Genomic DNA, 57671 nt, shown 5'->3' with positions numbered 1-57671 from the left:
TGTTGATGTTGATTTGCCCGGTCGCCGTGCTGCCGTCGATATCGGTGGCGACGACGTCGAAGTTCTCGTAGAGGCTGTTGGCGCCGTTGGCATTGGGGTGGTCGCTGTCGTAATTCAGGGTGTAGCTGTAGCTCACCACGCCTGTGGCCGGGTCGTAACCGGTGATGGTGAAGGTGGCACCCGTCCAGGTAGTGGCCGATAGCGGGAAACCTGCCGCCACTCCACCGCTGACCACCGCGACGCCGCTCACGGTCAGGGATTGCAGGCCATCCGGTGCGTTGACGGTGAAGGTGCCGCTCTGGGTCAGGGCCTGGGTATCAGGGTCGGTGCCGTAGCTGAGGTTTTTTTCGTAGACAGTGAGTTCGCCACCTTCGACGTTCAGGCCGCCAATCGTGACCGGGTCATCGTTGTTATGGATGTTCAGCACAAGCTTGGCAGTGCTGGTGTCGCCGTCGGCATCGGTCAGGGTGTAGGTGAAGGTTTCGGTCCCGCTGCCACCGGCGTGCAAGGCTTTGAAGTCGGCGTCGCTGGTATTGAGGGTGTAGGTGTAGGTGCCGTTGGCGTTGAGCACCAGGGTGCCGTATTGACCATTGAACGTGCCGCCAACCACTGGCCCGCTCTCGGGTCCGGCAGGAATGCGGTCAGCGCCTTGAACGTCGTTGGGCAGCACACTACCGGCCAGGGTCACCAGGGTTTCCGACGCGTTGTCGGCATTGTTGTCATCGACCGCCTTGGGCACATCGTCGGTGATGTTGACGTCCAGGGAACCGGTGGTGGTATCGCCATTGCTGTCGCCGGCCACCACGGTGAAGTGTTCGCTGAGGGTGTTGGTGCCGTTACCGGCCGGATGGGTTTCATTGTCGTTGAGGGTGTAGCTGTAACTCACAACCCCCGTGGCCGGGTTGTAGCCGGTGACGGTCAGGGTGTTGCCCAACGGGGTGGTGATCGATTGCGGCAAGCCTGCGGCAACGCCACCGCTGATCACGTTGAGCCCGCCGATGCTCAGGCTGGTCAACCCGTCAGGCGCAGACACGCTGAACGTGCCGGACTTGGTCAGTGCACCAGGATTGGGGGCCGAACCATCGGCCAGATTGGCCTCATTGAGGGTCAGTTCGCCCCCTGCCACCGACAGGCCGGTGAGGGTCACCGGATTGTTCGGAACATCTGGAACAACGGGTGTGACGGGAACCACCGGTGTTACAGGAAGAACGCCTGTCCCGCCTGAGCCACCGGATCCACCAGCACCAGCACCAGCGCCGACGTCGCCGTTATCTCCGTTGTCCGGATCTCCCTCCCGCCGTGCCAGGGGAAACTCGGGAATACCGTTGAAGCCCGCAGTAGGAAAACCAATCGTCGGATCGACCCGCCCGCCCACCTCTTCAAGCATGACGAACGAGTGGCCGCCGCCCAGTGCACCGGGTGCGCCGGTCGAACCCGGTCCGGCCGCCGTGGCTTCAGCCGTCTGGGTCGGGTCGTCGCCAGCGGCGATCGCTTTTTGCAGGCGCTCGACATCGCTCAATTGCGCGTGGGTCGGCGTCACCGGTTCAGGGGTCTTTACAGGGGACGGCTGATTGGCGAGGAGCTGAGGCGTCATCTCCATACTGCTGCCACGCCCAAGTGTCAGTTCCTGGCCATTGTGCAGATGAACCGCCACCGCGCCTTCGGCCCCGGTGACCAGTTGATCGCCGGCGAACAACCGGTCCCCTTCGATCAGCGCGCGTCGGGTGCCATCGCTCGCCTGCGCGAACACCTGACCAATGACCTTACTGACAGTACCGATGAGCGTAGCCATGTGCACTTCCTCCGCTGCCAACCACTGTCGGCATCCTGTTTTTGCGAAGAACGTGCTCCTGGCTACAACGGGTTGCCTGGCGAAATCACCTGCGGGCGCGGTTACGTCGAGTAAGCCGCTGCCCTGGCGCCGTTCTCGCCAAGCGTGCCGCTCGCGGGCGATGTGTCTGCTGCGGGATAAAAACCCTCTGCAATCAATGGCATCGGGACCCACTTGCACAACACGTCGCCTTTTGAGCGATGCGTAACAGTTTTGATTCACTAAGGTGACAAAAAACCGTCACCGAAAAACCGTCCGCTCCCCTCCCCTCCAGCACTTCCCCGCCCTTTATCGATTGTTGGTCTGGAACTTTCCTCAAGCCCCGATGAGCGCCCTAACGCTCGTAAATCAAGGGCTTTCGCAGTGAACAATGTGCTGGATTTTTCGGAGCGCATAAGTTTTTTTTGGCATAAGCCTTATGAGAAATTCTTCTATGGTTTTCCCAAAAATGTTCTTAGCTCTGTTGTTACAAGCATGAAACGGTTTTCACTATAAATGTCGTCAAATATTTGGCGACTAATAAGCATCATTAGGAATCAGGGAGAGGCACCCATGCGCGTATTAACCCCCCTCTGCAGCGCAATTCTGCTGGCCATGGCCTGCGCTTCTCAAGCTCAGGCCATGTCATTGACGGAGGCGATCCAGAGCACCATCGCGACCCACCCGGAGCTGGCCTCGCGCGTAGACAGCCGCCTTTCGGCCGATGAACAAGTGAAAGTCGCCAAGGGAGGATTTTATCCATCGGTTGATCTGAATGCCGCGTACGGGCGCGGGTACAGCGATAACACCAGCACCCGGGCACTCGGTAATCACCACACCGAAATCCTGACCTACACCCAATCGGAATTGCGTCTGCGGCAGATGCTCTTCGATGGCTTCAATACCGCCAACGAAGTCCAGCGCACCAAAGGCGTGGTCAATTCCCGGGCCTATTACGCTCAGGGCACCGCTCAGGATCTGGCCCTGCGTACCATCGAGGTCTACCTCGAAGTGCTCAAGCGCCGTGAACTGGTGACCTTGGCCAAGAACAATCTGCAAGCTCACATGCGAGTCAACGATCAGATCGGCCTGCGCACCGAGCGGGGTATCGGCAGCACCGCCGACTCCGACCAGTCCGTCGCTCGCCGGGCACTGGCACAAAACAACCTCGATACCGCTGAAGTCGATCTGGCGGATGCCGAATCGAACTTCTACGCCGTCGTCGGGCGCCTGCCCGATGAACTCGAAACCCCGCCCTCGACCCGCGGCGAACTGCCCGCCACCTTGCAGGAAGCCCAGCAAAGCATGGTGGAAAACAACCCGTACCTGAAATCCGCCCAGGCCGATGTGCAGTCAGCCGAGAGCCAGTACGAAGTCGCCAAGTCGCCGTTCTACCCTCGGTTCGACGCCGAAGCCGCCGTGGGTGCCAACAACAACGTGCAGGGCGATGAAGGCCATGACAACGAATGGCGAGTCGGCATCGTGATGAACTACAACCTGTTCCGCGGTGGCAGCGACAAGGCTCGCCTGGCTTCCGATGCACACCAGATCAACCAGGCGATGGACATCCGCAACAATGCCCTGCGCCAACTCAACGAGAACATTCACCTGGCCTGGAACGCCATGGTCAACGCCAAGAAACAAACCCCGACTGCCCGCGAATACGCCGATACCAGCCAACGCGTGCGCGTGGCGTATCAGGACCAGTTCGGCCTCGGCCAACGCACCCTGCTCGACCTGCTGGACAGTGAAAACGAGCTCTACAACGCCAACCGCCGCTATACCGAAGTGCGCTACACCGAGGAGTTCTCGATGTACCGCGTGCTGGCGAACATGGGTCAGTTGCTGAGCAAACAACGGGTGGTATTGCCCGCCGATGCGATCGCCTCCACGGAAGTAAAAAACGAAGCCCGTCTGCCTGAACTGAAGTAGGCCTATGGAGAGATCAATGTGACCAGCATGGAACCCGGCAACATTGGTGTCGATCCGCGCCTGAGCTTCGATGACCCGCTTCTGGATGGTCTGTTGATCCTCTGCAAACTCCACGGCGCGACAGTCAGTCGCGCCAGCCTGAGTGCCGGGCTGCCTCTGCACAAACAACGCTTGAGCCTGGACCTGCTGCCTCGCGCAGCGGCCCGGGCCGGCTTGCAGGCGCGATTGCTGCGCCGTGAACTGGCGGACATTAGCGCCCTCAACCTGCCGATAATGCTGATCCTCAACAACGGCCGAACGGCCATTCTGCGACGCTTCGGCGATGACGGGCAGTTGTTGATTTTGCCGAGCGAAGCCGATGGCGGTGAACAATGGGTCAGCAGGGATGAACTGGCCGAGAATTACAGCGGCCAGGCCTTGTTCGCCCGGCCACGGCATGAACTCGAAGACTTGCGCTCACCGCTGGTGCCGCGGGTTGAGGCGTGGTTTCGCGACACTTTGAAGCTGTCGAAGTGGCTGTACAGCGACGCGATTCTGGCGAGTTTCCTGATCAACCTGCTGGGGCTGATGGTGCCGCTGTTCGTGATGCAGACCTACGACCGGGTGGTGCCGAACCAGGCCACGTCGACGTTGTGGGTGCTGTCGATCGGCTTGCTGATCGGCACCGGTTTCGAACTGGTATTGCGGGTGGTGCGCGCGCACCTGCTGGACACCGCCGGGAAGAAAACCGACGTGATCCTTTCCGCCACATTGTTCGAACGCATCACCGGCATGGCGATGAAAGCCCGGCCGGCGACCATTGGTGGTTTCGCCCAAAGCATTCATGACTTCCAGGGTCTGCGGGAATTCCTCACCGCCGTGACCCTCACCAGCCTGATCGACCTGCCCTTTGCCGTGCTGATGCTGGTGGTGATCGGCCTGCTCGGTGGCTGGCTGGTGGTGATTCCGTTACTGGCGTTTCCGCTCACGATCATCTTCGCGATGGTGATCCAGGTCCGCCTGCGCGACACCGTTCAGAAAAGCCTGGCCCTGGGCGCCGAACGCCAGGCGCTGCTGATCGAAACCCTCGGCGGCCTGGAAACCCTCAAGGCCTGCAGTGCCGAAAGCGAACGCCAGCACAAATGGGAAAGCACCCACGGCGCCCTCACCCGCCTCGACAGCCATGCGCGCAACCTCTCGGCGCTGGCCACCAACGGCACGCTGTTCATCCAGCAATTCTGCGGCATGGCGACCATCGTCGCCGGGGTCTACAGCATCATCGCCGGCAACCTCAGCGTCGGCGCGCTGGTCGCGACGTACATGCTCGGCAGTCGGGTGCTCGCGCCGCTGGGGCAGATTGCCGGGTTGATCACGCGCTATCAGCAAGCGCAACTGACCATGAAAAGCACCGATGCGCTGATGTCCTTGCCCCAGGAGCGCGACGCCAGGCAACGGCCGCTGGAACGCACGCAACTGCAAGGCGCGATAGACGTCAGCAATGTGACGTTCCACTACAACGGCCAGAACGCGCCGGCCCTGGCCAACATCAGCTTCAGCGTGAAACCCGGTGAGCGGATCGGCATCATCGGCCGCAGCGGCTCGGGCAAAAGTACCTTGGCGCGGCTGGTGATGGGGTTCTACGCCCCCGAAGAAGGCCAACTGCTGCTCGATGGCCTGGACCTGCGGCAACTGGATGTCGCCGACCTGCGCCAGCAAATCGGTTACGTCGCCCATGACCTGCCACTGTTGGCCGGCAGCCTGCGCGACAACCTGACCCTCGGCGCACGCTACATCAGCGATGCACGGATGCTCGAAGTCGCCGAACTGACCGGGGTCACCGAGCTGGCCCGTCAGCATCCGCAAGGTTTCGACCGGCCAGTGGGTGAACGCGGACAACTGCTGTCCGGCGGGCAACGCCAGGCAGTGTTGCTGGCCCGCGCCTTGTTGCTGGATCCGCCGATCATGTTGCTCGACGAACCCACCAGCGCCATGGACAACAGCAGCGAAGACGTTCTGCGGCAAAAACTCCACCGCTGGGTCCAGGGCAAGACCCTGCTGCTGGTGACCCACCGCACCTCGATGCTCAGCCTGGTGGATCGGCTGGTGGTACTGGACAACGGGCGGATCGTCGCCGACGGCCCGAAAGAAGTGGTCATCGATGCACTGCGCAAGGGCCGTGTCGGCTCTGCGACGGTTTAGGAGCTGGCCATGGCGCGTTCATCGTCCGACACCTCGTCCAATTCGAAACCGCGCGGCTACTTCGGCAGTTTCAGCAAAAGCGCCGAAAGCGAATTCATGCCGGAAACCGCGGGCGCCTCATTGCAGGATTCACCACGCTGGTCGCGGATCACCGTGTGGCTGGCCGCTGCGCTGATTATCACGGCGGTGGTCTGGGCCAGGTTCGCGGTGCTGCAGGAAGTGACCATGGGCGAAGGCAAGGCGATTCCGTCGAGCAAGGTTCAAGTGATCCAGAACCTGGAGGGCGGCATCGTCACTGAAATCTTCGTTCGTGAAGGGCAAATGGTGAACAAGGGCGACACCCTGCTGCGCCTCGATGACACTCGATTCCTGTCGAACAAGGGCGAAAGCGAGGCCGACCGTTATGCGCTGACCGCTCAAGTCGAAAGGCTGTCGGCCGAAGCGGAAGGCCGGCCGTTCAAGCTGTCCCCCGAAGTGATCGCCAAGGCACCGCAAGTGGCCGAGGACGAACGCTCGCTGTACGAACAACGGCAACGTCGACTGGCCAGCGAACAGCGCACCCTGAGTGAGCAACTTCGGCAAAAAGCCCAGGAACTTGCCGAGTTCCGCTCGAAACAGGGCCAATACAGTTCAAGCCTGGCGCTATTGCAGCAAGAAATGAACATGTCCGCGCCGCTGGTGGGCAGCGGGGCGGTTTCGCCGGTGGAAATCCTGCGACTCAAACGCAGCGCGGTGGAGATTCGCGGTTCATTGAACGCCACGACCCTGGCGATTCCCCGCGCTGAATCGGCGATCAATGAGATCAAAAGCAAGATTGACGAGTCCGAACAATCCTTCCGCTCCGACGCGGCGAAAGAACTGAATGAAAAGCGCACCGACCTGTCGAAAATCACCGCATCGAGCATTGCTATCGACGACCGCGTGACCCGCACCACGGTGGTGTCGCCGGTGCACGGGATTATCAAAGTACTGAAGGTCAACACCATCGGCGGCGTGGTCCAGCCGGGCAGCGACATGGTGGAAATCGTGCCCATTGAAGACAACTTGCTGATCGAAGCCAAGGTCCGGCCGCAGGACGTGGCGTTTCTGCACCCGGGCCAAAAAGCCATGGTCAAGTTCAGTGCTTATGACTACACGATTTATGGAGGATTGACCGCGAAACTGGAGTTGATTGGCGCGGACACGATTACCGATGACAAGGGCAACAGCTTCTACCTGATTCAGGTGAGGACGGATAAGAATCACTTGGGCGGGGATGTGAAACCGTTGCTGATCATTCCCGGGATGGTGGCGACGGTGGACATCATCACCGGGGAGAAAAGCGTGCTGGATTACTTGCTCAAACCAGTGCTTAAAGCCCGGACCGAGGCAATGCGCGAACGGTAGTCTCTGGCCGGGATTTTCTGTGATTGTTCTACCGCTATCGCGAGCAAGCTCGCTCCCAAAGTGGATCGCATTTTTTCTGGAAGAACTCGGTCAACTGTGGGAGTGAGCCTGCTCGCGATGAGGCCCTCAATCACAACGACTCTTTCGGCCCATGATTGCGTCGAAAGGTCTCCTCCCCCATCGCTGCGATCTGCCCCTCGATCAACGCATCGAACGGTTTTAACAACGGTTCAAAAGAAGTCGGTGCTTCAAGGGTCTGCAACGCCTGAACAATCGCCTCCACCGTCGACAACGCCCCCGGTCCCGGTGCCTTGCGCAATCGATATCTCGACGCCGCGCCCTGCGCCAACGTCACCCTCGGCAGCGCCGCCAGCAGCGGATTGAGGTGCAGCATCTTGCGCGCCTTGCGCCAGGTGCCGTCGGGGACGACCAGTAATAACGGCTGATCATTTGCCGTGTAAGCCTGCAACGGCTGCGCATCATCGGCAGGAAACAGCAGCCGCGCCTGATAACCCGGTTGATTCAACAGCGCCGGCAAATCCTCGAACACCTCGCCCACGATCAACTCGGCATTCTTCAACCCCAATGCCGCCAATCGCGCCGTGTTCAGCGCATGATTCACTTCGCTCGGGTGCTGCAACAACAGCACTCGGGTGCGGCTGTCGAGGCTCGGAATCAGTGGGCACAAACAGTGAGTGTGCGGACGCAGGCAGCGCGGACATTGGATTCTGGACATTATTCTCAAGCCTGATTCAGTTGTGCTTTGAGCAAATCGCGAAAGGTCTGGATCAACGGCTCGCGGCTGCGGCCACGACGCACGATCATCGAGAACGGCGCCTGATAGCCGAAGGTCGCCGGCAACAGCACCCGTAAATCACCCTTGTCCGCCCAAGCCTGCGCGTAGTGCTCCGGCAAGTAACCGATGTAGGCACCCGACAGCACCAGGATCAGCTGCGCCTCCATGCTTTCCACCGTCGCCGCGCTGTGCTTGAAGCCGTGACGTGCCAGTTCTGCCTGGCTCCAGTAGCCGCGGCCAACCATGCGTTGCTGCGTAATGACTTGCTCGGGGATGCGCCGTTCGGTGAACAGCGGATGACGGCTGCTGCAATACAACCAGTGATGTTCGCGGTAGAGCGGCATGTAGACCAGACCGCTCATGCGCGTGGAGAACGCGCCGATGGCCAGGTCGAGGCGGTTGTCCTGCACGCCGAGTTGCAGTTCGTAAGGGCTCATGACCGACAAATGCAAATGCACGGCCGGGTGTTCCTGGCTGTAGGCGCCGATGGCTTCGGCGAAGGGCAAGGCCTTGTCGCTGACGGTGGAGTCGATGACGCCGAGGTTCAAGGTGCCGCGCAGTTCGCCCTTGAGGGCGGCGGCGTATTGCTCGAAGCCTTCGAGTTCGCCGAGCAGGCGCAGGGTCTCCTGGTGGAACAGTTCACCTTTGCTGGTCAGGCTGAAACCACCGCGGCCGCGATGACAGAGCACCAGGCCGAGGGCAGCTTCGAGCTGGCTCATGTAAGTGCTGATGGCCGAGGTCGAAAGGTTGAGTTCTTGCTGGGCGTTGGCAAACCCCTGATGGCGAACCACGCTGACGAAGATGCGCAACAGTTTCAGGTCGGGTAATGCGTTGGCCATGGGGGCACTCCAGCAAAAACACGGTCAACATTGAACCCCGTAGCAGCTGACGAGCACCGCGAGGCTGCGTTCGGCGACGAAGTCGTCGTGAATTCGAGCGATGCGGTATTTCTGGAAAACCTCGCGCTCAGGTTTTACGACGGCTTCGCAGCCGAACGCAGCCTCGCGGTGCTCGTCAGCTGCTACATGGGCACTGCGAGTCTATCGCCGCCGCGGCCATTAGTTTAGAAAAATCTGAACTAAGTATTTGCCCGTAGCGATTCTTCCCGGCCACTACATTTCGCAGAATCGCCCCACAGCGGTGCCTGCGTCTCCCCGACCAGTGCAACCGACATAAATAAAACAACGACGATGAGGCCTTACCCGTGGACAAGATTCTTCACCAACCACTGGGCGGCAATGAAATGCCGCGCTTCGGCGGCATCGCCACCATGATGCGACTCCCCCATGTGCCAACCGCTGCCGGTCTGGATGCTGCCTTCGTTGGCGTCCCGCTGGACATCGGCACTTCCCTGCGCCCAGGCACCCGTTTCGGGCCTCGCGAAATCCGCGCCGAATCGGTGATGATTCGCCCGTACAACATGGCCACCGGCGCTGCACCGTTCGACTCGCTGTCGGTTGCCGACATCGGTGACGTAGCGATCAACACGTTCAACCTGCTGGACGCGGTACGGATCATCGAAGAGTCCTACCACAAAATTCTCGAACACAATGTGATCCCCCTGACCCTCGGCGGCGACCACACCATCACCCTGCCCATCCTGCGTGCGATCCATAAGAAGCACGGCAAGGTCGGCCTGGTGCACATCGACGCTCACGCGGATGTGAACGATCACATGTTCGGCGAGAAAATCGCCCATGGCACCACCTTCCGTCGCGCTGTCGAAGAAGGCCTTCTGGATCCGGACCGCGTGGTGCAGATTGGCTTGCGCGCTCAGGGTTACACCGCTGATGACTTCAACTGGAGCCGCAACCAGGGCTTCCGTGTGGTTCAGGCCGAAGAGTGCTGGCACAAATCCCTGGCCCCGCTGATGGCCGAAGTTCGCGAGAAAGTCGGCGGCGGTCCGGTGTACCTGAGTTTCGACATCGATGGCATCGATCCCGCCTGGGCGCCAGGTACCGGCACCCCGGAAATCGGTGGTCTGACGACCATTCAGGCAATTGAAATCGTTCGCGGCTGCCAAGGCCTCGACCTGGTCGGCTGCGATCTGGTAGAAGTCTCGCCCGCTTACGACACCACCGGCAACACCTCGCTGCTGGCCGCCAACCTGCTGTACGAAATGCTCTGCGTACTGCCTGGCGTAGTCCACCGCTGAGGATTGGTCGTGAACGAACGTGATCAGGTTCTTCAGGCCGCTGCCAATCTGGTAGCCGCCTTTGCCCGTAACGATCGCGAAGCTTACTTCGGCGCCTTCAGCACCGACGCCAGCTTCGTGTTCTACACCCTCGAGCAGCCCCTGCTGTCGCGCGACGCCTATCAGGCGTTGTGGGACACCTGGCGCTCGGAGGATGGCTTCGAAGTGCTTTCGTGTACTTCAAGCAACGCCTTCATCAGCCTGCAGGGTGACGTGGCGATTTTCATCCATGACGTGGCCACCGAGCTGCGCATGCAAGGGGAGCAACACTTCAGCCAGGAGCGCGAGACCATTGTGTTTCGCCGACAACAACAAGGCCTATGGCTGGCCTGCCACGAACATTTGTCCGCGATGCCGGAAGGGCTGCCACCCCCTTAGCCAAACAGGTGACGCTCACACACGATGAGCGCGCCTTTATGATCGGAGCTGATCATGAATAACAACAACAAAGACCAAAGCCTTACGCAAATCGAAACCCACGGGGTCGAACAGATCCCGGACAGTGAGCGCACCGCAGGCCCGACGGATTTGTTCCGGATGATCTTCGGTGGTTCCAACACCTTTGCCACCGCCGTGCTCGGCAGTTTCCCGGTCCTGTTCGGCCTGTCTTTCCAGGCGGGCGTCTGGGCGATTGTGCTGGGCGTGTTGCTGGGTTCGCTGATCCTCGCGCCAATGGGCCTGTTCGGCCCGATCAATGGCACCAACAATGCCGTGTCTTCCGGTGCACACTTCGGCGTGCACGGGCGGATCATCGGTTCGTTTCTGTCGTTGTTGACCGCCATCGCCTTCTTCTCGCTCTCGGTGTGGAGTTCGGGCGACGCGTTGATCGGTGGCGCCAAACGCTTGATCGGCCTGCCGGAAACCGACCTGACCCTGGGCCTGGCCTACGGTCTGTTCGCAATCCTGGTGCTGACCGTGTGCATCTACGGTTTCCGCTTCCTGCTGTGGGTCAACAAGATCGCCGTGTGGAGCGCCAGCCTGTTGTTTCTGCTGGGCATCTTCGCCTTCGCCGGGCCGTTCGATGTGAATTACGCCGGCTCCGTCAGCATGGGCCAACCGGGTTTCTGGGCCGCCTTCATCGGCGCGGCGCTGGTGGCGATGAGCAACCCGATTTCCTTCGGTGCGTTCCTCGGTGACTGGTCGCGCTACATCCCGCGTGACACCTCCAAGCGCCGGATCATGGCTGCCGTGGTGATCTCGCAGATCGCCACCTTCATCCCGTTCCTGTTCGGCCTAGCCACCGCCACCATCGTAGCGATCAAGGCGCCGGACTACATCGCCGCCAACAACTACGTCGGCGGCCTGCTGGCGGTTTCACCGAGCTGGTTCTTCCTGCCGGTGTGCCTGATCGCGGTGATCGGCGGCATGTCCACCGGCACCACCTCGCTCTATGGCACCGGGCTAGACATGTCCAGCGTCTTCCCTCGTGTGCTGTCACGAGTCAAGGCCACGCTGCTGATCGGTGTGATGTCGATTGCCTTCATCTTCATCGGACGCTTTGCGGCGAACCTGGTGCAGAGCGTGTCGACCTTCGCCGTGCTGATCATCACCTGCACCACCCCGTGGATGGTGATCATGATCATCGGTCTGCTGGTGCGTCGCGGCTTCTACTGCCCGGATGACCTGCAAGTGTTCACCCGCGGCGAGAAAGGTGGTCGCTACTGGTTCACCCACGGCTGGAACTGGCGTGGGCTGGGTGCCTGGATCCCGAGTGCTGCGGTGGGCTTGTGCTTTGTCAACTTGCCTGGGCAGTTCGTGGGTCCGCTCGGTGAACTGGCCGGCGGCATCGACATCAGCCTGCCGGTCACCCTTGGCCTGGCATCGCTGGTGTACCTGACGCTGCTGAGCCTGTTCCCGGAATCGGCCGCGGTGTTTGGCCCAAACGATCCACGCAGCAAGGGTGCAAGCACCATGGCAAAACCTGAACTACGTCAGCCCGCCTGACACCGCCCCCCTGTGGGAGCGAGACCGGCTTGCCGGCGATGACTGCGGCACATCCGACATTGATGTGACTGATAAATCGCTATCGCGAGCAGGCTCGCTCCCACAGGGGCCGGTCCACAGAACCATCTTTGTTTCACCATAAAAAAGACAATCGGAGACACGCCATCATGGCTTTGGATTTATTCGTCGTACTCATCTACGCCGCCGCGATGCTGATACTCGGCTACTACGGCATGCGCAAGGCCAAGACCCACGAAGACTATTTGGTCGCCGGTCGCAACCTCGGCCCTGGTCTCTACATGGGCACCATGGCCGCGACCGTTCTGGGCGGTGCATCCACCGTCGGCACCGTGCGTCTGGGCTACGTTCATGGCATCTCCGGTTTCTGGCTGTGCGCCGCACTGGGTTGCGGGATCGTCGCGCTGAACCTGTTCCTCGCCAAACCGCTGCTGAAACTGAAGGTTTTCACCGTCACCCAGGTGCTGGAAAAGCGTTACAACCCGATGGCTCGTACCGCGAGCGCAACCATCATGCTGGCCTATGCGCTGATGATCGGTGTGACCTCGATCCTGGCGATCGGCACCGTGCTGCAAGTGCTTTTCGGTCTGCCATTCTGGCTCTCGGTGCTGCTCGGCGGCGGTGTGGTGGTGATTTACTCGACCATCGGTGGCATGTGGTCCCTGACCCTGACCGACATCGTCCAGTTCGGGATCCAGACCGTGGGTCTGATGTTCCTGTTGCTGCCGATCTGCCTGTACCGTGTCGGTGGCTGGGATCAACTGGTTGCCCAATTGCCGGCCGCCAGCTTCAACTTCACCAGCATCGGCTGGGACACCATCATCACGTACTTCCTGATCTACTTCTTCGGCATCCTGATCGGTCAAGACATCTGGCAACGGGTGTTCACCGCACGAAGCGAAAAAGTCGCCAGGTACGCCGGTACATCGGCCGGTATTTACTGCATTGTCTATGGCCTGGTGTGTGCGCTGATCGGCATGGCTGCTCATGTGCTCATTCCGGATCTGGACAACGTCAACAATGCCTTTGCCGCCATCGTTAAAGTGTCCTTGCCGGATGGCATCCGGGGGCTGGTCATCGCTGCGGCACTGGCGGCCATGATGTCCACCGCCAGCGCCGGCCTGCTCGCCGCATCCACGACCCTGACCGAAGATCTGCTGCCGAAACTGCGCGGCGGCAAACAATCGAACGTAAGCGTCAATCGCCTGTTTACCCTGCTGACCGGCATCGCCGTATTGGGTATCGCTCTGGTGGTCAATGATGTGATCAGCGCGCTGACCCTGGCCTACAACCTGTTGGTGGGCGGCATGCTGATCCCGTTGATGGGTGCCATTTACTGGAAACGCGCCACGACGGCCGGTGCGATCACCAGCATGGCGCTGGGCTTCGCCACCGCGCTGGTGTTCATGTTCAAGGACGGTATGGACGCTAACACCCCGATCTACTACAGCCTCGGCGTAGGCCTGGTGAGTTTCGTGGTGGTCAGCTTGCTGTCCCGTCGTCCGGCAGGGGTGGCCAGCGCCGCCTAAGCTTTCCATAACGACTTGATGCTTTCTTCGACGGGTGTGGCGTCGGTTGCCACACCCGTTTTTTTCGTCTGGAGAAAACCTTTGATGAAGATTGTTTCTCGCGATCAGTGGTTTGAGGTGAAACAGCTCAGTGACGACATTCGATTGATTCACGAGCCTTACATCCGCCCCTTCTATCGCTGCAACCTCTGGCACATTCAGGGCCGCGACAAGGACCTGCTGCTCGACAGCGGCTCCGGGCTGGTCAGCCTGCGCGAGCAACTGCCATGGATCACCGAACGGCCGCTGGTCGCCGTGGCCAGTCATTGCCATTTCGACCACATCGCCGGGCATCACGAATTCCCCGAACGACTGGTGCATCCGGCTGAAGCGCAGATCCTCGCGTCACCGAACGGTGAAAACACCTTGAGCGCGGCGTTTGTCGGCGATGAAATGTTCGAGGCGCACCCGGATTGCCCGTTGTGCTACGCCGAGTATCGGGTCAAAGCTGCACCGGCCACCGGTTTGATCGAAGAAGGTGACGTGCTGGATCTGGGCAACCGCGTGTTGCAAGTGCTGCACACACCAGGGCATTCACCGGGTGGGATCAGCCTTTACGAAGCGGCGACCGAGACCCTGTTCAGCGGCGACATCATCTACGACGGGCCGCTGATCGAAGACGCCTACCATTCCAACCTCGACGACTACGCCCGCAGCCTGCGGCGTTTGCGCGAGTTGCCGATCCGCACGGTGCATGGCGGGCACTTCGGAAGCTTTTCCGGGGAGCATTTGCGCACGATGATTGACGAATGGCAGCGCTTGCACGCCTGATGCGGGGTGTCTAATAGTCGCCAGTTGCTAATCAGTATTAACCAGTGGACACGCCGTCCTGTGGCGAGGGGATTTATCCCCGTCCGGCTGAGAAGCAGTCGCAAATCGACTGACGCGGGAAACCAGACTCAACCCGGTTGAATGGTCTGGGGGCTGCTTCGCAGCCCGACGGGGATAAATCCCCTCGCCACAACCAGGCCGACAGTTACCGGCGGCGCTGCTGGCGTCGGCGTTGTTCGTCGTCGGTGCGAATAGGCACAGGTTGCAGAGGTGGTTCGATCAAACCGAGTGCAACACCCAGGTCGTGCAGCCAGTTTTGGATTTTCTCTTTCATGGTGCCCCCTTCAGGGTAGTGCCGAGTAGCCAAAAATTCTGTAGCCACTTCGCACTGATAATAGTCCGAAGTCCTACGCAATGCTCGCCCAAAGTCGCAATGATCTGTTACTGAATTGATCAAAATACCTGACCGATAGTTCAAGCCATCTCCCGAGCCTGACTCGGCGCCGACGGATAGACCAATTGTTGCTGTTCAAGCCAGGCATTCAAGTTCGCCCCCACCATGCCTTTGCGCCACATCAGCCACGTGGTGGCACTGGCAAATGGCTCGACCAACGGATGCACCGCCACGCTTTCGCGGCCCGGCAGGCTGGCGAGCATCGACTCCGACATCAGCGCCACGCCTGAGCCTGCGATCACGCAGGCAAGCATCCCCGGATAGGACTCGATTTCCATCGCCCGGCCCATGGCCGCGTGGTAATGGGAGAACCAGGCTTCCAGGCGCATGCGGTAGGAACATCCCTGCCGAAAAGTGAACACTGACCGCCCTTCCACATCCAGCGCGCTGAGGATCGGTGGGTGATCGGCCTCGCTGATCAGCACCAGCCGTTCGTCGCACAACGGCACGCCGTCGAGCCCGGCCAGTTCCAGCGGACCGTCCACCAGCGCCGCATCGAGACGCCCGGTGAGCAAACCTTCAAGCAATTCACCGCTTGGCCCGGACTGCACTTGCAGGTTCACCGCCGGGTAAGTGCGGTGATAGCGCGCCAACAACCCCGGCAGATGAATCGCCGCGGTGCTGTACATGGTGCCGAGCACGAAGTCTCCGGCCGGTTGCCCGCCCTGCACCGCCGCCTGAGCTTCGTCGCGCAGATTGAACAGCTTGGCGGTGTAGTCCAACAGGACTTTTCCCGCAGGAGACAACTGCAAACGCTGACGTTCACGCACGAACAGTTCTACGCCGAGTTGTTCTTCGAGCTGTTTAAGCCGGGTCGACAGATTTGATGGCACCCGGTGCAGGCGTTCGGCAGCGCGGGTGATGGAACCTTCCTCCGCTACTGCCTGGAAAATCCGCAATTGGCTGAATTCCAAACCTTTCTCCAAATCAGAACAAGTTACTCACTATTATTCATTTTAAAAGAAAGTCAATCAGTCCTAGCCTGACGGTCATTAATCCTCAGCTGGAATTCAGACCATGCCTCCTCTGATTCGCTTACTCGCCAGTTTCATCGCCCTGATGATGGCCATGGGCATCGGGCGTTTCGCCCTCACGCCGCAGCTGCCGCACCTGCTCAGCGAAGGTCAGATCGACCTGACCGCCGCCGGTCTGATTGCTGCGGCCAACTACCTCGGCTATTTCGTCGGTGCAGTAGATGCGATGATCTCTCGCCGTCCCGAGCAAGTACGTCGACGGTTGCTGGGCGGTTTATGGCTCTGTGTATTGCTGACGTTGGCTTCGTTCTGGGCCAACGGCTTTTGGTCCCATCTGGCGCTGCGGTTTGGTACCGGTGTGGCCAGTGCCTGGGTGCTGGTGATGATCACTGCGTTGAGCCAGCCACTGGCCGCGGCGGCCGGACGCCCACGGCTTGGCGCCCTGGTATTTGCCGGACCGGGTTTGGGGATTTTTCTGACGGGTTTGCTGGCCTTGGCATCGAACCTCCTGGGGCAGACGTCTGCAGCCTTGTGGCTGGTATATGCCGGCGTCGGGCTGGCAATGCTGCTGGGGATTCTGCCGTTCCTGCCGCAACCGGCCACGACAGTGGTCACCGCCCCCAGCGTCGCCGGCTCGGGCAATCATGGCATCGGCCGTTTAGGTGTCGTCTATGGGCTGTACGGTTTGGGCTACATCATTCCGGCCACTTTCCTCTCGCAAATGGCCAACGCGCAGTTCCATGGCCAATGGCTGGCCGATTTGTTCTGGCCTTGCTTTGGTCTTGCTTCGGCCATCGGGGTGGTGCTGGTAAGTCTGCGTCGACAACGCCCACATGGCACTCGTTATTGGCTGATGGCGACATTGTGGCTGCAAGCCGCCGGGGTCTTCGCCTGTTTGTTGGGCAGCGGCCCAGGCCTGGCGTTGGGCGTGATCCTTTGCGGCACGCCGTTCCTGGCCTGCATGCAGCTGGTGATGCAACGCTCCCGGGAACTGGCGCCCCACGCCACCCAGCGCAATGCCGGGCTGCTGACGGCGTGCTTTGCCGTGGGCCAGCTCGCCGGACCGTTGCTGGCCGCATTGAGCAGCCACTTCAGCGGTGGACTGCAGCCCGCGCTGGTGTTCGCCGGTAGCGGATTGATTGTCGCTGGCGGTCTGTTACTGCGCCCGGTCAGCTCTGCCCAAGGGCTTTGCGCAAGCGACGGCGCACCCACTGCTCAGCACTGACAAAAGTGATGCCCAATAACACCAGCACCGCGCCGACAACAAAGTTGATGCTCAGCTCTTCGCCCAGCAACACCACACCGAACGTGACGCCGAACAGCGGCGTCATGAACGAAAACACCGCCAGATTCGCCGCCAGATAACGGCGCAACAACCAGAACCAGGTCAGGTAACTGAAGAACGACACCACCAATCCCTGGAACAACACACTGGCCACCGCCACGGTGGTCAGGCTGACGTGAGTGACCTGGCCGCTGAGGATCGCAATCAGCAACAGGCCAACGAAACCGACGATCAATTGATAGAACAGCGTCAGGGTCACCGGCGCTTCCGACAGACGCGAAGCGCGCACCACCACCGTGGTTGCCCCCCATGACGCGCCGGCCAGCACGCCGAGCGCGTCGCCCATCAACATACGGTGATCGAGGTTGTCCCACGAGACCCCACCGGCAAAGGCGATGGCGATCCCGACGAAGGCGAGGAAAATCCCCAGCCACTGGACCGGCCTTAAACGCTCACTCGGTAACAGCCAATGAACGCCCAATGCGGTGAAGATCGGCGCGGTGTAAAGGAACACCGACATATGCGCGGCCGTGGTCAGTTGCAGGCCTTCGGAAATGAAGAAGAACTCCAGGCCAAAAAGCGCGCCAGCCAGTAGTCCACCGCGCCAGGTGTTGCCCACTTGATCCCAACCGCCCTTCCAGCAGATCAACAATCCTACGAGCAACGCGGAAATACCCGAGCGCCCGGCGGCCTGCATGACCGGCGCGATGTCTGGCGCCGCCCACTTGATCATCACCTGCTGAACACCCCAGATCAGGCACAACCCAATCATCACTTGCAGGGCGAACCCATCGGCGCTGCGCCGGGTGGTGCTCACAGGACTTTCTCGACAAAACAGGACATGGCAGTAACTCGACAGTCAAAACAAAGCCCCGGCCTGCTCGCGAAACAAGCGGCGCCGGGGCGAAAAATCAGGCTGTCGATTATTAACCAGATGGACAGAAAAAAGAGCCTGCCAGAGACCTTTAAATCTCTCCCGGCGTCATTGTGCGTTGAGCGTGGCTCAATGCACGCGAGGGCTCAGTCAGCTCAGCTCAATGCGATCAGCGTGAATGACGATCTGGCCGTTTTTGTACAACGCACCAATGGCCTTTTTGAAGTTGCCCTTGCTCACGCCAAACATACTGCTGATCACCGTCGGGTCGCTCTTGTCACTGACCGGCAGGCTGCCATTGTTGTCGCGCAACTTGGCGAGGATCTTCGAGTTCAGGCTGGTGGCGGCTTCTTCGCCTACCGGTTGCAGGCTCAGGCTGATCTTGCCGTCGGCACGGACTTCTTTGATAAAGCCCTTCTCTTCTTTACCGGCGCGCATGAACTTGAAGATTTCGTTCTTGTGGATCAAGCCCCAATGCTTGTTGTTGATGATCGCCTTGAAACCCATATCGGTGGCTTCGGCAACCAGCAAATCAACTTCCTGGCCAGGGGTGTAGTTGGCCGGGGTCTTGTCGAGGTAGCGGTCCAGACGCGCCGTCGCGGTGATGCGGCGGGTGTGCTTGTCGAGGTAGACATGCACCACGACATACTCGCCGGCGGTCATCTGACGTTTTTCTTCGGAGTACGGCAGCAACAGATCCTTCGGCAAACCCCAATCCAGGAAAACACCGATGCTGTTGACTTCAACGACTTTTAAACTGGCGAATTCACCGACTTGAACTTTCGGCTTTTCGGTAGTTGCGATGAGTTTGTCATCGCTGTCCAGATAAACAAAAACGTTGAGCCAGTCTTCATCTTCGCTGGGAATATCTTTGGGAATATAACGATTAGGCAGGAGGATTTCGCCATCCGCGCCACCGTCCAGATATAAACCGAAGTTAGTGTGTTTAACCACTTGCAAACTGTTGTAGCGCCCGACTAAAGCCATTTCCAATACCCTCATTGCGTGGGCGGCATTCTACCCGGTTTTGCGGGCCGCGTTCGCTGGCCAGCCCGGTGGCGCGAGAAAATCCTCTGAAGGGCTCAATTTTCCTGGGTTTTACCGCAAGCGCCAGGCCGCTCGTCAGGCCATCCTGGAGATTTTCGCCCCTGTCCGCCAGACCGAGAACTGTAATTTTTGACGATCGTTCTTAGTTAAAACAGCAGCTTAGAGGCCTATTCAGAACAATAACTTGTGATTAATTCTTCATCTGCCCTGTGTATTTCGGGGGGATATTTACCAAGCAATTGTCAAGTATTTCCTGTACGATGCCTGGCCAAGTTAATTTTCTATAGGTTAATGGCCGCCATGCGTGTAAAAGCATCCAACAGCAAAGCAAAGCCAGCTCCAGCCGTTGAAACCAGCGAATCGATCAACAACCAGATTGCTGCGTTCCTCAAGTCCGGCGGAGAGATCCAGCAAATTGCCAAAGGCGTCAGCGGCCAGACGTTCGGCCCGTCCAAGCAGATCACCCTGGGCAAGAAGTAACGGCCCCAAGATCCGCTGCGTCACCTGGTCCCTAAGCGCTTTGAGCTTCGAAGCGCTTGGACTGGAACCCTCCTCGCAATACCTCCGCAAACAAACCAATATTTCAAAAATCGACGAACGGCCCTCGATGCCGATCATTCGCCGGTATGCTTGCACACGTCTAGATCAAGCGTTTCAGTAGGTTTTTAGTGCCTGCACCTCGCGGTCATGGAGTGACGCATGCTCAAACCCTCCTATTTATTGCTCGGCACCCTGCTGTCGTGTTCGGTCGCCAATGCGCAAATCTTTCAGCGTGAACTGGGCGACTTCGATCTCAAACTCGGCACCACCCCCAGCCGCAGCATGGCCCAGGGACTGGTCAAACCTTCCAGTACCGGCTCGTTCCACGGTGGTCTCGACCTGAGTCACGACAGCGGCTTCTACGTGGGCCAATGGGCACCGAGCATGGGTTTAACGCCAGGGGCTAACCTTGAAGTCGACTCCTACATGGGCTTTAAACAGCCTTTCGATAATACCCTCGGGTACGAAGTCGGCATGATCCGTTACAGCTATCCGAAAGTGGACACCCTCGACAGCCAGGAGCTTTTCGGTGGCCTGACCTTTCTGGGCAGCCGCTTCGGCGCGGCCTTCAGCAACGACCCGGACAAACAGAACAGCACCGTATTCGCCGACCTAGGTGGCAATCAGCCGTTTGGCATCGGGATCAGCATGAAATACACCACCCACCAGCTCAACACGCCGGTGTCCGTCGACGGTGGGTATGTAGGCAGTTTCACCGACTGGTCAGTGAAACTTTCCCGCCCATTCATGGGCGTCGATCTGGACCTGATCTACAGTGACTCCAGCTTGAGCGGCAACAGTTGCTCCGCCTATTCCGGGCACAACAGCCAATGCGACGGGTTGGTCACCCTCAAGGCCGAACGCGCCTTTTACTGATCGGCTGAACTGCGAGGCTCATCCTGCGTTCACATAAAGAAGCCCATTAAAAAAGCCAGGCCTTCGCAAAGGATTCGCCCATGTCGCGCTGGTTGAAGTATCTCGCCGTCGTTATCACCCTCAGTCTCGCCCTCGGTGCGTGCAGCCGCGTGGGCCTGGCCTATCGCAACCTCGACGTGATCATTCCGTGGACGCTCAGCGACTACCTGGACATGAACGGGGAGCAAAAAGATTGGTTTAATGAGCGCCTCAAAGAGCACCTGAGCTGGCACTGCACCACGCAATTGCCGGACTACCTCGACTGGCTGGATCGCTTGCAAGTGATGGTAGAAACGAACCAGGTCACCGATGCCGCACTGCAAACCCGCACCCAGGAAGCCAAAGCCGCCATCGCCCAGACCGCCCGGGAAATCACCCCGTCAGCCATTGAGCTGTTGCAGGGGCTGAATGACCAGCAAGTCGCGGAAATGAACGAGGCCTTTGCCAAGGACCAGCGCAAACGCCAGGAGCAATACCTCAAACCGTCTCTCGATCAACAGATCAAGGCGCGCAGCCGGCGCATGGAAAAACGTCTGAATGATTGGCTCGGCCCGCTCAGCGCAACCCAGCAGCAGCGTGTTGTCGCGTGGTCCACCGCCTTGGGTGACCAGAATACGCAATGGATCGCCAACCGAGTCCATTGGCAGAAGCAGTTCAGTGCGGCGGTTGCGCAGCGCCAGAGTCCAGAATTCCCACAGCGAATCGAGACGCTTCTGGTCAATCGCGAGAGTTTGTGGACGCCCGCTTATCGCCAGGCCTTCGCCAGCACCGAAGCCCAGGCCCGGGCATTATTTGTGGACTTGATGGCCGAAAGCACACCGGAACAGCGCCAGCGGCTGCTGAAGAAAATAGAAGGGGTACGCAAGGACTTCAACGATTTGAAGTGCCTGAAAGCAGCACAACAGAGCTAAGCGCAACGCAAATCCCCTGTGGGAGTGAGCCTGCTCGCGATTGCGGTGTATCAGTAAACAATGATGTTACTGATGTACCGCAATCGCGAGCAGGCTCACTCCCACAGGGGTTATGGGGTGATCGTCAGGCTATCTGCGCCCTCGATGCGATCTCATCAAACCTCACCTCATCCAGCGCATCTTCCTGCTCATCCAACACCTGCCGCGGATGGTCATTTCCTGGAATGCTACTGTCGATCAGGCTCAACAAACTCGAGCCCCTAGGCGTCAAAATGTAGTTCTCGCCATTGCCACCCTGATCTTCTGGCCGAGGCTCGATATAGCCCCGTAACAACAGTAACTTTTCGTACTCGCCCGCTACCGTTTTCAGGTGATCCAGGTTCTCAAACGGCTCACCTTTCGACGCTTTCTCCGCCGCATACTGCTCGGCGTAGGGCCGAGGGGTGAAAGTGTGGCCAGCGCCGTTCTGCACCTCATGCAGCAAGCGTTCAATCAAATCCCAGTTATAAGTCGTCATCCTGATTCAACCTCCGGTGCCCGCGAGTGAGTTGGCCTTCATAAGTTGTGACCGGCGCGGTTCGTAGCCGTTCAGCCGAGGTTTTGAACAGCATCGACCAGCGGTATGTCGAATTGGGCGTAGGCCAAACGACTAGGTTGTGTAAGTCACCTCCCAGCATGCCGCAGGAGAATCCCAATGAACATTCAGAATCATCCCGTCGTCTCCCGAGAAGAATGGCTTGCCGCCCGCAAGCAACACCTGGCCCACGAAAAAGCCTTCACCAAAGAACGAGACAAACTCAGCGCCGAACGCCGCGCCCTGCCCTGGGTGAAAATCGACAAGGAGTACCGTTTCCAGGGCCCGAACGGCGAACTGAAACTGGCCGACCTGTTCGGTGGCCGTAGCCAGTTGGTCATCTACCACTTCATGTTTGGCAAAGGCTGGGACGAAGGCTGCTCCGGCTGCTCGTTCCTGTCCGATCACATCGACGGCGCCAACCAGCACCTGACCCATCATGACGTCGCTGTGGTAGCGGTTTCCCACGCACCGTTCGCCGAATTCCAAGCCTTCAAACGACGCATGGGCTGGAAATTCGATTGGGTGTCGTCAGAAGGCTGCGATTTCAACTACGACTTTGGCGTCTCGGCCCGAGCAGAAGACGTCACCGCCGGTAAAGCCACCTACAACTACGAAAAATCCGACGGTGCCGAAGAAGAACTCCCCGGCCTCAGCGTGTTTTATCGCAATGAAGCTGGAGAGATTTTTCACACCTATTCCACTTATGCCCGAGGGCTGGATATGTTGGTCGGGGCTTACAACTACCTAGACCTGACACCTAAGGGGCGTAATGAAGAGGAAATCATGGAATGGGTGAGGCTTCACGATCGGTATGAAGACAAAGCCTCATCCAGCTGCTGCCATGGGGAGTAGAGCATCTGCCGGATACACTATCCCCAAACACCGCAAATCCACTGTGGGAGCGAGCTTGCTCGCGATGACTGACAAACATTCAACACTGATATCGGCTGATACACCGCTATCGCGAGCAAGCTCCCACAGGTGTCGGCAGTGTTTAGTCATCAGCAATTTGCCAGGCGACTGTCCGACCGCACCAGGACATTCCCCCTACATCAAGTTCAAAACCGGCGCTCTTTACCGGTGGGTGGCTGATCCTTATAGTCAAACCGTCGTCCAAAAGACGACCGGGTTTGGCGACCTGATCATAGAGAGTCCTTTTTAATTACGAGAGACTCCACCTATGGATAGATACATGCCCCTAACCGGAATCGACCTGATCCCGGCATCACTGCTCATCGACACCCAAGCACCACTAGACGTCCTGCATGCCATGGCCGACTACCGCATCCGCACCGTCACCCAAGTTCTGGAAAACATAGCCTTCCGCGCAGAAATCGGCTGCGACACCGTGGTGCTGTCCGACTTCTCAAAACTGCTCGCCATCCCGTTGCGGGACGGTTGTGATTTGATGGATGTGATTGGTCGGCGGTTGCGGGCGCAAGGCGCGGAGTGAATGAAAACGGGCGACCTGTTGGGTCGCCCGTTTCATATTGTGAGCAATAGACAAATCCCTTTCACACAGAAGGTACGCTCGCCACGGGAATACGCTGCTGAGGTTGGGTGACATCGTAAACATGCTGCTCACAGCGCTCACCCACAAACTGGAACTCCACCAGATAGACCTTGCTTCGCTCGGGCGTAAAGATGCTTTTCAGCGGACCGCAACTATAAGACCCCCCAGCGCCCCTGCCATTCGAATATCCCGACACCTCGAAAGGCTTGTCGGCATCGGCCTGTACTTCCAACTGCGGGAAGCGTTTAACCGTGGCGCTGTTGGCCACTTCATTGAGTTTGGCAATCCAGCCGAACACCTTCCCCTGACCTGAATCCACCACGGTCCCAAGCACTTCCATTCTCTGGTCAGTATCTGCCGCACGGCGGACCGAAAACTCGACTGGAAATGTGTAGCCCGACGCTTTCATGATGATCTTGGCGTGCTGCGCATCGACAGCTACCGTGTTTTGGTGCAATTGGATACCGTCTTTCAGCAAACTGGGGGACGAGTCCCTGACGTTGGAATGGCAGCCTGACAATGTGAAAATCAGGATTAGTATTGGCAGTGGGATTCTTTTCACGTCTAGATATCCTTATTAAATGTATGCCTGGTAGAAAAACGAAGTGGAAAGATTTGTTTTTCTACAATGCCAAATAAAATAAACCCGCTTCTACCTTCCCTCTCACGAGTCGTACCTTAGCCTTGACTGAAGGCCGGTTAACGGCGTTCCATTTCTATTTCTTCAGGAAGCCCACTCCGTTTTATCAGGAAAATGACCTTCCCGCCAAAGACGCACTAACTTCGTTGCGGCTCTTTTTGACCACGCTCCATTTTTATCCAGAGGGCACTCTTTCAGCACACGAATAGATTCACCATCTTTATCCATCTGAATGAATCCAACATCCAAGTTCCGGCCAAACGTGTATTCAACATACTCTTCAGTTTCTGCGACCTTATCCATCTCTGTATAAAAGGCCATATAACCCTTCTCAATTGCCTAATAGACTTGGGTATCTCCAAAAAAAATGGACATATTTATTTCCTGACCAGCACATCGGCCAAACAAATAAATCCGCCCCCATTCCTGCAGCCCCCATTCCCGCACTAGATCCAATTAAACTCTATGCTACACGAGCCTCCTCTTGGATCTATTTGAGAAGTTATAGACCCCCAAGCAAATTCATAAGCCACCAAGATTTCATTCTTTTTCTGAGGATCACCAAGCAAATTTTTCAGAAAATTGTCATGTTTTTTCTTGAGTTGCTCGAGGTCACGCCCATGTTCATTTTCCAGCGCAAAGCCGAACATTTTCAGACTATCTTTGAAAAAATTGAAAGTTACATTAACCTCATACCCAAGAATAAAATGAAGCCGACTGGATCGCAGCACCCAACCATTGCCCATATCTATATCATGATCAAACTTCACTCCCTGATTGATAACGGCAATGACGGACACATCCTTCCTAATCACTATGCAATCATCAAGACAAACACAACCCTCTTTAAGATCTTTTAATTCCGACATAGTGCTACCTCTTCAATGGAATTTAATACAATGGGAACAAGACATTTTTAAGGCCTCTGCATCAAAACAAATGAACCCACCACTTTCATCCCATGAAGACTATACGTTTTTTCCCGCCTCCATTATGCCCTTCTGAATATAGATCAGAAGGCCCAAACTTTATTCAGGATGGGACACCAAACAAACCCGCTATTTTTCGCTCACTTACCAACTAACAATAGTGCGCCTACTGCATCTATTGAAATCTCATCTAATTGTAGCGACAACAAATTAGCCAACGAATAGCCCATTTTTTCAAATATCTGCTCATTTGAAGAAACGTCTCCAAAGGCTGCATAGCATATCTCAATCAGTCCAGGACCAACGTCCAAACCATCAGAAAAAGCGCGTTTCAAGCCTGCAACTGAAGCATTGGCGTACATGGTAGGCAAACCAACATTAACTGTTTCGAAATCACTAATTAAAGAATCCTGATACACCTTACTAGCACAAGCCTGCTTTGTGACTTTAATACTAATCATGGAACCATACGACGGAAAGTAACGCAAACCCAATAAGCCATATATTGTACGTCCCCCTCTAGGGAGCATGACTTCAAGAACCAAGGAGCGCTCCACGGAATTATTAAATCGAACATTTGAAAAAGATAAAACACTTTCTTCAACATCGAAAAGACTGCAGAAAGCCACATGAGGCTCGTTATACCAAATCCGAAGCTCCCCTAATTGCCCAACGCGACCACTCATCATTACTGACGACTCCAAAACTTCAACCAATTTGGATTAAAAGAGCCAGGCTCAATAGCGTTGATTGCGTTAATAACATCTGGATGATAAACACTATACGGAGACACCTGATACTTATTCAGCGCTCCTTGGTGTGCCTTACTATAATCAAATCCTCGCATCATCATTGTAGACTCCGACAACTCATGAATATAGAAGCTCGCATCTGCACCGTCTATTGGTCGCCCCTCGGCCAAAGCAGACCGCAATCTACTAATCATCAGATCATTTTCAGGCACGGATCCAAACTGCGCCAGATGAGTTTCAACAATACTTAAACCTTTATCTGAAATATTGACTTGTCGGTCCGTCAACTTGCCAAGCGCTCCTCCACCCTCCGCTCCCTCAAGGAAAGCACCAGTACCGCCTTGAAAGAACCCCTTTGCCCCCGCACCAACCTCGGCCAGCTTCCCAACCCGCCCAGCCGGCAACAGGTTAATTGCCATTTCCGGGAAAGGAAAAGGGGACAGACCACATTTAAATCGAAGTAGTGTGCTCCTGCCCCAAAGAAAAACGTGGTCTGTCTCTGTGGAATCCCCACAAATCTACCCCAAGCCCTGCGCCTGATAATGCACCTCATCGCGAAGGGCTTGCTCCACTTTTTCCAGGTTTCTCCGACAGCTCAAAGCCACGCCGCGTCGCCAATACTCCAGACCCAATCGCCACAGCGAGAGCACTCGTTTGCATTTAACACTGTTGCTCTGAAAACGCTGTTCATGACCCGCTTCACGTGCCTGTAGTCCGGTCAGGAAAATGACGTAGTTGGCCAATGCGGCGATCAGCAATAACACTTCAATGCGCCTTGGACAGTGGCTTCGATGCAGATTCAAGCCGATGCCTAGATGCTCACTTTTCACATCCCGGAAGCCTTCTTCGATTTGCATGCGTCTTTTGTAAATCGCCACGATCTTCGCAGGATTCCACTGTGTTTCGGGCAGATTGCTGGCGAGTAACCAGGGCTCTCGCTCTCGTCTGGCGGATTGCCGACTGAGTTTGCTTTTGGCGATTGAGCCCGTGACACGTTGATGCTTACGGCCTTTGGCTGAATGCCGGACGCAGTACAAATAAATGAAGTGAGGCGCGCTTCGAGTCATCTCTACACACCCCAATGATTTAGGTGAAGAGGTGGCTTGCGCATATAAGTTTTTCACCGGTTGCCACTCAGAGAAGTCACTCCGATAGAGTTCCCGATTTCGAATACGAGCCACGTAATACCAGCCCTACGCTTCGACCGCCTTGATCCAGGGACGTCGAAAACCAGCATCTGTCACGAGGATCGGAATGCAGTCGGCAGGGAGTATTTCGGCCAGTGTTTGCAGTAACCGCTTCTGATATTTCGGGCAGCTCTCGCGCTCATGGACACTTTCATAGAGGGGAAACGAACGTCCCGCTAGCGGTATGGCTGCCCGTAACAAGAAGGCGTCGCCGGCGGCGTCAATTCGAGACCAGTCAACCAGGATCAACGGATGTTTTAACGAGCCCAGCAAGGCTCGCAATATGACCCAATAGAACAATGGGCGTTCTGTTTGCAGATGCCGATTACCCAGCAAGCGATCCACTCGCTTGATGGCATGTTTAGGGTAGGCCCGGCCTGGCATACATCGACCTAGCCCGGTTAGCGTCAGGCGACGGCCTTGCAGTAATGCGCTGACACAACACATCAGCGTTGTCAGACGGCGAGAATGGATTGTGGGAAGTGCTTGAGCGAGCGCGCTGTGTAAGAATCGGATGGCCTGCGTGGGATCGGGATCTTGTTTTTGTGTGGTGCAATACAAGCTGCCGACCCATGCAGGTCTCTTCAATTCCTAACTTCTTGATTTTGCGTAGGAAAAATCGGGGATTTCTCAGGGACAGACTATATTTTCCACAACATAGAAAAACGTGGCCTGCCCTGCTTACTCCCAACTTGCTTCTCTAATCTGCTTTCACTAGCCTTTTCGTTTTCTCTTAACTTCTTCAATTTTTGAAAAAATCCAAACACCTGCCCCCCCCCAAACACCGTAAACAAGAGCAAACCTCAATGAAACCAAAAAATCATTTCCATTAAAGGTCCAGATACCATGTTTGAAATAATTAATCGTCGCCCCTATAACTGCCCCACACAACCCCACGACATAAAACAGCATCACAGCATAGACAACCAACACAAAAAACAAATAAAACCCAACTTTTTTCGGCTTCATTTCTTATCACCTAATGACTTCACTTCATCCCCTACAACCTCTGACATGCCCGCCCCTGCCATATTCCCAAAAACACTAGCAGCGGTATCACCCACTAGTGGTTTTAGCTGTTCAGATATAATCGGCCCGCCTTTAAATCCTATAGTTGTCCCCACAGCAGTACCCAGTAGTGAATAAGTAGGATCTTCACCTTTTATCACACTTCCTGCATATGAGCCGCTCAAGCCAACACCTTGTGTCACCACGAACCCTTTACCCTGCGTTAACCCACCTACAACCGCAGCAATGAAAGCATCGGTATAGCTGAAGGGCTCCCCTGTTGTTAGCTGGTAGCTAGCGTTCGCCCCCCCCGAAATAGCCGCGCCCAAGCCCATTGCGGCAATCCCTACCGAAAGCTCTGTTACGCTCAGCGGGCCTGCAATCATTACTACCCAAGCCTGAATAAGTGCGTTGGCGGGCCTTGGCCCCTCAAACCCTACCCCTTCCCTTTGAGCCTTCAGCGCATCGGCAATCTCTTGCTCTGAATACCCATGAGTAACCCCATATTCAGCAAGTGACGTTGCGGCTTGGCTAAAAGCCACTGTTCCAGGAGGAAAGGAAAACATGTCATTGTTTTCGGCAGCATTTTTCCCGACCTGGGCAGCAGCTATAGCGGACGCGCTATTGCCCCCAATGACGCCCCCGGCAATACCGCTGGCCAATGTCACTAACGCGGAAATGGTCTGCTTTTGACTTTCGCTCAGTTCCTTCACATTTGTAGTACCGAACATCGCCTGCATAATGGCTTCGGTACTGCCCGCAGCAAGAGCAGCACCCGCTGCACCAGCCGCCGCATTGCCTCCCTGCACACTCGCGGTTAGAGCGCCCAATACAGCGTGAGCCATAATTCGGGCCTCCTCGTTGCCTTTGGTCATTTGTTTGATGGTTTCAGCCAGATAAGGCGCGGAAGCCCCGACCAATGCGTTGGCGATATTGCCGCCCGCCAATCCTTGAATAGCGGCAGTCACGGCCTGCGCCGCCTGCTGCAAACTGCCGCCCGTCCCGTAGGTAGCCATTGTGGTTTTGTAAGCTTTGGTGGCCTGCAACACAGCTACGTATTTCTGGCGATCCTCATACGAAGCATTGGGATCGGCACCAGGCATGTTTCTCTGATCGGGCGTCAGTTCTGCCTGAGCCGCTTTTCTCGCCTCAATCATCCCTTGAGTCCGGACGATATCCATCGTCTGGTTGCCAATCTCACCGATCAGTTGAGCTTGTTGCAGGCGTTGTTGCTCTTTCTCCTTATTGAAGATTGGGCTCAGTGCGTTATTGGCATTTTCAACGTCTCGACTGAGTGTTGAAACATCTTGCTGCTGACTATTCTTGTCGCGAACAACCAACGTCCCCCCGGAAATCGCCGAATGGGTAGTACTGCGGTCGTGGCCACTGTTGTTCGCACCCACGAGCAGCATACTACCCATGTTGCCTATGAACTGCTCACCCATACTGCCATTGCTACTGGCACTGACACTTTGATGTTGACTGCTGAAGTCCGCCTTGTTACCGATATCGGTCCATCCCAGTGTCCCGGTGCTCAACGTATTTTTGTCGGCGGAGGAAGTACTGGCGATCACGCTGCCATTGAGCTGAGTGTGTTCGCCGACGTTAATTTGATAACCACCCTTGCCAGCGAACAATCCGGTTTGCTCTTGAACGCTGTCGAAGTTTGACTTTATTTTGTCCTGACTGACGCTCAACGACCCGCTCGCAGTCATGGAGCCGAATGTGAAACTGGCCCCACCGCTGACATTGGTTTGCTTGGAGTCATAACGGTCAGTGTCCTGCAAACTGGTCAAAGTAAGACTGCGCCCCACATCCGCGACCACCTGCTGAGCGTTGGCCTGCGCCCCAATCAGGTTTGTATCGCGTCCGCTGCCAATCTTGAGGTTGTTACCAGCGTCAAGGGTAGTTTCAGTCCAGGTCGTACCATTACCGGTTTCCTTGCCTGCTCCTTTGTTACCGCTGGCGAAAATGCTCAAACCCGCACCGCTTGAACCCACTCCAAGACTGACACCTACCGCACCACCTCCACTCCTGTTTGACCCATCGACTTTTTGCGTATTAGCGGCAGCAAGCAAATTGAGATCTCGGTTGGCTGCAATCACCATGTCATGGCCGGCCTGCAATTTGCTGCCTTGAATCGTGATATCACCATCCTCGAAACCAGCTTTACCGCTACCCGTCGCCACGATGCGAAGATTGTTGCCTGCCGTCAGCCCACTGCCTTGGCTGACACTTTGTTCCTGAGTCTGGGTTGAACTGGACTTTTGAGTGCCAAGAGACAGGCTAATACCTACAAAGCTGCCTGCCTCTGCCCCGGAGTTAAGAGCTTGTGCGGCCTGATAGGCTTGATACCCCGAGAGCCCAGCTTTGACCCCCTGAAGTGCCGCCAGCCGTGTGTCATCTTCATGTCTGGCCGTTTGTGCAGTTTGATACGCCGTGTTAACGGCTTCGCCCACAACGCCCGACAACGCCAGTGTCAAACCACTGTTCTTGCTCTCTTGAGTTTGCTGGGTGGAACTCTGATTCTGTGCGGCAAGGATGCTGACGTTTTGTCCCGCCAGGTTGATGTCGCCACCAGCAATGGCGTCGGATGCCCGTATCGTCAGGTTTTTACCCGCAATGATATTTACATCCCCCAGCACGCTACCCACCGTACTGCCTTTCTGAGTCTCGCTATGTGTGGATTGCGTGAACGAATTCTTGGAGGAGCCGAGGGTGACACCGATGCCGCCCGAGCTTATCAGGCCAGATTTTTTGGTCGACTGGTTATGGCCTGCGTTGAAGCTTTCCGTGTCACTTTCAATGAGTACGTCGTTGCGAGCCTGCAAGATGGTTTGATTGGTCGATACCACGTTGCTGGCGGAGACGAGTAGATCATGTCCAGCCTGAATTAATGTGGTATCACCACTGAGCGTCGAACCTGTTAGCCATGTGCTGCTCGACGAGTCACTGCTCGCTTTGCTGGTGCTGGAGAACCCGAAACCCCCAGATTTCGATTTGGCCGAGGAGCTGAACTCACTGTTCTGGGCCGCAGTAAGATTAACGTCATTACCTGCCATGACCCTCAATTCGGCGTCGTCGCTGTTAACCTTCGATCCTTCAATATTGATGTCATGCAACGCCACTAATGTCGCTTTGCCTTTGGACTGAATGGCCGAGGAAACCGCTTCCTCACCTCCGTTCGCGATCATCGTCGAACTCTTCTTGCCCATAGAACCTTTCTTGGTCTTGGAGTAATAGGAGTAATCCGTGTTTGCAGCCGTTTCCAGATTCAAGTCATTACCAGCGTAGACATAGGCCTCATCCCCTGCACTCACCCGGCTGGCGATCAGGTTCAGATCCTTGCCCGCATTCAGGACAATGCTGCCACCCGCATTAACAGTGGTGGACACCTGACTTACATGATCTTCCTGACTGGTCACCTTCTTACTCTTGCTATACGAGTGCTGCTCATCCGCCGCCGAAGCCAGGGTCAAGTCGCCGACAGCGCTCATGCTCACATCGCGTTTGGCGTCGATCTGGCTGGCGATAGCGGTGATATCCCGTCCGGCATTGACCTTCAGGCCCTGCCCGACATCAATGTCTGAGCCGTATTGGGTGATGGTCTGATCACGATGCCGACCGCGCTCGCCGCTGACGATCTGCTCGGCTGATGTGAGGTTGACGTCACGACCGGCAGTGATCGTGGTGTCAGCCCCGCTTTTCAGCACGCCGCCAACGTTGTTGATATCGCGTCCGGCGTTGAGGGTGAGCGAGTTGCCGGCTTCGATGCGGGCGGCGTTGTCGACGAAGTCGGTGCGCTCGCTGCGATAGCCGCTGCTGCTTTCGTGGGTGGTGACGGTGCGTTCGTTGATCACATCGCCCCGGGCGGCGGTGAGCGTGACGTCACGGCCGGCGATGATGCCGCCGGCCTTGTTGACGATGTTGTTGCCGGCCTGCAGGTCGAGGCGATTGCCGGCTTCCACCAGGCCGCTGTTGACCAGGTCGTTGGTGGCGGTGGCCGACAGGTTGTTGGAGGCGCGCAAGGTGCCGGCGTTGTTCAGGTCTTTGCCGGCGATCAGGGTTACGTCGCGACCCTGGATCAGGGCGCCGTTGGCGGCCAGGCGATTGTTGGCGTTGGCCAGGTACAGCACCGGCACCAGCACTTGTTCGCCGTTCACTTCGGCGTTTTCCATCCAGACAATGTCGTGGGTCAGGGCCGCGACTTGCTCGGAGGTCAGGCTGACGCCCAGCGACGGGAAGGAAAAGGGGACAGACCACATTTAAATCGAAGTAGTGTGCTCCTGCCCCAAAGAAAAACGTGGTCTGTCTCCGTTTACTCCGATGATTAAGCCATTAAGCTCCGAGAAACCCGCCCCTCTTCAAAGAATTGCCTAAAAATATCAACAACAACCTCAAAATCCGTACAAACTCCTGAGGCATCAACAGCATCCCCCAGGATATCTACCACCGCACCTGAGTTACTGCCTCTAAGATAAGACCGAACAATATAATCTTCACCATTGTCCTCCCCTAAAGTCATCGCATACATCCCATCATCTGCAACAACTTGCAAGCTCAACAGCTCAAACCCATTAAAATCCACGATCTCTAATGTAACAGAACCGGACGTCTCACATACTTCTCTTAAATGAAGCTCAATATCACCCCAAGAGGCATCTTTGGTTCTCCCCCCTTACACTCAGGTCCAAGTCCAACAATCCATGATAATGACAATTTCATTTCTAATCCCTCTCTCTCAGAGCCCGCATTCCAGGCTGCCAATATAGAGTTTTACCAGTCGCAATCTCTTTGACTTCAAGAGAAGTAAGCCCAGACTTCTCCGCCATCGCCGCAATATCTCCTCGACAATACCCACAAACTGCTTTACCAGAGACAGTAAGCTCCATACTTGCCCCCATAGTCTTCCCAGCAGTATATGCCTGCTGTATTACACCTATTTCTGCGTGAGCGTCGGCCATGTTTCCATTTGGCAGGATTTTTCCAGACGCGTCAGCTTTAGCAGTTACCCGATCAGATATCAAGGTTGGCTGACTAGCATTAGCTTCTGAAGCTGGACGAGCAGTCTGATTAAAATCAGTAAATGTTGCTCCGCCAATCTTTCCCTCTGCAGTTACAACAGGAGAAACACCTTTTGCAGCCCCTGCCTCTCCCAGACCTTTCGCTACGACAGCCGAGCTTCCCCCACCTATCGCCTCGCTCACAACCCCTTTTCCAAAAACAGATCCCAGTACCTTACCAACCCACGCCATTGGCAAAGGCGCGAGCGACCCGACTGCCAAGGCATCTTTTGCCGCCTTCGTGTTTCCTGCACTGATCCAGCGCTGAGTTTCTGGATCCTTCAGGTCAATGCCGGCCCCGCTTGCAACACACGAAGCGTCACCACAAGGCAGGAAGCGTGGATTGAACGCCTCTCCATCGACAAGAACAGACGAGCGGAAACCACCCTGGGTATCCAGCACCCGACCCGAGAGACGATCTCGAACCTCGTCACTCACACTCGGTGTTTTGCTCCAGTCATGATCAGGTGCAACGGGGAAAGCCGCCCAAGTGTAGTTGCTGGTCGACGCTCGGATGTAGGCTACGAGATCCAGGTCGAGCTTTGCTAACTGCTGGACGTATTGACCGTTACCCAAGTCGACCCATTTTGCCGAAGGATCGTAAAAACCATCCTTGGTGGCAACGTCGTAGCCTGGTTGAATGTCAGTGCCGTTGATACCAGAAAGCCGCAGTTGCTCTTCGATTTGTTCGACGGTGTACTTTCCACCACTGCGCGCAGCCAGTTGCTCGGCGAGTTCGTGATCTTCCCTATGCAACTGTCTGTTGTATTGCGAAGCATTCTTTGCAACCCACGCAGCCTTCTCCAGCGTGCTCGCATCAACGTCTTTTTGCGCCGTGGCGGCCAAGACCCCAACGATCTGAGAACTCATCGTCAAGAGGTTGTCATTACCTTTGACCAGGTTATCCAAGACACCTACAAGTGCTTCATTCGCTCCTGCCGCCAGCGCACCAGTTTTGAAGTCCCCACCAGTCGCTTCAGCCAGCAGCCCACCCACCATTGCGTGAATAGCGATTTTTTGCACAGAGCCGTCGTCAACTACTCCTTTCGTGTAGTCACCTACCGCATTGAAACTAGCTGCCGCCAAGGTGTTGAACAAAGCCGTTTTCAACGCGTCACTTGCACTCCCCCCTTGCCCGAGTGCCTTGCCCAGCAGCGCTGATGTTTCGGCTTGCAGAATTTGATTACCGGCAAACCGACCGACCCCTTCCAGGCTGCTCAGGTCAACGGTGACTTTGCCCGTAAGCGGATTGGTGGTTGTTTTCACAATGCCGTCAAAGACACCAGCCGTTAAACCAGCCGTCACACCCGAAATCACATAGCCTTTAAGCGCATCCGAGGAAGTCACATCCTTGAACACCGCCCCAAGATTCCCTCCATTGTTGATAAAACTCGTCGTCGCATTCGTCGCAGCGCCAGTAGCCACCGCCGCAAGGCCTGCGGCCCCGACGGTCCCCATACCGGCAAAAGCACTCAGTGCCGCGGGGCCGACAATAGCCGCCATGACAATCGCGATGATGATCTGCGAAGCTGGGCCTAGTCCCGAGTTGCTGTATTTGAACGACTCATGGATTTCTTTGACCTGCCTCCAGTCCACATCGCCCCGCGCTTCGGCCTGTTTCAACCAAGCCAGTTGCGGATCGGCCTTGACCATCGCATCAATGGTTTGACTGACGCTTTGCTGATTCACCTCTTTGAGGTCGATTTGCAGACCTTCCACAGCCTTGATCGTGATGTTGCCTTTGGCAATCATCTGGGTCTGGCGCAGTGTCTCGTCGGTATTGCCCTTGCCTTTCGATGAGGTCCAGAAGGCATCGCCATCACTCTTGGTATGGCTCTCGTCATGCAGGTCTTTCACCCCTTCAAAAACAATCGCCCCACCACTGTCCAGCGTGATGTCCTTGCCACTCTCCAGCTTCGCCACCTGATAGCGCTGATCTCCTTCACTGATCAGCGTCAGGTTGCCACCGGTCTTGATCTCGCTACCCACATGGGTGATCTGCGTGACTTCATCACGCTGGGTTTTCTCGGCGCCCCAGCCTCCCTTCTCCTTCATGTCATACAGCGTGTAATCCTTGTTCTGCGCCGCCAGCAGATTCAGGTCATTACCGGCATACACATACGCCTCGTTCCCCGCACTGATCTTGCTCGCGATCAGCGTGGTATCGCGTCCTGAGCGGGTCACCACATTGCCGCTTGCAATGAACTCCGCCGCTTTCTGAACGGTATGGTTGTCCTCTTCGTGAACGCGTTTTTTGCCGTCCTTGCTGCGGGTTTCGACGTTGTGTTCGTCGCCCGCCGAGGCCAGGGTGAGGTCGCCTTTGGCGTCGGCGGTGAGGTTGCCTTCGGCCTTGGCGGTGCTGGCGATGACGTTGATGTCGCGGCCAGCGTCGAGGGTGAGGTTGCCGCCGGCGGTGACGCTGGACGCCAGGTTTTCCACGGTGGTGGTGATGGTGGAGCGATGGCCGCCATCTTCCATCTCGTGGATTTCGCTTTCGTTGCGTGTGGCCAGCAGGTTGAGGTCGCGGGTGGCGCTCAGGCTGGCGTCGCCGCCGCTGCTGATGGCCGATGAGTTGGTCAGGTCGCGGCCAGATTTGATGCTCAGCGTGTCGCGGGCGCTGATGCTGCCGCCGTCATCGACCAGGGTGCGCATGCCGGAGCCTTCACCCACGGCGATGGCGGTGCGGTCGTTGACGATGTCGCCCCTGAGGGTGGTGAGGCTGACCTGGTTGCCGCGAATTTCGCCGGCCAGGGCGTTGCGAATGCTGTCCGTGGCCATGAGGCTCAGGCGTTCATTGGCTTCGACCAGACCGCCCTGATAGAGGCTGCCTTTGACGTCGGCGGACAGGTCGTGGGTGCCGCGCAGGGTGCCGACGTTGACCAGGTCATTGCCGGCGATCAGGGTCAGGTCGCGGCCCTGGATCAGGCTGCCGCCGCGCACGTTGCGCGATTCGGCTTGCGCCAGATACAGCACCGGCACCAGCACTTTCTGACCATCGACGATGCGCTCTTCCATCCACACGATGTCGTGGGTCAGGGCCGCGACTTGTTCGGAAGTCAGCCTCACACCCACGGACAGGTTCAACGCGGTTTTGCTGGTGAGGGCGTTGTCCATCAGATAACGGAACTGCTCGTTATCGTCGTTAAGCCCGTTGGCGAGAAAGCGTTGGCCGGTCTGGGCCAGTACGGCATCGCTGATCAAGCGGGATTCATAGCGACCATCGCCGAGGCGACGCGCGGCGTCATCGGCACGGGGAGGAATCGGGGACAGACAACATTTAAATCGAAGGAGTACTGTCCCACCCTAAGGAAAACGTGGTCTGTTCCCGTTTGTCCTTCCGGCTCGAACGTTTGGTTTTCGCTTTTTTGCTAAATCCCAAAAAATCTAAGCCAACTCTTCGTCTTTTTTTCTAGCTGCGGTGTATGTGTGCTCGGGCCGTTTGGGCGTAGCAAGTCGCCTGGATAATGTGGATGCCCCAAACATTGGCTGTCATCTAATCCAAAAGCCACGACTGCTGCTACAGCTTCAATGCACCAACGTCCAAAGTAGCTGCCCGCTTCCAACGGGTGCTTTTCAGGATCACCGTAGTGATACCACCACGGTTGCTGCTTGCCGCGTCGGTTGAGTTCCGGGTACCAACTGTCGACAAACTCCCGCAACAGTATCGCCTGTTGCTCAGTGGGTGCATCTAGGGTTTTGAGCAATCGGGCATAGGGTTTTTGATGCAGGAGAACATCTCCAATGACGCGTGATGGCTGGCGACTGGCGATTATTCGATCCAGCAAGATGTCGTTGCCTTCTCCACCAACGAGGGCCAGCAGTCGGTTCCACTGATCGTCAGGAATTCGCAAGACAAGCGCCAGCCCAACAAGCCAGAAACACCAGATATAGTGGTTGAGGTCGGATAAATCGAATACCCAATCGCGGCAGGTTTTCAGATTGTGTTCGGCACACACTCCGTCTGCCAGGTCATCCGACAATTCCCAGGTATCGAGAAGTTGGGAAAACAACTGACCAATCTCGGAAACAGAATCGCCTTGGGAATAGCGCCGAAGAATAAGACGCAAAATATCTCTTGAAAGATCAAATGAAAATTGAGGGTCGTACACTGGATTTTGTGATGGCTCAGATAGAAGTTTTTCCGCTTTTTCTATCCAGGCAAAATCTTTAGCCACTCGCTCACGCCAGTAGCTTATGCCCGCGACTGAGTCCCGGATCATGGCTGTGCTCCTGAAAGATTTGTTTTTGAAGCTAATATTTTGGACGTATCAATGGGCTTTGGTTTGCCTAAAGAATCGAGCACCTGGATTTCGGTTGCCCCATCCACCCCCGTCTTTATGGCAGTGGCGATATCCCTAGCTGAATCAACACCCACTGTCTTTTCCAACCGGCCGGACCCCAGCGTCCAGCTTTCACTCGCCTGATTACCTTCGCTCGTGTTTATCAGGCTTATTTCGGCCCGCACACAAAAAATCTGACACTCTCGATCAAAATTTCTACAACTCACCAGACCTCATGGGTCTCTGCCCTGTAGTTGTTTTCAATACGTTCAACAAGCAATGGAATACTGATAATACCTCTTGTGGAATGTTTTAGCTCTTCCGAGCTAATCTCTCGCCAGCCGAAATGATTCGCTTCCATCCCACAGCCAGAGAGAGCCACCCTGCCCGCCATTCCAGGAACGGAATGTAGGAAATACTTGTAAATTTTCGGGAACCGGAACATTTACTACAACGGACAGGAGGCCTTGATTCGCCACGCCGGGCCGTATAGCTGAGTACTCCTCCATTGGAATTTCCAACTTAGGACCTATGATACTTCTATCTACCAAAACAGCAGCTTCAGCAGTAAATAAATCCGTCCACTTTACGTTTGACAACTGGAACGGCTGATCGGCATCGGCCTGTACTTCCAGCTGTGGAAAGCGTTTAACAGTCGCGCTGTTGGCCCGGCTCCCCGCCGTCAGTTAAACTCAATGGCATCCAGAATAACTTGTAACTTTACCGGATCAGCAGCACCGCCAAAATAGTATTCATTACCGCCAAAGTCCTTGAGATCCTCAGGGACTCCTTTCCAATAAAGCACATAATAAATCTCATCCAAAACTTCTTCCAGTGCGCCACCATCTTGAAATGTTGACACGCGAATATATGGACCATAAACCTCATCCAGCTGGACCAAAATTCGCTCACCAGTTTTTGAGTCAATCATCTCATCAGTCCCATTTAATACTATCAAACCATTCCAGCTCCGCTTTTGTCGGAGCTCGCTTATCACCTTGTTTATTCACAGCATCGTCAAATTTTACTGGTCTAGTGCGACCTGGAACATAAGGATTACTTTCGGTTTCCTTAACTCTAGTTCGCGTCATATCAAATTCGGTGCCGTCCTTGAACACTATTTTTACACCAGGCTCTCCTGGTTGACCACCTAGACGGGTTTCATTTTTCGTTGTTCTTGTCGTGATGGTTCCAATCTCCTTCTGTGTTGTCGTTCCCTTTCCACCTCCTAGACCAGGAATAATTCCGACGCCCATTCTTACAAAATCTGCAGCAATCCTAGTCAGGACACTACCATTCGAAGAACTCACATCAGCTGCCATAAACCCTGCGGAGCTTAGATTCCCTTCCTGTATATGACCTACTAAGTGAGCTGATCCTCCCTTACCTTCGGTTCTCAGCTGCTCAATCAGTGCAGTCAGTTTCTGATCGTCATCCACCAGACCATGTGCAATTGCTTGACAGATTTCGGGGGATCGCTTGCAAAGCTCATCACGCTCCAGCTCACGCTGCTCGTCGAGGTCGGCGTATCGATCTCTAACAGCTCGCTTCTCTTCCTCAGTCTCCTTGCTGTCCATTTCCGCCAACATTTCTTTCACCTCGCGGTGATAGAGATAGTTGTAGGTCGTGGCATTCCCAGCAATGCTGGCTCCCTGCTGGAGATCCCCATCTACCGCCGCAGCGGCCACCAGCCCCGTCAACTGCGACATCATTACTTGCAACTGGTCGTTGCCATCCGCAAGGCTGATCAGCTGGTTCATCATGACTTCGTTAAGTCCGGCCGCTGCTGCACCGGTGGCAAAATCGCCCCCCATCGCCTGCGATAGCAGACCGCCCATCAACGCATGCGCTACGGTTTTCTCAAGACTACCCTCTGGAAACTTGATGGTGTCGCCGATCCAGTTGAAGCCTGTGGCCATGGCCACATTCCCGGCCTCTCCCACCAGCGCCGCACCAAGGTTGTCGCCAAAGTTGCCGCCTCCAATCGCGGTTGAGATACTGCTGGAGATCACCGCCCGCCCAGCTACCCGCGCCGCAATGTCGGTGAAATTAGTGCTGGTCAGCAGGTTGGCGGATGTCGAGCCTTGCGATGCGGCCGCAAACCAATTTTCGTCCGCATAATTGAGCATGCCCGCAGTGAACCCAGCAATTGCGGCACTTTTTAGGCTGTCAGCGCTGAATGTTTCTTTGAACGCCGCGCCCAGATTGCCTTTGTTGCTGATGGTGCTGGTAACAGCAGTGGTCGCCAGGCTGGTGGCAACTGCGCCCCCGGCACCAGCGCCCACCAAGCCCAGCCCCGCCGGGCCCATGATGAAAGACATCAGGATGGCAATGGCGATTTTTGCCCCCGCCCCGAGCCCCGAATTGTCGTACTTGAAGCTCTCGTGAATCTCCTTCACCTGACGCCAGTCGATGTCGCCGCGGGCCTCAGCCTGTTTCATCCAGGCAAGATTCGGGTCGGCGTCAACCATTGCGTCGATGGTCTGGCTGACGCTTTGCTGGTCGACTTGTTTGATGTCGATGCTGATCTGGCCAGCAGCCTTGATGACCAGTCGGCCTTGGGCAACCAGTTCACTCTGACGGAGGGTTTCATCGGTGCGACCGCTGCCTTTGGCTTCGAACCAGGCGAGGTCGCTGTCACTCTTGGAGTGGTTCTCGTCGTGAAGATCTTTCACCCCTTCAAAAACGATCGAACCACCGCTGTCGAGAATGATGTCCTTGTCACTGTGAAGTTTTGCCACCTGATAACGCTGATCGCCGCCGCTGACCAGCGTCAGGTTGCCACCGGTCTTGATCTCAGTGCCGACGTGGGTTACTTGGGTGATCTCGTCATGTTGGGCTTTCATCGCACCCCAACCACCCTTCTCCTTCATGTCATACAGCGTGTAATCCTTGTTCTGCGCCGCCAGCAGATTCAGGTCATTACCCGCATACACATACGCCTCGTTCCCCGCGCTGATCTTGCTCGCGATCAGCGTGGTATCGCGTCCTGAGCGGGTCACCACATTGCCGCCTGCAATGAACTCGGCCGCTTTCTGAACGGTGTGGTTGTCCTCTTCGTGGATGCGCTTTTTGCCGTCCTTGCTGCGGGTTTCGACGTTGTGTTCGTCGCCGGCAGAGGCCAGGTTTAGGTCGCGCCCGGCGTCGGCGGTGAGGTTGCCTTCGGCCTTGGCGGTGCTGGCGATGACGTTGATGTCGCGGCCAGCGTCGAGGGTGAGGTTGCCGCCGGCGGTGACGCTGGACGCCAGGTTTTCCACGGTGGTGGTGATGGTGGAGCGATGGCCGCCATCTTCCATCTCGTGGATTTCGCTTTCGTTGCGTGTGGCCAGCAGGTTGAGGTCGCGGGTGGCGCTCAGGCTGGCGTCGCCGCCGCTGCTGATGGCCGATGAGTTGGTCAGGTCGCGGCCAGATTTGATGCTCAGCGTGTCGCGGGCGCTGATGCTGCCGCCGTCATCGACCAGGGTGCGCATGCCGGAGCCTTCACCCACGGCGATGGCGGTGCGGTCGTTGACGATGTCGCCCCTGAGGGTGGTGAGGCTGACCTGGTTGCCGCGAATTTCGCCGGCCAGGGCGTTGCGAATGCTGTCCGTGGCCATGAGGCTCAGGCGTTCATTGGCTTCGACCAGACCGCCCTGATAGAGGCTGCCTTTGACGTCGGCGGACAGGTCGTGGGTGCCGCGCAGGGTGCCGACGTTGACCAGGTCATTGCCGGCGATCAGGGTCAGGTCGCGGCCCTGGATCAGGCTGCCGCCGCGCACGTTGCGCGATTCGGCTTGCGCCAGATACAGCACCGGCACCAGCACTTTCTGACCATCGACGATGCGCTCTTCCATCCACACGATGTCGTGGGTCAGGGCCGCGACTTGTTCGGAAGTCAGCCTCACACCCACGGACAGGTTCAACGCGGTTTTGCTGGTGAGGGCGTTGTCCATGAGATAACGGAACTGCTCGTTATCGTCGTTCAGCCCGTTGGCGAGAAAGCGTTGGCCGGTCTGGGCCAGCACCGCATCGCTGATCAAACGCGACTCATAACGACCGTCACCGAGACGGCGCGCGGCGTCATCGGCGCTGAAGTTGAGCTTGCCCAACAGATAATCGGAACTCATGAACGCCGCGGACTGGGTCAGCTCCGGGTTGGTTTCGATCAGGTAACGGCTTTGGGGAATCAGGGACAGACCACGTTTAAATCGAATGAGCCCTACCCCACCCTCAAGATAAACGTGGTCTGTCCCCGTTTATCCATAGCCTTAAACGCCGGCGGCGTATTGTCGCTGTGGTGACTGGGCTTGGAATACTAGCGCAGCGGACGCGGCTCAAACTCTCGAAAAACCTTGGAGAGACTTGAGCGCGCGTTGCGAGCCGAGGTACATCAACAGGCACAGGCGTTGGAGTAGATTTGTGGGGATCCCTCAGGGTCTGTCCCCGTTTACCAATGAATTCGAGGGAAACCCTCGGGGTTTCCTCCCTATTATTTACACTATGTAACCCGCAGATCTCATCAGCAACAACACGGCCTCATCAAATTGTTTATCAGATATACCTCTAATAGATTTGGCACTTTTCCATTTCCATATTACAGGAAGGATTCTGCTATCCAAACGATCAAACTCTTCCAAAAAAATATCTGCTAAAGCGTATTTATCCAAATCATGAACGACCTCCAGCATCATGTTCAACACGATGCTTGGCGGCTTTCCATCCAATATTTGCGCTAACAAATGTCTATTTTCCGAAAGTGACATATGTAATTTCGCCGATGGTTTCAATTTTTTCGACCTTCGCGTATCCATATTTTTGGGATATTTGGCCTGTCCAGGTATTCAAAGCAGCACTTTCTTTTGACATTCCTTTGCTTATATTCTGCATATATTGAGCAGTGTTAACGCTATCAGTACCCGCCTCCCAAGCCCCACGGATTTGATTGACCTGGATGCCTTCATTGCCGAGGCGTTGCATTGCGCTGGAGAACATATCAGTGCCTGATGCATCGTAAAAAGGATGATTCTGTGCTGCACGAATCTCAAATCCCAGCACTCCCGCCTTATCCACATTCACGACCAATCCTGCTACGCCCTCAGGATTGCCATACCTGAGAGTAGTGCCCCCGGTGTTGGACACGCTCATCATAAAGTCATTTGTGACATCAACTTTGGGGATGGGTGGCTCAACTCTCCCCAATCCTCCCTTTGTCCCCCCTACGTCTCCCAAGCCTTTCGCCACGACAGTCGAGCTTCCCCCAGCTATCGCCTCGCTCGCAACCCCTTTTCCAAAAACAGATCCCAGTACCTTACCAATCCACGCCATTGGCAAAGGCGCGAGCGACCCGACTGCCAAGGCATCTTTTGCCGCCGTCGTGTTTCCTGCACTGATCCAGCGCTGAGTTTCTGGATCCTTCAGGTCAATGCCGGCCCCGCTTGCAACACACGAAGCGTCACCACAAGGCAGGAAGCGTGGATTGAACGCCTCTCCATCGACAAGAACAGACGAGCGGAAACCACCCTGGGTATCCAGCACCCGACCCGAGAGACGATCTCGAACCTCGTCACTCACACTCGGTGTTTTGCTCCAGTCATGATCAGGTGCAACGGGGAAAGCCGCCCAAGTGTAGTTGCTGGTCGACGCTCGGATGTAGGCTACGAGATCCAGGTCGAGCTTTGCTAACTGCTGGACGTATTGACCGTTACCCAAGTCGACCCATTTTGCCGAAGGATCGTAAAAACCATCCTTGGTGGCAACCATGTCGGAGCCTGCCCAACAGATAATCGGAACTCATGAACGCCGCGGACTGGGTCAGCTCCGGGTTGGTTTCGATCAGGTAACGGCTTTGCGGATTGCGACTCTGCACGAACATGCCATACGGGCCGTTGGGCAGTCGGAAGGTCCACGGCGGCAAACGGCACACCCCGGAAGTCGACTGGGACGAAGCTGACTTGCTTCACGCCATCGGCATCCACACGTTCGATGCGCGTGACATCCTTGGGCACCTGAGCGCTGGCGCCGGTGCTGCGTTTGCCCAGGTTGATGTTGATACCGCCGACCGAGGCGGTCTGCTCGCTGCTCAGCGAACCGGTCAGTTGGCCGAGGGTGTTGTCGTAAAGCGTGCCGTTCTGGATGGTGTTGGTGACGTTCAGCCTGACGTTGCCACCGGCTTGCAACACGGCGGCGTAAACGGTGTTGCCGTTTTCATTCCAGGTGGTGACGTCGCTCTGCTTAAACGCCGACGGGTGTTGTCGCTGTGGCGACGGGGCTTGGAATACTGGCGCAGCGGACGCGGCTCAAGCTCTCGAAAAACCTTGGAAAGACTTGAGCATGCGTTGCGAAACGAGGTACATCAACAGGCGCAGGTGTTGGAGTAAATTTGTGGGGATCCCCCCGGTCTGTCCCCGTTTATCGACGCCAGCAAGAGCGGCGAATCTATCTCCGAAGGTAAAAATGGCCAGAAATCAGCGTAAAGATAGCAACAGAGAGCCGAAAAATAGATACGTCAATTAACCCTCACCAGAACCAGAGGTGACAATGCCAAGAATCGACCACCACCAAGGTTTGCTCTGGAAAAGCCTCACTGAACGCGATGATTTTGAAACGCTAGACAAAGCGATTTCTTGCACCCTACCCAAAGTCAGAGTAACAACCATGAACAGCAAACAGCTCAACGAAGCCAGTAAGTTTCTCAGCTATGTATTGCGACATGAACCGCAATCCATTGGACTCCAGTTAGACACAGAGGGCTGGGCAAATATTGATTCCTTAATTGCAGGTGCAGCTAAGGAAGGGCATATTCTAAATCGCGAACTGCTCTTGGTAGTAGTCAGCAGCAGCGATAAAAAGCGTTTTGCTATTTCTAACGATGCGCAATACATTCGCGCCGTGCAGGGGCATTCAACTGAAAGCGTAAACCTCCAGTACATTGAGAAAGAGCCACCCGAATTCTTGCACCACGGAACAGCTACTCGCTTTCTAGAGTCAATTCAGCAACAAGGATTAATTGCAGGCGCTCGCCATCACGTACATCTATCACAAGATATGGCCACAGCTGTAACTGTCGGACACCGATATGGAAAGCCTGTGGTGCTAAAAGTTGAAGCCCTGCGGATGCACCAGCAGGGCTTCAACTTTTTTCAGGCTGAAAATGACGTATGGTTAACGGGTCATGTCCCCATTTTTTTTATACATCAGGAATAGTCTTCGCCTTCGACTCCATCAGCTTTATAGCGAGCAGATTCTTCTTTAGCAGCCCTAAACCATTCAGAGAAGCCAGAGTAAGCAACGTTATCCCAAGGGCTCGATTTTGGCCTTGAATAGTCATAAATCCGAACATCTGAATTGCCCGCCTTGCTTCCATCAAAACAAGCGAGGACTACCCAACCATCATTATACAATCCTGACTCATCTTGAATAATTGCAAATGGAACCAGCACAGCCTCCGGAAATTTCAAAAGCATAGAGCCATAATAAAAGAGAGAGCGCGCCATATCTTCCGTTAAAAATCTCCAAGGCCCTATATCTATCTCGCCAGCCAAAACCACATTTAGATAGTCAATCGGAAATTGAAAGCCATTTGGCAAAATTGGAAGCTCATACAAAAAAGGCTTCATCATTTCCCGCCTCCAGAAATACGTGGTGGCTCTGTTGAACCGTAAGGATTGGAAGTAGAAAACCCTCCTGACTGCTTGTTTATACGACCAGTTATTGCCTCTCCCCAAGTATCAAAACTCTGCCATCCTCTCGCCTCTTGAATAGCTGACGTCAATGGATCATCAAATCCACGAACGCTAGCGTTAACGTCGATCCCCGCTTCTCTGGCAGCAGCAATTCGGGTGTTATCCATACTAGTCAGCTTGCCATCAGGCATTTTCACCACATCCACCGGATCACCTTTCCAGCCATTGGTTTTCATGCTTTGGACTAAATCGTCGTAGGTGTAGTTCGTGCCAGAAATCCGGTCCATTTTGTTGAACGAAACAGTATTCTGCGAGAAGCAAATATCATCTGCATAAAGTGTTGCATTGCCTACGCCTTTTGCCTCTCCTGCGGCGTTTCCCAAGCCTTTCGCCACGACAGCCGAGCTTCCCCCACCTATCGCCTCGCTCGCAACCCCTTTTCCAAAAACAGATCCCAGTACCTTACCAATCCACGCCATTGGCAAAGGCGCGAGCGACCCGACTGCCAAGGCATCTTTTGCCGCCTTCGTGTTTCCTGCACTGATCCAGCGCTGAGTTTCTGGATCCTTCAGGTCAATGCCGGCCCCGCTTGCAACACACGAAGCGTCACCACAAGGTAGGAAACGTGGATTGAACGCCTCTCCATCGACAAGAACAGACGAGCGGAAACCACCCTGGGTATCCAGCACCCGACCCGAGAGGCGATCACGAACCTCATCACTGACATTTGGTGTTTTGTTCCAGTCATGATCAGGAGCAACGGGGAAAGCCGCCCAAGTGTAGTTGCTGGTCGACGCTCGGATATAGGCTACGAGATCCAGGTCGAGCTTTGCTAACTGCTGGACGTATTGGCCGTTACCCAAGTCCACCCATTTTGCCGAAGGATCGTAAATGCCATCCTTGGTGGCAACCATGTCGGAGCCTGCCCAACAGATAATCGGAACTCATGAACGCCGCGGACTGGGTCAGCTCCGGGTTGGTTTCGATCAGGTAACGGCTTTGCGGATTGCGACTCTGCACGAACATGCCATACGGGCCGTTGGGCAGTCGGAAGGTCCACGGCGGCAAACGGCACACCCCGGAAGTCGACTGGGACGAAGCTGACTTGCTTCACGCCATCGGCATCCACACGTTCGATGCGCGTGACATCCTTGGGCACCTGAGCGCTGGCGCCGGTGCTGCGTTTGCCCAGGTTGATGTTGATACCGCCGACCGAGGCGGTCTGCTCGCTGCTCAGCGAACCGGTCAGTTGGCCGAGGGTGTTGTCGTAAAGTATGCGTCCGGCCAAGTCATCTACCCAACCCCGCAACGCTTGGACATGGTGTGCACTTAATTTAAGTGGGCACCAGTTCTAGCCCTTTAAGCGGGTATGTCATGCAGCCAACACGCCGTTCCTATTCCAAATCCTTCAAGGCCCAGGTCATTCAAGAGTGTGCCCAACCCGGCGCTTCGATTGCCGGCGTCGCCCTCAGCCATAGCCTCAACGCCAACCTCGTCCACAAATGGATTCGAGTGCACGCGCACAAAAGCCCAGCGCTTCAACCAGCATTTATCCCATTGCCCATGCAGATAAGGGCACACCCACCTTCATCGAATATCAGCATTGAGATCCTGCACCCACGCGGCACCGTCAAAGTGAACTGGCCGACCGATAGTGCTGCTGCCTGCGCCGCTTTCCTTCGAGACGTGTTGCGATGATCCGTATCGACGCCATTTGGCTCGCCACCGAGCCCATGGATATGCGCGCCGGTACCGAGACTGCGCTGGCCAGGGTGATCGAGGTCTTCGGTGCGGCGAAGCCGCACTGTGCTTATCTGTTTGCCAATCGCCGCGCGACTCGGATGAAAGTGCTGGTACACGATGGGATCGGCGTTTGGCTGGCTGCACGTCGCTTGAACCAAGGCAAGTTTCACTGGCCAGGCCTTCGACAAGGCAGCGAAATGCAGTTGGATACTGAGCAACTTCAGGCCTTGGTGCTCGGCCTCTCTTGGCAACGTGTTGGCGTCGGAGGTGTAATTACACTGCTTTAAAAAACTTTAATTAGCGTCTTGGTTTGCTGTCGCAGGCGGTCTGCTTTGGTAAAATCCACGGCATGACTTCCTCGCCCAATCTCGATCAAATGACTCCCGACCAACTGCGTGCATTCGCTGCGCAGTTGCTGTCGCAAGTGGAGACCATGGGCAAGACGGTAGAGACCATGGGCAGAACGGTCGAAACCATGGGCAAGAAGATCAACCGCGATCAAACGGTGATCGAAAAGCTGACCCACGAGATCGCACAGCTCAAGCGTTTGAAGTTTGCCAAGCGTAGCGAGCAGATGAATCCTCAGCAGGCCAGCCTGCTGGATGACCTGATCGATACCGATATTGCGGCGATTGAGGCCGAGCTTCAGGCGTTGCAAATAGCACCAGCGGCGACCGAGAAAAAGCAAAAGCCCAAGCGCACGGCATTGCCGGCAGAATTCCCGCGCACGTTGATCCATCACGAACCGGACAACACTCACTGCCCATGCGGCTGCGCACTGAAGCGCATCGGTGAAGATGTCAGCGAAAAGCTGGACTACACGCCGGGCGTGTTCACCGTTGAGCGCCATGTTCGTGGCAAGTGGGTTTGCGATGACTGCGAAACGCTGATCCAGGCGCCGGTACCTGCGCAAGTTATCGACAAGGGCATCCCGACTGCCGGATTACTTGCGCACGTCATGATCGCGAAGTTCGCTGATCATCTTCCGCTTTACCGTCAGGAATCGATTTTTGGTCGAGCTGGCTTGTCAATTCCACGCTCCACTTTGGCTCAATGGGTCGGCGTTACGGGCGTGCAGCTGCAGCCACTGGTCGATGCCCTGCGTGACGTAGTGATCGGGCAGCAGGTCGTGCACGCGGATGAAACACCCGTACAGATGCTCGCTCCGGGCACGAAGAAAACCCACCGCTCTTATGTTTGGGCTTACGCCACCAGCCAGTTCTGCGAAACAGCCGCTGTCGTCTACGACTTCAGCCCCAGCCGCGCCGGTGAGCATGCTCGCAACTTCCTGCAAGGCTGGAAAGGCAAGTTGGTCTGCGACGATTTTGGCGGTTACAAGGCCAGCTTCGAGATCGGCGTGACCGAGATCGGCTGCATGGCCCACGCCCGGCGCAAGTTTTTCGAATTGAATACCACCAACAAGAGCCAGCTCGCCGAGCAGGCCCTGCGTTACATCCAGTTGTTGTACGAAATCGAGAGCGAAGTACGTGACCTGGAGTCGGAATTACGGCGCCGAATACGGCAAGAAAAAGCCGCGCCAGTGATGGATAGGCTGCATGCCTGGATGATCGCCCAGCGTGATCTTGTGCCCGAAGGTTCAGCCATCAGCAGAGCATTTGATTACAGCCTCAAACGCTGGGCCGCGCTGTCGCGCTACCTCAATGACGGGGCCGTACCTATTGATAATAATTGGGCGGAAAACCAGATCCGACCATGGGCCCTTGGACGCAAGAACTGGCTCTTCGCCGGATCGCTACGCAGCGGAAAAAGGGCGGCGGCGATCATGAGCTTGATCCAGTCTGCGCGGCTGAATGGCCATGATCCGTACGCCTATCTAAAGGATGTTCTCACGCGTCTACCGACGCAGCGGGCGAGTGAAATCGAGCAGCTGCTTCCGCATAAGTGGCAGCCGGTTTAATCACGCAAGACGTGATGCCCGGACGCATACGTCGTAAAGCGTGCCGTTCTGGATGGTGTTGGTGATAATCTGCATGTTCCGGAATACTATTAAGCAGGTCGTTTGTTTTCCGATCCATGACAAATACCTATTTATCGATAAATTTAATATAGTCAGCCGGGACACAGCCCTTGATCAAGCACTCTCCATCACGCGTGGCGTTCCGCAAATCTACCTCTGCCCTCGTCAATGAAGTCTCATTTTTCGTGGACGTAGCAGTAAATAAATCCGTCCCAAATCCGTCCCCTTTTTGGTCCCCTTTTCGCCTCCGATAAAAAACATAAAACCATTAAAGATTGAAATCGTGGTCTGACCTCGCTGTTCCTTGGCCCCGTCTTTCACTTTTCCAATAATCAGCTAGCCGCACGCCGATCAATCAGAGCCTTAATATACTTCAGCCTCTCCAAGATAAAATCAGAAAAGCTTGATGCCAACACATCAACCCCATCCAACTCAGAACTAATCTCTACGACACGCCAATTATTCGTTGCGTCGAAAGCATATAGCACATCACTCGAGTTACCACCGAATACGTACATACCCTCATAGCCTGCTATTTCCCGGCCACATATATTCGAGTATTTCTCCGGACCATCATCAAGGTGAAATGCCGCGTCTAGTTCACCAAAGCCAAATTCCGTGAGAAATTCTAGATAGTCATTTGGAGCCTGCTGACGATCTGATTCATCAACATTGCTTAACGCAGCATTAGCGCCTGTTATATGGTAGCCGTAATTACCTTCATAATCCTCAGAGGACGTTACAATCTCAATCAATGACTTTAACTCTTCTTTATTCTTCATGATTATTTACCAAATATTTTTTCCGCTGGTCCTTGAGCCCTATGAATACCACCCTGGTGCTCCACGCCTCTCACTGCATGTGTGATATTCCACCACTCCGCCTTACCGCCAAACTTATTCTCAATAACATGATGGGCGTCGTAATTTCTAGTAGCCTCCTTTCCATATTTATCAACATACGTTTCTTTTGGCCAACTCTCACCTGTATTCTTTTCCCACTCTCTTCGCAGACTTGGCAACTTACTATCAAACTCAGCCCTATTCAACTTTACTTCTTCTTTAGACAGGCGCGAGTAAGAATTTTCTTGAAGATCAGCTTTCAAAAGCTCCAATTGTTGAGGGGTAAACTGCCTACCCGTCAAACTTTGGATGTCCGTAAGATACGACTTTGCGTCCTTGGCCAACTGAGTGCTCAGAAGTCCTGTCGCGGACTCACCATTTTGAGCAGCGCTTCCGGCAGTACTTGCAGTTGCTTTTGCACCATCACCTACAACCGCACCGTCCTTCTTAACCCCCGAAACCAGAACCGAAGCCCCAGTCCCCTCCAGGTACTTCCCTGCCCCCTTGAGCAACGCAATTTCCAACGCCGCTTTGGCCGCTTCAGTCCCATAGTCGCGAAGCGGGTTCACGTCACCAGGATAGGTAGCACTGTCAAAAGACGCGAGAACCTTACTTCCTTGAGTGTAATCGTAGGGAGCAAACAACTGCCCCGTGGCCTGCCATCCATCAACAAAGGAGGCCGCGCCACCCAACCCCGAGAACGCAGGTATAGCGCAGCCGACCCCGGTCACACAAGCCGGCGTGGTGAGTATCGCACCACCGAACCCGGCAGCAGCTCCTATTGCCCCGAGTACCGCACGGCTGGCCCGTGCTGACTGTTTGAGATCCTTATCGTTGAGCAGCAGGTCGTCATTGACCTGATCCCATTTCGAGTATTCGTCAAATGCGCCAGTGGCGAAAAATGCACTCTGAGCATCCTTGAAACCTTTCCCATCAGTTTCAAGCGCTTTGATCGCCTGATAGTTCGGGTCATCCACCGGTACCGAGGCGGCGCAATGAACCCTCAAAGAGGTGAATCAGCAAAGCGTCAGTCAAACCATTGATGCGATGGTGCATAATAGTGGCGCGATATTAGATGGCCATTATTCTGGCGTCAATGAATGGTTGGATCCAGAAAGCGTAATTGACGAGCGGAAACACCTAAACCGAACGGTTCCGGCGCAATAGCGGGAAATGTCTTGACGTGATGTCGAACGCTTCTGGAACAGGTAGAACGGCAAACGGGCGACCTATGGGTCGCCCGTTTCCTATGGTTCATACTGATAAATCTGAGAGTTAGCCCACCATTTTAGAATGGGTGGATGTCCACGTTTTCATCCCAAAAAATCATCGATCAAGTTTGATCAATTCCAAATACTCACCAAATTCCGGAAACGCCTCATAGTTTCTCAAGGGGTCAAAATTTGAATGGGCTTCTTCAAGTTTATGCGGATAGAAATGTTCTTTTCTAATAACCAGCTCACCGGACGGTTGAAAAACATAGGTAGTGCCCTCCTCGACTTTATCACTCCCTTCCAGAAAATCGCGATGAGTGACCATTGACAGAAACAGCTTTCCGTCCGCCTCCTTCTGGAATTGATAGGTCAGGTACTCGCGTAACATTGCATCCAGAAAGCCGACGCCGATCATGCGCTTGTCGATCAGCAACTCTACAAAACACGCAGGTTTGGAAGCCGATCCAATGAGCGCGGTATAGGGCAGCCCCGAAACATGCCTGGAGCGTGCCACGGTGTCGTCACACGGTTCAATGGCAGTTTTTTTTAATCGAAACCAGGACTTGCAATAATGAACTTCAGGCTTCATCAGTAGACCTTCCCGTTTGGAGAAAAGGGGACAGATTTATTTTCTGGACAAGCCAAATAAATAAATCCGCCCCCTTTTCTCATTCCAATGCTATCTCAACACCCCTACCACATCTAATCTTCGATACAACTTCCCTCAGGCAAAAACAAATAGGCCGTTAACCAACAGGTAGCCATCGATGCGACGAACAGTATCAAAACCTCAATAACATAGTCTGAGTACTGAGCCCCTTTGATATTCTGCACCACATTCGAAATAAACAACAATACCCACAACGTTGTTATACAACCTCCAAAAAAAGAAACCACTATACAGTTACGCGGTGTTTTCTTGACTTTAATTAATGCAATCGCCAATGCGTAACCCAGAAACGGCAATAAGAAAGCTAATTGTATGAGAAGGGGGGTTAAAAACGGCATTAACACTAATTCAGCGCCCCTCACCGAACCCAACAATTTTGGATTATTCACCAGCTCGGCGAGCACTGCTACTGTTCTGATAATTCCGGCAATGAATCCAAGTACTAGCGGACAAAGAAAAAAAGCCAGAAAAACTTTACGACGAGGATAAATTATTCCACTCATGGCGCACAACCTTGACTCTTAGAGTACCCCAGTAATTTACAACCAAATTCCACCCGAGACTTATAGTCCAAAATAGACACCCCACCATTGGCACCAACAATGGAATCGGGCCAAATTGAAGTATCAGTAGCTAGCCTTCCAACATTCTGAAAAATATTGTGCCCCTCCAGAAATCTTTCGTGAATTGACTGCAGCAACGATTGCTCGGTCTTTAATTGATTTATATCCCCGAATAAAAAGGGGACAGATTTATTTTCTGGACATGTCTAGTCCTGAAACAGGTGTAAGCCTATTTCAGGACTAGACACCTCTTCATCGACAAGCCAAACAAATAAATAAATCCCCTTTTTTCCCACAAAGCAATTGTTTACCATGACCGCAACCGCCCCGTTTTTATCCATTGCGAACCAAGTAATCAGCTCTCCAAACCCGGGCCTCCAATACTTATTCAGTGTCATCAATTCTTCTCCAGCCAGACAACTTTGCAGTTCGGACAGGTATCCCCCCCTGAACTGTCCCTTTTGCCCCCTAGCTTATCTCGCGCCGTGCGTAAATAAACCCGCTAAGGGGGGGCAAGTCTCTTTGAAGATCCGATGTGTATATGCATTCAACATCAACCTTAGATAGACGCACTTCTGTTATTGCGGCCTCTAGATTCGTTATCACGATTTCCGCGCTTTCTCTATCAAAGTCGGTCGGTTCACGATCAAGATAATAACGGATCAATAGTTCACTGCCTTCACTATACCCGACAGCTATAGCCCTTATATTTTGATAAATTTCGCCAAGCAATGCAATCCGAAAACATGCTACTAGCCAGTCGGGCAAACCAGTTACAAAAATCATTTTTGTTTCCTCGCGTCGGGCACAATGTGAGCACCGCTTTTACCATAGTGAACTTGCCCTCTTGTAACAGCCTGACCAGTTCTCCCATCAACACCAATTGGGCGCCCAAACTCCACAATCGGATTTCCGCGCGCGCCTGTTTCAACGATTGCGTACTTGCCATTGTGAACTCCTGCCAGAAGTTCGGCTGGATCTATACCATCATTAAAATAGCTACGCCCCTCAATGAAATTATTATTTCCTCGCATATGTTTTCCTTGCTGCCCCATATGGATATTCATTGGAAGATCGTTGGGAACGGGTAGCTTGTTTAATGCTATCTCAGTTACTTTTGCACCCACCGTAGTCCTATCAAATACCTCTCCCACCTCTTTTACAAGGGTACTGCCTGTATTGGGATTCACCACAGGAAGCTCGCCAATGCCCGAAGCATTCGGCAAACGCGTACTCGAAACCCTAACACTAGCGACTCCCAGAGCCCCCACCACTATGTTTCCTGCTGCGTTCCAAAGATCACCATTAAACGCCTGATCCGCACCATAACCCGCCTGGAGCACACCATTGGCCGCTGCCGCGATGCGTATGCCAGCCCCTAATGAACCAGTAAGGCCGTATAGCGCAGGATTACCGAGGTTCGAAAGACCCTGTTGCTCGTTGTTAATCCGCAAATAGCCCTGGGCATCTTTATAGACCAGCTCGTTTTCACTTTTTGATCTGACCCAGGCCAACTGATCGAACAAGCCTCCCGCTTGTGCTCGCAATGCGTCGGCGAAGGCGTTTTTTGCATCGGTGGTCCCGGCATAGGGGTAAACGCCAACGGAATCAGGACCGTTCTGGATCAAGGCATTCGCAAGGCTACGAGCTACATCTTCACCGTATTTGAGCGCCATATCGTATGTGTAAACCTGCACATACGCATTTAGCTCCGCGAGTTCCATGGCCGAGAGCGAGCTTTTGTCCAGTCGATACTTTGCAAGAAGGTTGTCGCTTCGTTGATCAGCACCCTCCAGTTCCACCAGTTGCCTGGCTGCGCCAATTCCATTTGTTTCCTTGAACTCTTCACGCGCTTGATCACGTTTGGCTTCGGCGTGATCGCCCAGGAAGTTGTACTGCGTTGCATTCGCCGCCACCGCAGCACCAACCCCAACATCCCCACCCGAAGCCGCCGCACCCAGCACACCGACAACTTGCGAAAGCGCGAGGAGGTTGGCCTGGGCCTGGTTGTATTCCGCAGAGCCCGGGACGAGGTTTGAGGGTAGAAGTTTGTCACCCAGAAATCCGACCAGTATTTCGTTGGCGCCACCCGCCAACGCTCCGGTGCGGAAATCACCGCCCATCGCTTCAGCCAGCAAACCACCCAAGCCCGCATGCAAGAGGATTTTTGCCAAACCGCCCTCTGAGAGGGGCAGATCGCCAATCTCCCCCGCACCGACAGCGCCACCAATACTTGCAGCCACGCTGACAGCCGAACTGGCCAGATTGTCCTTCAGGCTTCCGCCGTAGACAGCCGTTTTGATCAGAGCATCGGCGGTGACCTTGATCGCCACAATCTGCATGCTCTTGGCATCCAGCCCCAATGCGCCCGGATTGTAATTGAGCCCTTGCATCACGCCGGCTGTCGCGGCGGCTGTCACATAGCCTTTGATACTGTCTTTCGAAGTAACGTCTTTGACGACCTTCCCAAGGTTGCCTCGGTTGTCGATGGTGCTGACGGTAGCCTTTGTCGCCGCACTCACCGCGACCGCCTGCAACATCGTGTTCATGCCAGCCATCATTGGCCCCATGACGGCAGCCAACGCTATCGCGATGATGATCTGCGAAGCTGGGCCTAGTCCCGAGTTGCTGTATTTGAACGACTCATGGATTTCTTTGACCTGCCTCCAGTCCACATCGCCCCGCGCTTCGGCTTGCTTCAGCCAGGCCAGTTGCGGATCGGCTTTGACCATCGCATCAATGGTTTGACTGACGCTTTGCTGATTCACCTCTTTGAGGTCGATTTGCAGACCTTCCACAGCCTTGATCGTGATGTTGCCTTTGGCAATCATCTGGGTCTGGCGCAGTGTCTCGTCGGTATTGCCCTTGCCTTTCGATGAGGTCCAGAAAGCATCGCCATCGCTCTTGGTATGACTTTCATCATGCAGGTCTTTCACCCCTTCAAAAACAATCGCCCCACCACTGTCCAGCGTGATGTCCTTGCCACTCTCCAGCTTCGCCACCTGATAACGCTGATCGCCCTCGCTGATCAGCGTCAGGTTGCCACCGGTCTTGATCTCACTGCCCACATGGGTGATCTGCGTGACTTCATCACGCTGGGTTTTCTCGGCGCCCCAGCCTCCCTTCTCCTTCATGTCATACAGCGTGTAATCCTTGTTCTGCGCCGCCAGCAGATTCAGGTCATTACCCGCATACACATACGCCTCGTTCCCCGCGCTGATCTTGCTCGCGATCAGCGTGGTATCGCGTCCTGAGCGGGTCACCACATTGCCGCCTGCAATGAACTCGGCCGCTTTCTGAACGGTGTGGTTGTCCTCTTCGTGGATGCGCTTTTTGCCGTCCTTGCTGCGGGTTTCGACGTTGTGTTCGTCGCCGGCAGAGGCCAGGTTTAGGTCGCGCCCGGCGTCGGCGGTGAGGTTGCCTTCGGCCTTGGCGGTGCTGGCGATGACGTTGATGTCGCGGCCAGCGTCGAGGGTGAGGTTGCCGCCGGCGGTGACGCTGGACGCCAGGTTTTCCACGGTGGTGGTGATGGTGGAGCGATGGCCGCCATCTTCCATCTCGTGGATTTCGCTTTCGTTGCGTGTGGCCAGCAGGTTGAGGTCGCGGGTGGCGCTCAGGCTGGCGTCGCCGCCGCTGCTGATGGCCGATGAGTTGGTCAGGTCGCGGCCAGATTTGATGCTCAGCGTGTCGCGGGCGCTGATGCTGCCGCCGTCATCGACCAGGGTGCGCATGCCGGAGCCTTCGCCCACGGCGATGGCGGTGCGGTCATTGACGATGTCGCCCCTGAGGGTGGTGAGGCTGACCTGGTTGCCGCGAATTTCGCCGGCCAGGGCGTTGCGAATGCTGTCCGTGGCCATGAGGCTCAAGCGTTCATTGGCTTCGACCAGACCGCCCTGATAGAGGCTGCCTTTGACGTCGGCGGACAGGTCGTGGGTGCCGCGCAGGGTGCCGACGTTGACCAGGTCATTGCCGGCGATCAGGGTCAGGTCGCGGCCCTGGATCAGGCTGCCGCCGCGCACGTTGCGCGATTCGGCTTGCGCCAGATACAGCACCGGCACCAGCACTTTCTGACCATCGACGATGCGCTCTTCCATCCACACGATGTCGTGGGTCAGGGCCGCGACTTGTTCGGAAGTCAGCCTCACACCCACGGACAGGTTCAACGCGGTTTTGCTGGTGAGGGCGTTGTCCATGAGATAACGGAACTGCTCGTTATCGTCGTTCAGCCCGTTGGCGAGAAAGCGTTGGCCGGTCTGGGCCAGCACCGCATCGCTGATCAAACGCGATTCATAACGACCGTCACCGAGACGGCGCGCGGCGTCATCGGCGCTGAAGTTGAGCTTGCCCAACAGATAATCGGAACTCATGAACGCCGCGGACTGGGTCAGCTCCGGGTTGGTTTCGATCAGGTAACGGCTTTGCGGATTGCGATTCTGCACGAACATGCCGTACGGCCCTTGGGGCAGTCGGAAGGTCGAAGACGCCGTCGGGTCCACAGCGGCAAACGGCACACCCCGGAAGTCCACCGGGACGAAGCTGACTTGCTTCACACCTTCGGCATCCACACGTTCGATGCGCGTGACGTCCTTGGGCACCTGGGCGCTGGCGTCGGTGCTGCGTTTGCCCAGGTTGATGTTGATACCGCCGACCGAGGCGGTCTGGTCGCTGCTCAGCGAACCGGTCAGTTGGTCGTAGGTGTTCTCGTAAAGCGTGCCGTTCTGGATGTTGTTGGTGACGTTCAGTCTGACGCTGCCACCGGCTTGCAATACGGCCGCGTAGACGGTGTTGCCGTTTTCATTCCAGGCGGTGACGTCGCTCATCACACTGAATCGATCGTCGGTCGAACGGTCGCTCAGTTCCTTGAAACGCACTTCATCGAAATTGCCGGCCGCGGTCGCCGCGTTGAACGCCGGAACATCGATGTACTCCATCTTGTCCCAGAGGCTGTTGTCGATACGGCCGGGGGTACCGATGATCACGACGCGGCGACCCGAGCGCGACGCGGCTCCCTGGTTGAGCAGGTTGTCGGCGGTCAGGTCGAGGTTGCCGTTAGCCGCCATCAGGCTGTAACGGTTTTCGACCTGATTGGCGTGGACGGTGAAGTTTTTGCCAGCCACCAACCGCGAAGCGCGAGAGTCCTTGAGTACGGTGTCGTTGAACTCGGTGATGATGGTGATCTTGCCGCGTTTCCAGCCATCGCTACCATCGCAATGCTGGCCGCAATTCCAATCCAGGCTGCCGGAAGATTGCCCGGACGTCAGTTCGAATTCGGATTTGGCGTTCACCAGCGACGCGACGTTAATGTCGATGTCGCCTTCGCTTTCGATAGTGGCCGACAGGTTGCTGAACGAGGCCGCACGGCCGCCGTTCAGGGCACTGAAGGTCAGGTTGCCGCGGCTGTAGATATCGCCGAAATAGTTGCTCAGGCTGTTGCCGTGCAGTTCCATCGCGCCG

General features: G+C 55.6%; 46 protein-coding genes and 5 pseudogenes (2 of these 51 only partly in view). 20 read left to right on the top strand and 31 right to left on the bottom strand.

The genetic code is table 11. From position 1 onward, the window contains the following. Positions 1-1792 carry the start of a retention module-containing protein gene (locus tag BLW70_RS12700; RefSeq protein WP_074874421.1) on the bottom strand. 4070 nt of this gene lie to the left of the window's left edge, so only the first 1792 of its 5862 coding nucleotides appear in the window; its start codon is at positions 1790-1792; its stop codon lies off the left edge, out of view. 591 nt (positions 1793-2383) lie between these two features. On the opposite strand from BLW70_RS12700, the gene BLW70_RS12695 reads away from it, so the two are divergent. From BLW70_RS12695 to BLW70_RS12685, 3 genes are read left to right on the top strand one after another with little or no spacing between them, the layout of a single operon-like run. Then, positions 2384-3742, top strand: a complete 1359-nt coding sequence (locus BLW70_RS12695; protein WP_074874419.1) for a TolC family outer membrane protein — start codon at positions 2384-2386, stop codon at positions 3740-3742. A gap of 18 nt (positions 3743-3760) precedes the next feature. Then, positions 3761-5920 carry a type I secretion system permease/ATPase gene (locus BLW70_RS12690; RefSeq protein WP_074874417.1) on the top strand — a complete coding sequence of 720 codons (2160 nt, stop codon included), beginning with the start codon at positions 3761-3763 and terminating at the stop codon, positions 5918-5920. Between the two features lie 9 nt (positions 5921-5929). Continuing rightward, positions 5930-7306, top strand: a complete 1377-nt coding sequence (locus BLW70_RS12685) for an HlyD family type I secretion periplasmic adaptor subunit (protein ID WP_074874415.1) — start codon at positions 5930-5932, stop codon at positions 7304-7306. A 130-nt stretch (positions 7307-7436) separates the two neighbouring features. On the opposite strand, the gene BLW70_RS12680 is transcribed toward BLW70_RS12685, so the two are convergent. Continuing rightward, positions 7437-8042, bottom strand: a complete 606-nt coding sequence (locus BLW70_RS12680; RefSeq protein WP_074874412.1) for a tRNA-uridine aminocarboxypropyltransferase — start codon at positions 8040-8042, stop codon at positions 7437-7439. 5 nt (positions 8043-8047) lie between these two features. After that, positions 8048-8941 carry a LysR family transcriptional regulator gene (locus BLW70_RS12675; RefSeq protein ID WP_074874410.1) on the bottom strand — a complete coding sequence of 298 codons (894 nt, stop codon included), beginning with the start codon at positions 8939-8941 and terminating at the stop codon, positions 8048-8050. A gap of 365 nt (positions 8942-9306) precedes the next feature. On the opposite strand from BLW70_RS12675, the gene speB reads away from it, so the two are divergent. The 5 genes from speB to BLW70_RS12650 all read left to right on the top strand — a co-directional run bounded on the left by speB (position 9307) and on the right by BLW70_RS12650 (position 14597). Beyond that, complete coding sequence (gene speB, locus BLW70_RS12670; protein WP_008153224.1) at positions 9307-10257, top strand: agmatinase; 951 nt, start codon at positions 9307-9309, stop codon at positions 10255-10257. 9 nt (positions 10258-10266) lie between these two features. Further along, entirely contained in the window at positions 10267-10674 is a 408-nt protein-coding gene (locus BLW70_RS12665; RefSeq protein WP_074874408.1) for a YybH family protein, read from the top strand. Positions 10675-10728: 54 nt separating this feature from the next. Then, a complete protein-coding gene (locus BLW70_RS12660; protein ID WP_074874406.1) occupies positions 10729-12240 on the top strand; it encodes a purine-cytosine permease family protein in 1512 nt (503 codons plus the stop codon). Between the two features lie 167 nt (positions 12241-12407). Further along, positions 12408-13787: a sodium:solute symporter family protein gene (locus BLW70_RS12655; protein ID WP_074874404.1), complete on the top strand. Its 1380-nt coding sequence runs from the start codon at positions 12408-12410 to the stop codon at positions 13785-13787. An 84-nt stretch (positions 13788-13871) separates the two neighbouring features. Beyond that, entirely contained in the window at positions 13872-14597 is a 726-nt protein-coding gene (locus tag BLW70_RS12650; protein ID WP_074874402.1) for an MBL fold metallo-hydrolase, read from the top strand. Between the two features lie 205 nt (positions 14598-14802). On the opposite strand, the gene BLW70_RS31275 is transcribed toward BLW70_RS12650, so the two are convergent. Both BLW70_RS31275 and ptrR read right to left on the bottom strand, forming a co-directional pair. Further along, positions 14803-14931 carry a PA1414 family protein gene (locus BLW70_RS31275; RefSeq protein ID WP_007914492.1) on the bottom strand — a complete coding sequence of 43 codons (129 nt, stop codon included), beginning with the start codon at positions 14929-14931 and terminating at the stop codon, positions 14803-14805. A 140-nt stretch (positions 14932-15071) separates the two neighbouring features. Further along, a complete protein-coding gene (gene ptrR, locus BLW70_RS12645) occupies positions 15072-15965 on the bottom strand; it encodes a putrescine utilization regulator PtrR (protein ID WP_074874400.1) in 894 nt (297 codons plus the stop codon). A 103-nt stretch (positions 15966-16068) separates the two neighbouring features. Between ptrR and BLW70_RS12640 the strand changes: the two genes are divergently transcribed. After that, positions 16069-17250 carry an MFS transporter gene (locus tag BLW70_RS12640; protein ID WP_074874398.1) on the top strand — a complete coding sequence of 394 codons (1182 nt, stop codon included), beginning with the start codon at positions 16069-16071 and terminating at the stop codon, positions 17248-17250. On the opposite strand, the gene BLW70_RS12635 is transcribed toward BLW70_RS12640, so the two are convergent. Then, on the bottom strand, positions 17195-18127 hold the full coding sequence (locus BLW70_RS12635; protein WP_074874395.1) for a DMT family transporter: 933 nt from the start codon (positions 18125-18127) through the stop codon (positions 17195-17197). The two genes, BLW70_RS12640 and BLW70_RS12635, sit on opposite strands and share 56 nt — an antisense overlap. Positions 18128-18334: 207 nt before the next feature. Beyond that, positions 18335-19171 carry a CvfB family protein gene (locus tag BLW70_RS12630; RefSeq protein ID WP_008153208.1) on the bottom strand — a complete coding sequence of 279 codons (837 nt, stop codon included), beginning with the start codon at positions 19169-19171 and terminating at the stop codon, positions 18335-18337. Between the two features lie 351 nt (positions 19172-19522). Between BLW70_RS12630 and BLW70_RS12625 the strand changes: the two genes are divergently transcribed. The 3 genes from BLW70_RS12625 to BLW70_RS12615 all read left to right on the top strand — a co-directional run bounded on the left by BLW70_RS12625 (position 19523) and on the right by BLW70_RS12615 (position 21597). Continuing rightward, positions 19523-19711 (top strand): hypothetical protein, encoded by a 189-nt coding sequence (locus BLW70_RS12625; RefSeq protein ID WP_017337097.1) that lies wholly within the window; start codon positions 19523-19525, stop codon positions 19709-19711. 219 nt (positions 19712-19930) lie between these two features. Further along, positions 19931-20647 carry a TorF family putative porin gene (locus BLW70_RS12620; RefSeq protein ID WP_074874393.1) on the top strand — a complete coding sequence of 239 codons (717 nt, stop codon included), beginning with the start codon at positions 19931-19933 and terminating at the stop codon, positions 20645-20647. Positions 20648-20727: 80 nt separating this feature from the next. Beyond that, positions 20728-21597 carry a DUF6279 family lipoprotein gene (locus BLW70_RS12615; protein WP_074874391.1) on the top strand — a complete coding sequence of 290 codons (870 nt, stop codon included), beginning with the start codon at positions 20728-20730 and terminating at the stop codon, positions 21595-21597. A 124-nt stretch (positions 21598-21721) separates the two neighbouring features. Here BLW70_RS12615 and BLW70_RS12610 read toward each other — a convergent pair whose 3' ends face one another. Continuing rightward, the gene (locus BLW70_RS12610) at positions 21722-22114 is read right to left on the bottom strand and encodes a transcriptional regulator (protein ID WP_074874388.1); all 393 of its coding nucleotides are present in this window, start codon (positions 22112-22114) and stop codon (positions 21722-21724) included. Between the two features lie 177 nt (positions 22115-22291). Here BLW70_RS12610 and BLW70_RS12605 point away from each other — a divergent pair, with 177 nt between their 5' ends. Beyond that, entirely contained in the window at positions 22292-23026 is a 735-nt protein-coding gene (locus tag BLW70_RS12605; RefSeq protein ID WP_074874386.1) for a DUF899 domain-containing protein, read from the top strand. 328 nt (positions 23027-23354) lie between these two features. Beyond that, positions 23355-23627 (top strand): hypothetical protein, encoded by a 273-nt coding sequence (locus BLW70_RS12600; protein WP_074874384.1) that lies wholly within the window; start codon positions 23355-23357, stop codon positions 23625-23627. 61 nt (positions 23628-23688) lie between these two features. Here BLW70_RS12600 and BLW70_RS12595 read toward each other — a convergent pair whose 3' ends face one another. The 15 genes and pseudogenes from BLW70_RS12595 to BLW70_RS30885 form a co-directional block, all read right to left on the bottom strand. Continuing rightward, positions 23689-24249 carry a hypothetical protein gene (locus tag BLW70_RS12595; protein WP_074874383.1) on the bottom strand — a complete coding sequence of 187 codons (561 nt, stop codon included), beginning with the start codon at positions 24247-24249 and terminating at the stop codon, positions 23689-23691. A 162-nt stretch (positions 24250-24411) separates the two neighbouring features. Next, positions 24412-24648 carry a hypothetical protein gene (locus BLW70_RS12590; protein WP_074874381.1) on the bottom strand — a complete coding sequence of 79 codons (237 nt, stop codon included), beginning with the start codon at positions 24646-24648 and terminating at the stop codon, positions 24412-24414. 125 nt (positions 24649-24773) lie between these two features. Further along, positions 24774-25196 carry a hypothetical protein gene (locus tag BLW70_RS30215; protein ID WP_139273378.1) on the bottom strand — a complete coding sequence of 141 codons (423 nt, stop codon included), beginning with the start codon at positions 25194-25196 and terminating at the stop codon, positions 24774-24776. A gap of 200 nt (positions 25197-25396) precedes the next feature. Next, the gene (locus tag BLW70_RS12580; RefSeq protein WP_074874377.1) at positions 25397-25945 is read right to left on the bottom strand and encodes a hypothetical protein; all 549 of its coding nucleotides are present in this window, start codon (positions 25943-25945) and stop codon (positions 25397-25399) included. Then, the gene (locus tag BLW70_RS30925) at positions 25945-26427 is read right to left on the bottom strand and encodes a hypothetical protein (RefSeq protein ID WP_218022566.1); all 483 of its coding nucleotides are present in this window, start codon (positions 26425-26427) and stop codon (positions 25945-25947) included. The genes BLW70_RS12580 and BLW70_RS30925 overlap by 1 nt, the downstream gene beginning before the upstream one ends. A 99-nt stretch (positions 26428-26526) precedes the next feature. After that, positions 26527-27756: pseudogene (locus BLW70_RS12570) on the bottom strand (IS4 family transposase). Positions 27757-27909: 153 nt separating this feature from the next. After that, complete coding sequence (locus tag BLW70_RS12565) at positions 27910-28164, bottom strand: hypothetical protein (RefSeq protein ID WP_074874375.1); 255 nt, start codon at positions 28162-28164, stop codon at positions 27910-27912. Beyond that, positions 28161-32441 (bottom strand): annotated as a pseudogene (locus BLW70_RS12560) (hemagglutinin repeat-containing protein); the annotation flags it as partial. The gene BLW70_RS12565 and the pseudogene BLW70_RS12560, both read right to left, overlap by 4 nt. 92 nt (positions 32442-32533) lie before the next feature. Then, positions 32534-32857 (bottom strand): annotated as a pseudogene (locus tag BLW70_RS30210) (DUF6911 family protein); the annotation flags it as partial. A 73-nt stretch (positions 32858-32930) separates the two neighbouring features. Then, positions 32931-36512 (bottom strand): annotated as a pseudogene (locus BLW70_RS12550) (cytidine deaminase-like fold-containing protein); the annotation flags it as partial. A gap of 122 nt (positions 36513-36634) precedes the next feature. After that, entirely contained in the window at positions 36635-37486 is an 852-nt protein-coding gene (locus BLW70_RS12545) for a PoNe immunity protein domain-containing protein (RefSeq protein WP_074874370.1), read from the bottom strand. Between the two features lie 742 nt (positions 37487-38228). Beyond that, on the bottom strand, positions 38229-38477 hold the full coding sequence (locus tag BLW70_RS30680; RefSeq protein ID WP_159439161.1) for a hypothetical protein: 249 nt from the start codon (positions 38475-38477) through the stop codon (positions 38229-38231). A gap of 4 nt (positions 38478-38481) precedes the next feature. Continuing rightward, positions 38482-41709: pseudogene (locus BLW70_RS12540) on the bottom strand (DUF637 domain-containing protein); the annotation flags it as partial. Between the two features lie 309 nt (positions 41710-42018). Then, the gene (locus BLW70_RS12535; RefSeq protein WP_074874368.1) at positions 42019-42288 is read right to left on the bottom strand and encodes a hypothetical protein; all 270 of its coding nucleotides are present in this window, start codon (positions 42286-42288) and stop codon (positions 42019-42021) included. After that, the gene (locus BLW70_RS30885) at positions 42269-43285 is read right to left on the bottom strand and encodes a hypothetical protein (RefSeq protein WP_074874366.1); all 1017 of its coding nucleotides are present in this window, start codon (positions 43283-43285) and stop codon (positions 42269-42271) included. Before BLW70_RS30885 ends, BLW70_RS12535 begins: the two co-directional genes overlap by 20 nt. Before the next feature lie 110 nt (positions 43286-43395). Between BLW70_RS30885 and BLW70_RS12525 the strand changes: the two genes are divergently transcribed. Together BLW70_RS12525 and BLW70_RS12520 are read left to right on the top strand one after the other, a co-directional pair. Beyond that, positions 43396-43902: a hypothetical protein gene (locus tag BLW70_RS12525; RefSeq protein WP_074874365.1), complete on the top strand. Its 507-nt coding sequence runs from the start codon at positions 43396-43398 to the stop codon at positions 43900-43902. A gap of 277 nt (positions 43903-44179) precedes the next feature. Beyond that, positions 44180-44728, top strand: a complete 549-nt coding sequence (locus BLW70_RS12520; protein WP_074880527.1) for an RNA 2'-phosphotransferase — start codon at positions 44180-44182, stop codon at positions 44726-44728. On the opposite strand, the gene BLW70_RS12515 is transcribed toward BLW70_RS12520, so the two are convergent. Both BLW70_RS12515 and BLW70_RS31350 read right to left on the bottom strand, forming a co-directional pair. Next, entirely contained in the window at positions 44719-45144 is a 426-nt protein-coding gene (locus tag BLW70_RS12515; RefSeq protein ID WP_218022565.1) for a hypothetical protein, read from the bottom strand. The genes BLW70_RS12520 and BLW70_RS12515 overlap by 10 nt on opposite strands. Then, positions 45141-46121 carry a hypothetical protein gene (locus tag BLW70_RS31350; protein WP_074874363.1) on the bottom strand — a complete coding sequence of 327 codons (981 nt, stop codon included), beginning with the start codon at positions 46119-46121 and terminating at the stop codon, positions 45141-45143. Before BLW70_RS31350 ends, BLW70_RS12515 begins: the two co-directional genes overlap by 4 nt. Positions 46122-46231: 110 nt before the next feature. Between BLW70_RS31350 and BLW70_RS12505 the strand changes: the two genes are divergently transcribed. From BLW70_RS12505 to tnpC, 4 genes are all read left to right on the top strand, one after another. Next, complete coding sequence (locus BLW70_RS12505; RefSeq protein WP_074874362.1) at positions 46232-46540, top strand: hypothetical protein; 309 nt, start codon at positions 46232-46234, stop codon at positions 46538-46540. A gap of 41 nt (positions 46541-46581) precedes the next feature. After that, the gene (gene tnpA, locus BLW70_RS12500) at positions 46582-46905 is read left to right on the top strand and encodes an IS66-like element accessory protein TnpA (RefSeq protein WP_074874360.1); all 324 of its coding nucleotides are present in this window, start codon (positions 46582-46584) and stop codon (positions 46903-46905) included. After that, on the top strand, positions 46902-47237 hold the full coding sequence (tnpB, locus tag BLW70_RS31055; protein WP_074874357.1) for an IS66 family insertion sequence element accessory protein TnpB: 336 nt from the start codon (positions 46902-46904) through the stop codon (positions 47235-47237). Before tnpA ends, tnpB begins: the two co-directional genes overlap by 4 nt. 62 nt (positions 47238-47299) lie before the next feature. After that, positions 47300-48868, top strand: coding sequence for an IS66 family transposase (tnpC, locus tag BLW70_RS12490; RefSeq protein WP_074874355.1), 1569 nt, complete (start codon positions 47300-47302; stop codon positions 48866-48868). 392 nt (positions 48869-49260) lie between these two features. Here the strand turns inward: tnpC and BLW70_RS12485 are convergent, their stop codons facing one another. The 6 genes from BLW70_RS12485 to BLW70_RS12450 all read right to left on the bottom strand — a co-directional run. After that, complete coding sequence (locus BLW70_RS12485; RefSeq protein ID WP_074874352.1) at positions 49261-49710, bottom strand: SMI1/KNR4 family protein; 450 nt, start codon at positions 49708-49710, stop codon at positions 49261-49263. A 2-nt stretch (positions 49711-49712) separates the two neighbouring features. Continuing rightward, positions 49713-50747 (bottom strand): hypothetical protein, encoded by a 1035-nt coding sequence (locus BLW70_RS31050; RefSeq protein ID WP_235864997.1) that lies wholly within the window; start codon positions 50745-50747, stop codon positions 49713-49715. A 349-nt stretch (positions 50748-51096) separates the two neighbouring features. Continuing rightward, positions 51097-51573 (bottom strand): lytic transglycosylase, encoded by a 477-nt coding sequence (locus tag BLW70_RS12475; protein ID WP_074874350.1) that lies wholly within the window; start codon positions 51571-51573, stop codon positions 51097-51099. Positions 51574-51686: 113 nt separating this feature from the next. Further along, entirely contained in the window at positions 51687-52157 is a 471-nt protein-coding gene (locus tag BLW70_RS12470) for a hypothetical protein (protein WP_083383366.1), read from the bottom strand. 528 nt (positions 52158-52685) lie between these two features. After that, the gene (locus BLW70_RS12460) at positions 52686-53003 is read right to left on the bottom strand and encodes a MafI2 family immunity protein (RefSeq protein ID WP_074874347.1); all 318 of its coding nucleotides are present in this window, start codon (positions 53001-53003) and stop codon (positions 52686-52688) included. Beyond that, a protein-coding gene (locus tag BLW70_RS12450; protein ID WP_083383365.1) for a two-partner secretion domain-containing protein crosses the window boundary here: on the bottom strand, positions 53000-57671 show its 3' portion. 3908 nt of this gene lie beyond the right edge of the window; the window shows 4672 of its 8580 coding nt (coding positions 3909-8580); its start codon lies beyond the right edge, outside the window; it ends in the stop codon at positions 53000-53002. Before BLW70_RS12450 ends, BLW70_RS12460 begins: the two co-directional genes overlap by 4 nt.

It is taken from the genome of Pseudomonas frederiksbergensis, from assembly GCF_900105495.1.
In the GTDB taxonomy this organism is placed as follows: Bacteria; Pseudomonadota; Gammaproteobacteria; order Pseudomonadales; family Pseudomonadaceae; genus Aquipseudomonas; species Aquipseudomonas frederiksbergensis.
Note: the sequence above shows the minus strand (reverse complement) of the source record. Positions and strands in the feature narration are given on the sequence as shown.

What these genes read in the sequence shown, in the direction of transcription:
- BLW70_RS12695 (WP_074874419.1), top strand. Translation starts at nt 2,384, where the DNA reads ATGCGCGTATTAACCCCCCTCTGCAGCGCAATTCTGCTGGCCATGGCC.
- BLW70_RS12685 (WP_074874415.1), top strand. Translation starts at nt 5,930, where the DNA reads ATGGCGCGTTCATCGTCCGACACCTCGTCCAATTCGAAACCGCGCGGC.
- BLW70_RS12680 (WP_074874412.1), bottom strand. Translation starts at nt 8,042, where the DNA reads ATGTCCAGAATCCAATGTCCGCGCTGCCTGCGTCCGCACACTCACTGT.
- BLW70_RS12675 (WP_074874410.1), bottom strand. Translation starts at nt 8,941, where the DNA reads ATGGCCAACGCATTACCCGACCTGAAACTGTTGCGCATCTTCGTCAGC.
- BLW70_RS12660 (WP_074874406.1), top strand. Translation starts at nt 10,729, where the DNA reads ATGAATAACAACAACAAAGACCAAAGCCTTACGCAAATCGAAACCCAC.
- BLW70_RS12655 (WP_074874404.1), top strand. Translation starts at nt 12,408, where the DNA reads ATGGCTTTGGATTTATTCGTCGTACTCATCTACGCCGCCGCGATGCTG.
- BLW70_RS12650 (WP_074874402.1), top strand. Translation starts at nt 13,872, where the DNA reads ATGAAGATTGTTTCTCGCGATCAGTGGTTTGAGGTGAAACAGCTCAGT.
- BLW70_RS31275 (WP_007914492.1), bottom strand. Translation starts at nt 14,931, where the DNA reads ATGAAAGAGAAAATCCAAAACTGGCTGCACGACCTGGGTGTTGCACTC.
- BLW70_RS12640 (WP_074874398.1), top strand. Translation starts at nt 16,069, where the DNA reads ATGCCTCCTCTGATTCGCTTACTCGCCAGTTTCATCGCCCTGATGATG.
- BLW70_RS12630 (WP_008153208.1), bottom strand. Translation starts at nt 19,171, where the DNA reads ATGGCTTTAGTCGGGCGCTACAACAGTTTGCAAGTGGTTAAACACACT.
- BLW70_RS12625 (WP_017337097.1), top strand. Translation starts at nt 19,523, where the DNA reads ATGGCCGCCATGCGTGTAAAAGCATCCAACAGCAAAGCAAAGCCAGCT.
- BLW70_RS12620 (WP_074874393.1), top strand. Translation starts at nt 19,931, where the DNA reads ATGCTCAAACCCTCCTATTTATTGCTCGGCACCCTGCTGTCGTGTTCG.
- BLW70_RS12615 (WP_074874391.1), top strand. Translation starts at nt 20,728, where the DNA reads ATGTCGCGCTGGTTGAAGTATCTCGCCGTCGTTATCACCCTCAGTCTC.
- BLW70_RS12610 (WP_074874388.1), bottom strand. Translation starts at nt 22,114, where the DNA reads ATGACGACTTATAACTGGGATTTGATTGAACGCTTGCTGCATGAGGTG.
- BLW70_RS12605 (WP_074874386.1), top strand. Translation starts at nt 22,292, where the DNA reads ATGAACATTCAGAATCATCCCGTCGTCTCCCGAGAAGAATGGCTTGCC.
- BLW70_RS12600 (WP_074874384.1), top strand. Translation starts at nt 23,355, where the DNA reads ATGGATAGATACATGCCCCTAACCGGAATCGACCTGATCCCGGCATCA.
- BLW70_RS12590 (WP_074874381.1), bottom strand. Translation starts at nt 24,648, where the DNA reads ATGGCCTTTTATACAGAGATGGATAAGGTCGCAGAAACTGAAGAGTAT.
- BLW70_RS30215 (WP_139273378.1), bottom strand. Translation starts at nt 25,196, where the DNA reads ATGTCGGAATTAAAAGATCTTAAAGAGGGTTGTGTTTGTCTTGATGAT.
- BLW70_RS12580 (WP_074874377.1), bottom strand. Translation starts at nt 25,945, where the DNA reads ATGATGAGTGGTCGCGTTGGGCAATTAGGGGAGCTTCGGATTTGGTAT.
- BLW70_RS30925 (WP_218022566.1), bottom strand. Translation starts at nt 26,427, where the DNA reads ATGGCAATTAACCTGTTGCCGGCTGGGCGGGTTGGGAAGCTGGCCGAG.
- BLW70_RS12565 (WP_074874375.1), bottom strand. Translation starts at nt 28,164, where the DNA reads ATGAAGCCGAAAAAAGTTGGGTTTTATTTGTTTTTTGTGTTGGTTGTC.
- BLW70_RS12545 (WP_074874370.1), bottom strand. Translation starts at nt 37,486, where the DNA reads ATGATCCGGGACTCAGTCGCGGGCATAAGCTACTGGCGTGAGCGAGTG.
- BLW70_RS30680 (WP_159439161.1), bottom strand. Translation starts at nt 38,477, where the DNA reads ATGATTGACTCAAAAACTGGTGAGCGAATTTTGGTCCAGCTGGATGAG.
- BLW70_RS12535 (WP_074874368.1), bottom strand. Translation starts at nt 42,288, where the DNA reads ATGTCACTTTCGGAAAATAGACATTTGTTAGCGCAAATATTGGATGGA.
- BLW70_RS30885 (WP_074874366.1), bottom strand. Translation starts at nt 43,285, where the DNA reads ATGGTTGCCACCAAGGATGGTTTTTACGATCCTTCGGCAAAATGGGTC.
- BLW70_RS12525 (WP_074874365.1), top strand. Translation starts at nt 43,396, where the DNA reads ATGCCATACGGGCCGTTGGGCAGTCGGAAGGTCCACGGCGGCAAACGG.
- BLW70_RS12520 (WP_074880527.1), top strand. Translation starts at nt 44,180, where the DNA reads ATGAACAGCAAACAGCTCAACGAAGCCAGTAAGTTTCTCAGCTATGTA.
- BLW70_RS12515 (WP_218022565.1), bottom strand. Translation starts at nt 45,144, where the DNA reads ATGATGAAGCCTTTTTTGTATGAGCTTCCAATTTTGCCAAATGGCTTT.
- BLW70_RS31350 (WP_074874363.1), bottom strand. Translation starts at nt 46,121, where the DNA reads ATGGTTGCCACCAAGGATGGCATTTACGATCCTTCGGCAAAATGGGTG.
- BLW70_RS12505 (WP_074874362.1), top strand. Translation starts at nt 46,232, where the DNA reads ATGCCATACGGGCCGTTGGGCAGTCGGAAGGTCCACGGCGGCAAACGG.
- tnpA (WP_074874360.1), top strand. Translation starts at nt 46,582, where the DNA reads ATGCAGCCAACACGCCGTTCCTATTCCAAATCCTTCAAGGCCCAGGTC.
- tnpB (WP_074874357.1), top strand. Translation starts at nt 46,902, where the DNA reads ATGATCCGTATCGACGCCATTTGGCTCGCCACCGAGCCCATGGATATG.
- tnpC (WP_074874355.1), top strand. Translation starts at nt 47,300, where the DNA reads ATGACTTCCTCGCCCAATCTCGATCAAATGACTCCCGACCAACTGCGT.
- BLW70_RS12485 (WP_074874352.1), bottom strand. Translation starts at nt 49,710, where the DNA reads ATGAAGAATAAAGAAGAGTTAAAGTCATTGATTGAGATTGTAACGTCC.
- BLW70_RS12475 (WP_074874350.1), bottom strand. Translation starts at nt 51,573, where the DNA reads ATGAAGCCTGAAGTTCATTATTGCAAGTCCTGGTTTCGATTAAAAAAA.
- BLW70_RS12470 (WP_083383366.1), bottom strand. Translation starts at nt 52,157, where the DNA reads ATGAGTGGAATAATTTATCCTCGTCGTAAAGTTTTTCTGGCTTTTTTT.
- BLW70_RS12460 (WP_074874347.1), bottom strand. Translation starts at nt 53,003, where the DNA reads ATGATTTTTGTAACTGGTTTGCCCGACTGGCTAGTAGCATGTTTTCGG.